We start from the raw sequence: 56,591 nt of genomic DNA on the forward strand, positions 1-56,591 counted from the left end.
AAAGAAATTTTCAGGTTTATCTCGGCAGTTCGCAGATCAGCTTCGGATACTTTCTTTGGCTCTTCATCCTCATAGCTCCACTTCTCGCCAAATTTCAAAAGCTCCATGTTGAATCCATTTCCAAAATAAAATTTGCGTGCTCTAGGGTTTCTAACAGTCTATTGGCCTTCCACAAGCCGAACATCGCTGGACCGGGGGGGTGGTGATCAAACCTCCTTGGACACCACTTTATGGCAGCCAAGCACGTCCTCCCCCTCAAGATAAAACCAAGCCCAGACCTATCGCCAGCCCGTGGGACGGGCCAGCGATGCTCTGCGCCTGCGGCTTGAGTCCGAGCTTTAGGTAGCTCTCCAACAAAAAAAGCCCCGTCCAACCGGACAGGGCTTCTTCAATTCCATGCGTAGGGCGGGGTTCACCCCGCCGAACGCTTACAGACCGGTAGAGACGTCGATCGTGTTACCTTCTTCGAGGGTAACATACGCCTTTTTCACGTCTTTACGGCGACCGGGCTGACCCCGGAAACGCTTGACCTTACCTTTGGTGATGGTGGTGTTAACCGCCTTCACCTTGACGCCGAAGAGTGTTTCCACTGCTTCTTTGATCATCGGCTTGTTGGCCGCGATGTCGACTTCAAACACAACCGCGTTGTTCTCCGAGGCCAGTGTGGCTTTCTCGGTGATCAACGGCTTGCGGATCACGTCATAGTGCTCAGACTTCGTGCTCATGACAGGCGAGCCTCCAGTGCTTCGAGACCGGCTTTGGTGATAACCAAAGTGTCGCGTTTCAGGATGTCGAAAACGTTGGCGCCCATAGTGGGCAGAACGTCCAGACCAGCGATGTTGCGGGCAGCTTGAACGAAGTCAGCGTTCACGTCGGCACCGTCGATGATCAAAGCGCGCTTCCAACCCAGCTCTTTAACCTGTGCGGCCAAGGTCTTGGTTTTCACATCTTTGATGTTGATGCTGTCGATGATGACCAGCTCGCCTGCAACCGCTTTCGCGGACAGAGCGTGCATCAGGCCAAGCTTACGAACCTTCTTAGGAAGCTCGTGGCCGTGGCTGCGAGGTGTTGGGCCTTTGTAGACACCACCACCGCGGAAGATCGGAGCCGAGCGTGCGCCGTGGCGTGCGCCACCGGTGCCTTTTTGGCGGTAGATCTTCTTGGTCGAGTAGTTAACTTCCGAACGGGTCTTCACCTTGTGGGTGCCGGCCTGTGCGTTGTTACGCTGCCAGCGAACCACACGGTGCAGGATGTCCGCACGTGGCTCGAGGCCGAAGATGGCGTCAGACAGCTCTACCGAGCCAGCCTTCTTGCCGTCTAGATTGATGGCATCAGCTTTCATCGGACTTGTCTCCTTCAGGAGCTGCATCTGCGGCAGGTGCCTCAGTTTCAGCAGCTTCGATTGCGGCTTGTTCTACTTCAGCGGCAGCGGCTGCTGCTGCTTCTTCCTCGGCGGCGGCGGCTGCAGCGGCGGCGTCAGCGGCTTTCGCAGCTTCCTTCGCAGCAGATGCCAGAGCGGCAGGGAAGATCACGTTCTCGGACAGCGGTTTCTTCATCGCGTCTTTAACGGTGACCCAGCCACCTTTGGAGCCGGGAACGGCGCCTTTGATCATGATCAGACCACGGTCGATGTCGGTCTTAACCACTTGCAGGTTTTGCGTGGTCACGCGGGCAGCGCCCATGTGGCCGGCCATTTTCTTGCCTTTGAAGACCTTGCCCGGATCCTGACACTGACCCGTCGAGCCGTGCGAGCGGTGGGAAATCGACACACCGTGAGTAGCCCGCAGACCCCCAAAGTTGTGACGCTTCATCGCACCTTGGAAACCTTTACCGATAGAGGTACCGGCAACATCCACGAATTGACCCTCAAAGTAGTGGGCCGCGATGATTTCTTCACCAACGGGGATCAGGTTTTCCTCGGCAACGCGGAACTCAGCGACCTTGCGCTTGGGCTCCACCTTTGCAGCGGCGAAGTGGCCGCGCATGGCTTTAGAAGTCCGTTTGGCTTTGGCAGTGCCAGCACCGAGCTGAACTGCTGTGTAGCCGTCCTTCTCCATGGTGCGGTTGGCAACCACTTCCAGCTTGTCGAGTTGAAGAACGGTCACAGGAATCTGCTTGCCGTCTTCCATGAAGAGGCGGGTCATGCCGACCTTCTTCGCAATTACACCAGAGCGCAACATCAGTAGCCCTCCTTAAACCGAGATCTGGACGTCAACGCCAGCAGCCAGGTCGAGCTTCATCAGCGCGTCCACGGTTTGCGGTGTTGGGTCAACGATGTCGAGCAGACGCTTATGCGTGCGGATCTCGAACTGATCGCGGGATTTTTTGTCCACGTGTGGGCCACGCAGAACGGTGAATTTTTCAATATGTGTGGGCAAAGGGATCGGACCACGAATGTCAGCGCCGGTGCGCTTGGCCGTGTTTACGATCTCTTGGGTGGATGCATCTAGAACCCGGTAGTCAAATGCCTTCAGGCGGATGCGAATGTTTTGGCTTGCAGCCATGACATATATCCCTCGAAATGAGGTCTCAACGGATTGGAGGATGGCGGCTCATCCGGCACCCTCATCGCGTCTATTTTTCCGAAACAAAAGAAGGGCACGCGTGGCGTACCCCTGTTCCGTGTGGGTGCTATAGACAGGGTTGGGGAGAGTCGCAACACCTTTTCTGGCGTGTAGCGGTTAGCAGGGCATCACCAGACCGCGGGGTGGCCTCTCAATATCGCCAGCCCTGTCGGGCGGTCTGGCGATGCCCGACGCCTACGGCTTGATTCCGGGTTGGCAGACTTTTCAGCGATGTCACATCAAGGCCCAAGATGCGCATCGTGTCGATTTTCAATAGCTGTTCTTTGGGGCTAGATCCTGAATACCGTCGGCGATTGGCAAGCCCAGATTTTCGTCTCCAAACCACTCTACCCGTCGTCGCGATCTGTCTCGCAATACTAGCAGATCGACATGTGCATTTTGCATAGCCAGCAAAAGAGCTTGAACTTGATCAACACCATATCCGTGAAATATTCTTGGTTTGCCTTGCAAATCAATCTCGTAACGGCAGAGGTAATCACCTCTGTCCTTCTTGGGCTGAAAGAAGCGACATTCAACGTCCTGCCCGTCAATCTGATAGACCCTCACCACAAATGGTTCGCCCATTCTATTTTCCCCTGTTCAGATTCTCATTATCGCCAAGTTTTTTAGGCAAGGGTCGAAAGACACTCAATGAGTATAGTGGAAACTGTAATGGACGCTGACAAGAAAAAGGCCGCCTCCATTTGGAAGCGGCCTTCTATTATTCAGTAGCAACCGAGTGGGTTCTCATTGCTCTTGCGAGCAACTGCCACCCACGTGGTGCGCGGGCCTAGGCCCGCACCCCATTACTCAGTGATTTTGGATACCACGCCAGCACCAACAGTACGGCCACCCTCACGGATAGCAAAACGCAGGCCTTGCTCCATGGCGATCGGCGCGATCAGCTCGACGTCGAACTTCAGGTTGTCGCCCGGCATAACCATTTCCGTGCCTGCTGGCAGGTTCACGGTGCCGGTGACGTCGGTTGTCCGGAAGTAGAACTGTGGACGGTAGTTCGCGAAGAACGGCGTGTGACGGCCACCCTCTTCTTTGGTGAGGATATAGGCCTCGGCTTCGAACTTGGTGTGTGGGTTAACCGAACCTGGCTTACACAGAACCTGACCACGCTCAACGCCGTCACGGTCGATGCCGCGCAGAAGGACGCCCACGTTGTCGCCAGCTTCACCGCGATCCAGCAGTTTGCGGAACATCTCAACGCCGGTACAAGTTGTTTTGCCGGTGTCACGGATGCCCACGATGGACAGCTCGTCGCCTACGTTAACCACACCGCGCTCGATACGGCCGGTCACAACCGTGCCGCGACCAGAGATCGAGAACACGTCCTCGATTGGCAGCAAGAACGGCTGGTCAACAGCACGTGCAGGGGTCGGGATGTACTCGTCGACAGCGGCCATCAGCTTGCGGATCGACTCTTCACCAATCTCTGGTGTTTTGCCTTCCATAGCGGCCAGAGCCGAGCCAGGGATCACAGGAATGTCGTCGCCAGGGTACTCGTAGGAGGACAGCAGCTCACGGATTTCCATTTCAACCAGCTCAAGCAGCTCGTCATCGTCAACCTGGTCAACTTTGTTCATGTAGACGACCATGTACGGGATGCCAACTTGGCGGCCCAGCAGGATGTGCTCGCGGGTTTGTGGCATTGGGCCGTCAGCCGCGTTCACAACCAGGATCGCGCCGTCCATTTGGGCAGCACCGGTGATCATGTTTTTGACGTAGTCGGCGTGGCCGGGGCAGTCAACGTGGGCGTAGTGGCGGGATTCGGTCTCATACTCGACGTGAGCCGTGGAGATCGTGATGCCGCGTGCTTTTTCTTCGGGCGCACCGTCGATTTGGTCATACGCCTGAAAGTCGCCAAAATACTTCGTGATGGCTGCTGTCAGCGTGGTTTTGCCGTGGTCAACGTGGCCGATTGTGCCGATGTTGACGTGTGGTTTAGAGCGTTCAAACTTTTCCTTAGCCATGATGGCCTCCTGTTTTTGTCTGGTACTGGCGGCGGGTCAAACCCGATGCCTTAGATGTGAGACGATGCGCGCCCGAGGCGCGCATCGGGATTATGCAAATTTGGCCTGAATTTCTTCAGAGATCGCGTTTGGCACCGGTTCGTAGTGATCGAACTGCATGGTGAAGTTCGCACGACCAGAAGACATCGACCGCAGAGTGTTGATGTAGCCGAACATGTTGGCCAGTGGCACGTAGCACTCGATCGCAATCGCGTTGCCGCGGCTGTCTTGCCCCTGCACCTGACCACGACGGGACGTCAGATCGCCGATGATGCCGCCGGTATACTCGTCCGGGGTCACAACTTCGACTTTCATGATCGGCTCCAGCAGTTTGGCGCCAGCTTTACGCATGCCCTCACGCATACACATACGTGCTGCGATCTCGAATGCGAGGATGCTGGAGTCGACATCGTGGAACTTGCCGTCGATCAAAGCCACCTTGAAGTCGATCACGGGGAAGCCGGCCAGAGGGCCGCTATCCATAACCGAGTTGATGCCTTTTTCAACGCCGGGGATGTATTCCTTGGGAACAGCACCACCAACGATGCGGCTCTCGAAGGAGAACCCTTCGCCGGGCTCTGTCGGGGAAATGATCATTTTCACTTCGCCGAACTGGCCAGAACCACCAGACTGCTTCTTGTGGGTGTAGGTGTGCTCTACCTCGTGACCAATGGTCTCGCGGTAAGCAACCTGAGGCGCACCGATGTTGGCTTCGACTTTGAATTCACGCTTGAGGCGATCAATCAGGATGTCGAGGTGAAGTTCGCCCATGCCTTTCATGATGGTTTGACCGGACTCGATATCGGTCTCCACGCGGAAGGATGGATCTTCAGCCGCCAAACGTTGCAGACCCAGAGACATTTTCTCTTGGTCGGCTTTGGTCTTTGGCTCAACAGCAATCTCGATAACCGGATCGGGGAAGGTCATCGTTTCCAGAACCACCTGTTCTTTGTCATCAGACAAAGTGTCACCGGTAGTCGTGTTTTTCAGACCCGCAAGCGCAATGATGTCACCAGCAAATGCTTCGGTTATTTCATCCTGCTTGTTGGAGTGCATCATAACCATACGGCCGATACGCTCCTTGTTGCCCTTTGTTGTGTTCATCAACGTGTCACCTTTGGCAAGCTTACCAGAGTAGATACGCGTGAACGTCAATGTGCCCATGTACGGGTCGTTCATGATCTTGAACGCGAGGCCGGAGAACGGCATGTCGTCATCCGCACGACGCGGAATGTTACGTGTCTCAGTCTCGTCGCCCGGCGCAAAACCCATGTAATCGACAACGTCCATCGGCGATGGAAGATAGTCGATCACAGCGTTCAATAGTGGCTGAACGCCTTTGTTCTTGAACGCAGAACCACCCAGAACCGGAACGAATTTCAACGCCAGGCAGCCCTTGCGCAGCAATGCGCGAAGTGTTTTCACGTCTGGCTCCGCGCCGTCCATGAGGTAGTTTTCCATAGCGTCGTCGTCCATCTCGACGGCAGCTTCGATCATCTTGGCACGCCATTCGTTGGCCATGTCCTGAAGCTCGGCGCGAACAGGCGCTTTGATCCAAGATGCACCAAGGTCTTCGCCCTGCCACAACCATTCTTCCATAGTCACGAGATCGATCAGACCTTCCAGCTCGGTTTCTGCACCAATTGGGATACCAACCGGGATTGCAGTCGCGCCGGTACGGTCTTCGATCATGTGAACGCAGTTGAAGAAGTCTGCGCCAATCTTGTCCATTTTGTTAACGAACACGATCCGCGGAACCTTATAGCGGTCAGCCTGACGCCAAACGGTTTCGGTTTGCGGCTCAACACCGGCGTTACCGTCAAGAACGGTAACCGCACCATCGAGAACAGCCAACGAGCGCTCGACTTCAATCGTGAAGTCAACGTGGCCCGGAGTGTCGATGATGTTCATGCGGTGCTTGAGTGAATCAGGCTCTACGCCGTTTTCAGTGCGTTCCCAGAATGTCGTCGTCGCAGCGGAAGTAATTGTAATACCCCGTTCCTGCTCTTGCTCCATCCAGTCCATCGTTGCGGCGCCGTCGTGGACTTCGCCGATGTTGTGGGATTTGCCTGTATAAAACAGGATACGCTCGGAACACGTGGTCTTACCGGCATCAATGTGCGCAATAATACCGAAGTTCCGGTAGCGTTCGAGGGGATAGTCGCGTGCCATATCAGATGCGCTCCCTTACCAGCGGTAGTGGCTGAACGCTTTGTTAGCGTCGGCCATCTTGTGTGTGTCTTCACGCTTTTTGACGGCGGAACCACGAGAGTTCACAGCATCCATCAGCTCGCCTGCAAGACGCTCTTCCATTGTGTGCTCGTTGCGCGAACGCGCAGCTTTGATCAACCAACGGATTGCCAGGGCCTCGCGGCGCTCTGGGCGCACTTCGACAGGAACCTGGTAGGTGGCACCACCGACACGGCGCGAACGCACTTCGACGGAAGGCTTGATGAGCTCGAGAGCTTCGTGGAACACTTCCACAGGAGCTTTCTTCAGCTTTTCTTCAACGCGGTCGAATGCGTTGTATACGATGCGTTCGGCGGCAGACTTCTTGCCGTCGATCATCAGGTTGTTCATAAATTTGCTCAGAACGCGGTCGCCAAATTTGGCGTCCGGCAGAATCTCGCGTTTTTCAGCGGCGTGACGACGTGACATGTAATCTCTTCCTTACTTCGGACGCTTCGCGCCGTATTTCGAACGACGTTGCTTACGATCTTTAACGCCTTGGGTATCCAACACACCGCGCAGGATGTGGTAACGGACACCCGGAAGGTCTTTTACGCGACCGCCGCGGATCAGAACCACAGAGTGCTCCTGAAGGTTGTGGCTTTCACCACCGATGTACGAGATGACCTCGAAACCGTTTGTCAGACGCACTTTGGCGACCTTCCGCATAGCGGAGTTCGGTTTCTTTGGTGTCGTGGTATAAACACGAGTACAAACACCACGCTTTTGCGGGCATTGCTCGAGGTGCTGAGACTTGGAAGTCTTGCGTTTTGGCTGGCGCGGTTTGCGGATCAGCTGTTGAATCGTTGGCATTGAGGATCGTCCCCTTGGTTTCAAACTCGTTTGGGACACACGCGCGTGCCCCGCTTAATTCTTGGTTGTATTTACGCGTCCGCAAACACAAAGACCCGCAGCGGGTTACCCTACCTGGGATCCGCGCGGTGGGATTACAGAGGATCGAGACGTCTTAAAGTGTCCGGATCGTGACCACTAAATTTTGATTGCAGGCCGAGCGATCCCCGACCTGATTGCGCGCGTAATATGCGGAGTCGGGTGGGGTGTCAACAGCCGGAGGCAGGATCGCACGCCATATTGCCGTCTCGTTTCATCTTAGCCTTAGGCCAGGACGCTGCCGTTTGGTGGTTTGGCGCTCACGATAGAGCGTGAACAACCCCGTCGCGACAACAATCGCAGATCCCAATAACGTCAGTTGATCAGGCCAGTCGTCAAATACGATCAACCCCAAAAGCAGTGCCGCGACCAGACTGGTATACCGGAACGGCGCAACAAAGCCGATCTCTCCGGAGCGCATTGCAGAGACTGAGAATATATACCCACCGATGACAAAGAAACTGGCACCGCCCAGCCATAATACAGATGCCGTACTAACCGGTTGCCACGGCTGCGTCAGGCTACCTACCACACCAAATGCCATCACCCCCACAGCCGCTGCCAGAGCTATTGTCATCGACGGCACTGCTACTGAAATACGCCGCGCGCACAAATCTCGTACGGTTACACAGGCCACCGCCAGTAGCACGTAGATCGAGTAGATTGAAAACCCGCTATCCTCGCCGAAAAGCAAAGGAGGACGCAGGATCAATATCACACCAGAAAAGCCGACCAGAATGGCCAACAGGCGCTTCCATCCAACCGCTTCACCCAGAAAAACTGCGCCGGCAAGCGTCACGGTTAGCGGCAAAGCCTGAAGAATGGCAGTCACATCTGCAATCGGAAGGTGAAACAAGGCGGAAAGAAAGAAAAAGGCCGCCGCAATTTCAACAGCAGTGCGTAGTGCGATTAACATCTGGTCTTTACGCTCGATGCGGGTTCGAAACGTCCCTGAGCGCCACGCCATATAGCCCAAAAACATGATCACCGCAAAAGATCGAAGCACCAGCGCCTGAAATAGCGGGATCTCCCCGGACAGCGATTTCATACAGGCGTCGTTCAATGTGAAGGCCGTCATAGAGCCCATCATGAAAAGCGCGCCGCGAGTATTGTCAGATAGTGCCATGGAATCGCAGCTATCACCAACCTGCCCCCCTGAACAGGGTCAGTTTTCGGGGAAAGGTCACGTTCAGGACGCGATCGACAACACGATCAAAAATGGAACCACACGGACGCAGAAGCGTTGTCCTCCCATCACAGGCGCCAACTTGCGTCGTAGAAAATGAATGGAGACAACAATGTTTAAGTCACTCGTGACACCTGCTGCTGCAGCTCTAATGATGAGCTCTTCTGCCTTCGCCGAGACGATGGTCAGCAAAGTGGAGGTTGGCGTTGACCTGACTGCGGTTAAAAATGAAACTGCTGCAGCTTACTACACCAGTATCGAGAACGATCTTGAAACCGCGATTATCGCCAAGTTGACTCAACAACTTTCAACCAGCGGAGCAAGCGTACTGGTCGATGTCGACGAATTGTCGCTGGCGAACAGCTTTCAATCCATTTTGGGCATCGCCGAATCTGAACTGGCCGGATCGATCATAGTGAGCAATCTGGAAGACAATTCTCAGCATCAATCCTATGATCTGAAAGTTTCCTTTGAACCCGCGCCCGTCGTTCTTTCGGCCGACGAAGATGTGGTCATCCTGCGCAGCAACACCGCAGACTACTACGCACAAATGGTAGATGCGTTTGCAGAGAACGTCGCAGATAAACTGAAATAAACGAGTTCTCATCTTAGAAAACGAGAAGGCCCCCGCCAATTTCTTGGCGGGGGCCTTTTTGTTTCAGTAGAAGTGAGCTTCGCTACTCGTCGCGGCTCTCTGGCGTGTCCACCATGATCGTTTCCATCGGATCTTCCATTGCGGATTCCTCTGGAGCGGCCAGTGCAAGTGCTGCTTCCGCCTCGGCCTTACGAGCTTCGATAACCACGTTGTCCCTGTCAGCAGCAATGCGACGCATTTTCTGCGTTGCACCACCGGTACCGGCTGGGATCAGACGGCCCACGATGACGTTCTCCTTGAGACCGATCAGCTTGTCACGTTTGCCCATAGTAGAGGCTTCGGTGAGCACGCGGGTCGTTTCCTGGAAGGACGCGGCAGAGATGAACGAACGCGTTTGCAGCGACGCTTTGGTGATCCCGAGCAGGATTGGCTCGCCAGTTGCAGGCTCGCCACCTTTCGCAATCGCCTTCTCGTTGGCGGCATCAAACTCGGCCTTGTCGACATGCTCGCCTTTCAGCAGCGTGGTCATACCAGAGCTCTGGACTTCCCACTTCTGCAGCATCTGACGAACGATAACCTCGATGTGCTTATCGTTAATCTTCACGCCTTGCAGACGATACACGTCTTGGACTTCGTCGATCATGTAGTCGGCCAGAGCCTCCACACCCATAATGGCGAGAATGTCATGCGGCGCAGGGTTGCCATCCATGATGTAATCGCCCTTTTGGACGAAGTCGCCTTCGGCCACAGGGATGTGTTTGCCCTTCGGCACCATGTATTCGACTTTGACATCCGCATCATCCGAGGACTCAATCGCAATGCGACGCTTGTTCTTGTAGTCCTTGCCGAAGCGAACATAGCCGTCGATTTCCGCGATGATGGCGTGATCTTTGGGGCGACGTGCCTCAAAGAGTTCGGCCACACGTGGCAGACCACCGGTAATGTCCTTGGTTTTGGCACCTTCGCGCGGAATACGTGCAACCACGTCACCGGCTTTGATGTCTTGACCGTCTTCAATGGACAGAATGGCGTCCACGGACATTGGGTAGGTGGCTGGGTTGCCATTCTCGAGGCGCACGGGCTCGCCGTCCGCACCTTCGATGATCACCTCGGGCTTAAGCTCGTTGCCTTTTGGCGCTGCGCGCCAATCGACCACGATCTTCTGCGTCATGCCGGTCGCGTCATCGGTCTCGTCTTTGACGGCAATACCGCTGACAAGGTCGACAAAACGGGCCTTACCGTCTTTTTCAGCGATGATCGGCAGGGTGTACGGATCCCATTCAAACAGTTTGTCGCCACGCGCAACTTTAGCGCCATCTTTGACGTGCAGCTTCGAGCCGTAGGTGATTTTGTGCTTGGCACGCTCCACCCCGTTGGCGTCGATGATCTGCAACGACATGTTCCGACCCATAACAACCAGATCGCCAGACTCGTTGCCCAGCAAGGAAGAGTTCGTGAACTCCACGGTGCCTTCTTGGCTGGCTTCGAGGAACGATTGCTGGCCACCTTGAGCAACACCACCAATGTGGAACGTCCGCATTGTCAGCTGTGTACCTGGCTCACCGATCGACTGTGCGGCGATGATGCCGACAGCTTCACCGGTGTTCACCAGTGTACCACGCGCCAAGTCGCGACCGTAGCACATGGCGCAGACACCTTCTTCAGCTTCACATGTCAGCGGCGAACGCATCTTGGCTGTCGGAATATCCGCAGCGTCGATTGCATCCGCTTTGCGCTCGTCAATCAGCTCGTCACGGGCGACGATGATTTCGTCTGTACCGGGCATCAAGATGTCTTCCGCGGCCGTACGACCCAAAAGACGCTCGCCAATGGAGGCTACAACTTCACCGTCATTCACAGCCGAAGACGCGTTGATGAAGTTCTCGGTACCACAATCATGCATACGCACGATGCAGTCCTGAGCAACATCCACAAGACGACGTGTCAGGTAACCGGAGTTAGCCGTTTTCAAAGCCGTATCCGACAGACCCTTACGGGCACCGTGGGTGGAGTTGAAGTACTCCAGCACCGACAAGCCTTCTTTAAAGTTCGAGATGATCGGCGTCTCGATGATCTCGCCGTTCGGCTTGGCCATAAGACCACGCATACCGCCCAGCTGTTTCATCTGAGTAACCGAGCCACGCGCGCCGGAGTGAGCCATCATGTAAACCGAATTCGGTTCATTTTCAGCACCAGCCTCGTTCCGACCGGAGTCGGAGATGTTGGCCATCATGGCATCGGTGACTTGGTCGTTACATTTCGACCAGGCATCGATCACTTTGTTGTACTTCTCGCCCTGAGTAATCAGGCCGTCCATGTACTGCTGCTCGAACTCTTTGACCTGACCGCGTGTGCCGTCAACGATTGGCCATTTGCTATCAGGGATGATCATGTCGTCCTTACCGAACGAGATGCCAGCCTTGAACGCTTCGCGGAAACCCATCGTCATGATCTGATCACAGAAAATCACAGACTCTTTCTGACCACAGTAGCGGTAGACGGTGTCGATGACCTGCTGAACTTCCTTCTTACGCAGAAGACGGTTCACGAGCGAGAAAGGTGCTTTGGCGTTAACCGGCAGCAAGGCGCCCAAACGGATACGACCAGGAGTAGTCTCGAAGCGCGTTAGCACTTCGTTACCTTCGGCATCAATCTGTGGCAGGCGGGCTTGGATTTTGGCGTGCAAGTGCACCTCGCCGGAATCCAACGCATGCTGCACCTCGTCCACGTTCGAGAAGATCTTGCCTTCGCCGTGCATGCCTTCGCGTTCCATGGTGATGTAGTAGAGACCAAGGATCATATCCTGCGATGGCACGATGATTGGTGCACCGTTCGCAGGGGACAGGACGTTGTTCGTCGACATCATCAGAACACGTGCTTCCAACTGGGCCTCAAGGCTCAGTGGAACGTGAACAGCCATTTGGTCGCCGTCGAAGTCAGCGTTAAAGGCCGAACAGACCAGCGGGTGCAGCTGGATGGCTTTGCCCTCGATCAAAACCGGCTCAAACGCTTGGATGCCAAGACGGTGCAAGGTCGGCGCACGGTTAAGCATCACTGGGTGTTCGCGAATAACCTCGTCGAGGATATCCCACACTTCGGGACGCTCTTTTTCGACCAGCTTTTTCGCCTGCTTCACGGTGCTGGACAGACCTTTGGCCTCCAGACGCGAATAGATGAACGGCTTGAACAGCTCCAACGCCATCTTCTTGGGAAGACCACATTGATGCAGTTTCAGTTCCGGACCGGTCACAATCACTGAGCGGCCAGAAAAGTCGACGCGCTTACCCAAAAGGTTCTGACGGAAGCGACCTTGCTTGCCTTTCAGCATGTCGGACAGGGACTTCAGCGGGCGCTTGTTGGCGCCAGTGATAGTCCGGCCACGACGGCCGTTGTCGAACAATGCGTCCACAGATTCTTGAAGCATACGCTTCTCGTTGCGTACGATGATGTCCGGCGCGCGAAGCTCGATCAGGCGCTTCAGGCGGTTGTTCCGGTTAATCACGCGGCGGTACAGGTCGTTCAGGTCGGAGGTCGCAAAGCGGCCACCGTCCAGCGGCACCAGCGGGCGCAGCTCTGGCGGGATCACAGGAACCACGGTCAGAACCATCCATTCAGGACGGTTGCCGGACTCGAGGAAGTTCTCGACCAGTTTCAGACGCTTGATGATCTTCTTCGGCTTCAGCTCGCCAGTTGCGACGGCCAATTCCTCGCGAAGCGTGTCAGCTTCGGCTTCCAGATCAATCGCGGCCAGCATTTCGCGGATAGCTTCAGCACCGATGTTGGCGGTGAAGGCGTCCATGCCATAGGCGTCTTGCGCGTCGAGGAATTCTTCCTCGTTCATCAATTGGCCGTAAGTCAGGTCGGTCAGACCGGGCTCGATCACAACGTAGTTCTCGAAGTAGAGAATGCGTTCCAGATCGCGCAGAGTCATATCCAGCATCAGGCCGATCCGGGATGGAAGCGACTTGAGGAACCAGATGTGAGCGACCGGAGCTGCCAGCTCGATGTGGCCCATACGCTCGCGGCGTACTTTTTGAAGCGTAACTTCAACACCACATTTCTCGCAGACAACGCCGCGATACTTCATGCGTTTATATTTACCGCACAGGCATTCGTAGTCTTTGACCGGGCCAAAGATGCGTGCACAGAACAAGCCGTCGCGCTCTGGTTTGAACGTACGGTAGTTGATGGTTTCCGGCTTTTTGATCTCGCCGTAAGACCAGCTCAAGATCCGCTCGGGCGACGCCAAGGAGACTTTGATTTCGTCAAAGCTTTTCGGCGGCGCGATCGGGTTGAACGGGTTGGTTGTCAGTTCCTGGTTCATTTTGCGTCCTTACAAATTAGGGGATGGGTTGAGTGGGGCGCGAGCGCCCTACTCCTCCTCCGCATCCAGGAGTTCCATGTTGAGGCCGAGGCCCCGCACTTCTTTCACGAGCACGTTGAACGATTCCGGAATACCGGCCTCGAAGTTGTCCTCGCCCTTGACGATCGACTCGTAGACTTTCGTCCGGCCTGCCACGTCGTCCGATTTCACCGTCAGCATTTCCTGCAAGGTGTAAGCGGCGCCGTAGGCTTCCAGAGCCCAGACTTCCATCTCCCCGAAACGCTGACCACCGAACTGGGCTTTACCACCCAGCGGCTGTTGCGTGACGAGCGAGTATGGCCCGGTAGAACGTGCGTGGATTTTATCGTCCACAAGGTGGTGCAGTTTCAGCAGGTATTTCACACCCACGGTCACTTTGCGCGAGAATTGCTCGCCCGTGCGACCGTCAAACAGGACCGATTGGCCTGAAGTGTCAAAGCCCGCTTTGGTCAGCGCCTCGTTGATGTCCGCTTCCTTGGCACCATCGAAAACCGGCGTTGCGATCGGAACACCGCGGCGCACGGCCTCGGCGGATTCGATCATGTCGGTTTCGATCATGTTGCCGAACGCGTCATTGTAGGTCTCGGAACCATACGCATGCTCCAGAGCTTCGCGCACCGGCTGGCTATCGCCAGAGCGTTTGAACTCGTCCAGAGCATCGTCAATTTTCAGACCCAAGCCACGCGCGGCCCAACCCATGTGAGTTTCCAATATCTGACCGACGTTCATACGCGAAGGCACACCCAGCGGGTTCAGACAGAAATCAACCGGGGTACCGTCAGCGAGGAACGGCATGTCCTCCATTGGTACAACCTTGGAGATAACACCTTTGTTGCCGTGACGACCGGCCATCTTGTCACCCGGTTGCAGCTTACGCTTCACCGCCACGAACACTTTGACCATCTTCATCACGCCTGGTGGCAAGTCATCACCACGGCGAACCTTCTCGACCTTGTCTTCAAAACGAGCCTGAAGTGCATCTTTTTGCAGTTCATACTGGCCGTTCAGAGCCTCAACGGCTGCGGCTTCGGTCTCTTCAGCCAAAGCCAGCTGCCACCATTGGCCACGCGACAGGGTTTCCAGCAACTCTGGGGTGATTTCCGAATTTGGCTTAACGCCCTTCGGACCCTTCACGGCTTTCTTACCAAGGATCATACCTTGCAAACGCGAGTAGATGTTGCGGTCAAGGATGCCCATTTCGTCGTCGCGGTCACGGGCAAGACGCTCGATTTCCTCACGCTCGATTTGCAACGAGCGCTCGTCTTTCTCAACGCCGTGACGGTTAAAGAGGCGAACCTCGACAACAGTCCCGAAGTCACCCGGCTTCACACGCAGCGAGGTGTCGCGCACGTCGGACGCCTTCTCACCAAAGATGGCGCGCAGAAGCTTTTCTTCCGGCGTCATCGGGCTTTCGCCCTTCGGTGTGATCTTACCAACCAGAATGTCGCCCGGCTCCACGTCGGCGCCGATATACACGATGCCGGCCTCGTCGAGGTTACGCAGAGCTTCTTCACCCACGTTTGGAATATCACGCGTGATTTCTTCTGGGCCAAGCTTCGTGTCACGGGCGGCAACTTCGAATTCCTCGATATGGATCGAGGTGAAGACGTCGTCACGTGCAATACGCTCGGAGATCAGGATGGAGTCCTCATAGTTGTAGCCGTTCCAAGGCATAAACGCGACGAGCACGTTTTTACCAAGGGCCAGCTCCCCCATGTCGGTGGACGGACCATCAGCGATGACCTCGCCTTTGGACACCACACCACCCACTTTCACCAGCGGACGCTGGTTGATGCAGGTGTTTTGGTTGGAGCGTTGGAACTTACGAAGGCTGTAGATGTCTACGCCCGGATCGCCGGGTTCCAGATCATCGGTGACCCGCACCACAATACGCTGCGCATCGACTTGGTCGATGATGCCGCCACGTTTGGCTTGGATTGCCGCTCCAGAGTCAGTGGCGACAACGCCCTCGATCCCCGTGCCAACAAACGGAGCATCCGCTTGCAGCAGTGGAACAGCCTGACGTTGCATGTTCGAGCCCATCAGCGCCCGGTTAGCATCGTCGTTTTCCAGGAACGGGATCAGCGAGGCCGCAACCGAGACCAACTGCTTTGGCGACACGTCAATCAGATCGACGTTATCGCGCGATTGCAGCATGTAGTCGCCGGATTGGCGGGTCGACACCAGATCGTTGGAGAAGCTGCCCTCGTCGGTCAATTGCGCGTTGGCCTGCGCAACGGTGTGACGCATCTCTTCAGTGGCGGACATGTATTGCACGTCATCCGTCACCTTGCCGTCCACGACCTTGCGGTATGGTGTTTCGATGAAGCCATATTTGTTCACGCGGGCAAAAGTAGCCAGCGAGTTGATAAGACCAATGTTCGGCCCTTCCGGTGTCTCAATCGGACACATACGACCGTAGTGGGTCGGGTGAACGTCCCGAACCTCAAAGCCTGCGCGTTCACGCGTTAGACCACCTGGCCCAAGCGCGGACAAGCGACGCTTGTGCGTCACTTCCGACAGTGGGTTGGTTTGGTCCATGAATTGCGACAGCTGCGAAGAGCCGAAGAATTCACGTACAGCAGCAGCGGCTGGCTTGGCGTTGATCAGATCCTGAGGCATGACCGTGTCGATCTCGACAGAGGACATACGCTCTTTGATCGCGCGCTCCATGCGGAGCAGGCCAACGCGGTATTGGTTTTCCATCAACTCGCCAACAGAACGCACACGACGGTTGCCCAAGTGGTCGATGTCATCGATGTCACCACGGCCATCACGCAAATCAACCAGAGCCTTGATGCAAGATACGATGTCTTCCTTGCGCAGGGTGCGCACGGTGTCTTCTGCATCCAGATCAAGACGCATGTTCATCTTCACCCGGCCAACAGCAGAAAGGTCATAGCGTTCGCTATCGAAGAACAGTGTTTCGAACAGTGCGGATGCGGATTCAACGGTGGGTGGCTCACCCGGACGCATAACGCGGTAGATGTCCATCAGCGCAGTTTCACGGCTGAAGTTTTTGTCCACAGCCACGGTGTTGCGGATGTATGGACCCACATTGATGTTGTCGATATCCAGCGTTGGGATAGTGGTCACGCCGTTATCAACTAGGGTCTTCAGCGTGCCGCCGATGACCTCTTCACCTTTTTTGTCGAATTCCCAAGTCAGCTCGTCGCCGGCTTCGATCCAAATCTCGCCAGTTTCTTCGTTGATAATGTCACGTGCAACGAAACGGCCAATGATGCCCTCAAACGGCAGCAGGATGTTTTCGACGTCGCCGTCTTCGATCAATTTCTTAACCGCGCGTGGCGTGACTTTCTTGCCCGCTTCGGCAATAACTTCACCTGTCTTGGCGTTGATGATATCGGATGTCGGCTTGGTGCCTTTGATCCGTTCCGGGAAGAACTTGGTGGACCAGCCACCTTTCTTCACTGCTTTGAAATCAACGGTGTCGTAATAGGCATCCATGATGCCTTCCTGATCCAGCCCCAATGCGTAGAGCAGGGTCGTCACCGGCAGCTTGCGGCGACGGTCGATGCGCGCAAAGACAACGTCTTTGGCATCGAATTCGAAGTCGAGCCACGAGCCGCGATATGGGATGATACGGCAAGCGAACAGCAGTTTACCCGAAGAATGGGTTTTACCTTTGTCGTGGTCAAAGAACACGCCCGGGGAGCGGTGCATCTGGGAAACGATAACACGCTCGGTACCGTTCACAACGAACGTCCCGTTCGGGGTCATCAGGGGCATGTCACCCATGAAGACGTCTTGTTCTTTGATGTCTTTAACCGATTTCGCGCCGGTATCCTCGTCGATATCGAACACGATCAGACGCAAGGTCACCTTCAGCGGGGCGCTGTAGGTCATGTCGCGTTGCTGACATTCCTCGACGTCGTATTTCGGTTTTTCCAATTCGTACTTCACGAATTCCAGAATGGCAGTCTCGTTGAAGTCCTTAATCGGGAAGACCGACTGGAAGACGCCTTTGATACCTTCACCATCCATCGGAGCCAGCTGGTCGCCGGACTTCAGGAACAGATCATAGGAGGATTTCTGCACTTCAATGAGGTTCGGCATCGCCAGAACTTCATTAATTTTGCCGAAATATTTGCGGATGCGTTTTTGACCAACGTATGTTTGAGCCATGCTCGTCAAAGCCTTTCAATTTCCTCGGATATGTCACCCCGGGGCCGGGTGGCATGCCACTTGGATCAAGGGAGGTGAGGTTCAATACTTGCGCGCCGTCCCAAGGGCGTGCTCCCGAACCTTTACCGCTCCTTAGAAAACGCTTTGAATCAAAGCCCTGTCTGAGACGCGGAAAGCTGGACCCGGAATTGACCCGGATCCAGCTATTTTTGTGCGTACGCAGCTAAGCTGCGCTGCAATTACTTGAGTTCGACTTCGGCGCCAGCTGCTTCCAGCTTGCCCTTGATCTCGTCTGCTTCGGCTTTGTCGACGCCTTCTTTGACAGCTTTGCCGCCAGCTTCGACCAAGTCTTTTGCTTCTTTGAGGCCCAAACCTGTGATGGCGCGGACTTCTTTGATGACGTTGATTTTTGCTGCACCAGCAGAAACCAGAATCACGTTGAATTCGGTCTGCTCTTCAGCAGCCGCACCGCCAGCGTCGCCGCCAGCAGCCATCATCACTGCGCCACCGGCTGCAGGTTCGATGCCATACTCGTCTTTGAGGATGGTTTTCAGTTCTTGTGCTTCGAGAAGGGTCAGACCAACAATCTCTTCAGCAAGTTTTTTCAGATCAGCCATTATACTGTTTCCGTTCTATTAAGTTGTGTTCCAACGTGCAGGTTTCAACCCCACGAAGGTATCTGTCGAAGATCAAGCGGCTGCTTTTTCCTCGATGGTGCTGAGAATGCTTGCCACGTTCGAAGCAGGTGCGCCAATCGCGCCGGCGATGTTCGAAGCAGGGGCAGCGATGCAACCCACGATGGAAGCAATAAGCTCCTCGCGGCTTGGCATGGCGGCCACGGCTTTAACACCAGCGACATCCAACGCGTTATCGCCCATAGCACCCCCAAGAATAACGAGCTTGTCGTTGTCCTTGGAATAGTCGTTCACCACTTTCGCGGCGGCAACTGGGTCCTCTGAGTAGGCGAGAACGGTCATCCCTTCGAGGAATTCAGCAATGCTTGCGCATGGCTGACCTTCGAGGGCGATTTTGGCGAGCCTGTTCTTGGCGACGCGCACAGACCCACCGGCTTCGCGCATACGCGCCCGCAGGTCTTGCATCTCAGCAACCGTGATACCCTCGTAGTGGCTAACCACTACGACGCCAGAGCTTTCAAAGATCTGACCGAGTTCTTCGACCAGTTTTTCTTTTTGTGCTCTATCCACAGTTTCACTCCAATTGTGGGGATTGCTCCCCGGCTCAGTCTACCGGATTACTCCGGCGGTTGGGTCCATCGTGCACGGGACGCCCGAACCGCCTGGAGTTTGCACCCACAGTCAATCTGGTCTGATCCCGTCTCAGGCAGGAATTAAAGGGGTTTGAGGCCCCAACCCGCCATCTCGGACGAAACGCAAAAGAGCGCGTGACGAATCGCGCGCTCTAAAGCATGTGGTCAAGTAGTCCCCTGAGGCCCAAAAGCCAAGGCCGATCTTGCCATTTATTTCAATTTTTTAAAAGTTTTTGGACAGATCAGGCTTGCAGCAATGGCTGTGCATTTTTCCGATGCCGTGAGACCAACTCTCGCATCTGCTTTCCTCTCGGAATAACCCGCGCGGGGTCGCCCGCCGAATACAGCAGCTCAGGAAACAGGGACTGGATCTCCGCCAGTGCGTTTGCGCCCATAGCCTGCCGTGCCATAGGGCCAGTTAACAGTGACTCCGTAGGCGCACCCTCGGCAAAGATAATTTCATGATGATCCAACAATAGATGATAATAAGTGACTGTGATCATATCATCAGCGTGGTCGATACCCGGCAACCCCAGAAGCTTCTTAGCGGGGATCAACACTTCCTGAGCACCTGCAACCCGCCGTGCGATAGCTGAACTGACAAGCATCCGGTGTTGCTGCGAAACGATAAGGTCGCGTGTCGGCAACCCCATACCCAACGCCCCCAAACAAATGCGGATTGGAGTGTTTTCCCCAAGAGCAGCTCGTTTAGCCTTACCTATCCAGCGAATCCGTTGAGGTCCGTGGTCGCGAGTTAGCAGTAGATCATTCGGTTTGAGGTCTTCGACTGCCGTGCTACCCGCCGGCGTTGAAAGTTGAGCACCCGTGGTGAAGCAGGGAACCAAACTGGAATACGGGGCCGCGCCGTCCGTATTGAACGTGCCGAACGTATAGGTGACTCCCGGATCAAGCTGGAAATCCGATACGAACAACGGCCCGTAATTCGCCGCGCCGTTGGTCGCAATGAAGTAAATCGTACCACTGGACCCATCAGAGCCGGTGATCGTGTATTTGTAACGAAGATCGACCGTATCCCCGAGGTTGATCCCCGCCACCGTCGACGATGTGACATCTTGATCGGGCGTGTCCGCACCACCGGTGTGGGTGACGTCACCAAAGATTGCATCGTCGGTTCCATTAGAATCGTCGATCGTTATTTTTCCGGCGACGCCAACGGTAAAATTTCCCGAATGCGGATATGTATTGTCACCAGAGGTAAAGTTGTAGACGAGCGCATTCTCTAGAGCCATGACTGGCGTCCTTCCGCATTTGAGGTTCGCGAACGTACAGCCTCATGGATTAGCGTATTTCGACCCTTGTAGCTTTCGGCAAGGAAGTCCTTGCAGAGTTCAGCAGGATTACGAAGTGATGTTACATCAAATGTCGTTGCCATAGCTACTTTTTGCGCATCCGCCTATTCACGGCAGAGCTACTATCCTTACTGCGTGCGTGCACGAATTTTATGCACCTCAATCAAGTTCTGGGCGCTTAGAGATAAAAATGGCAGGGGAAAAAGGCGCACGTTCGCCTCAGATTAGGAGATTTCGAGGCGTTACACAGTTCATCTGTCTCAAAATTGAAAAAGGGCGGGCCATTCAGGTCCGCCCTTTTCTTAATCATACCAGGTGCTTATCGCACTGACTGGTCAATTTCCGGTCGCATTATCGACAGAGATCGTAACGCTTGGGCCCATAGTGGAAGACACAACGATCTTCTGCATGTAGCTACCTTTGGCACCGGATGGGCGCGCCTTGGCTACCGCATCGATAAAGGCGCGAACGTTCTCAGCCAGCTTGGCTTCGCTGAACGAAGCTTTGCCGATGCCTGCGTGAACCACGCCAGCTTTTTCAACTTTGAACTGCACTTCGCCGCCTTTGGCAGCTTCAACAGCCGCTTTGACGTCCATGGTCACCGTGCCAACTTTAGGGTTTGGCATCAGGTTACGTGGGCCAAGCACCTTACCCAGACGGCCAACGATTGGCATCATGTCAGGGGTTGCAATGCAGCGATCAAACTCGATCTTGCCGGATTGCACGACTTCCATCAGGTCCTCGGCACCCACGATATCTGCGCCAGCCGCTTTGGCTTCTTCAGCTTTCGCGTCGCGTGCGAACACAGCAACACGCATGGTTTTGCCGGTGCCGTTTGGCAGGGCCACAACACCACGAACCATTTGGTCCGCGTGACGCGGGTCAACCCCGAGGTTCATTGCGATTTCGACAGTTTCATCGAACTTGGCTTTAGCGTTGTTCTTTACCAGAGCAACAGCCTCATCGACAGTGACGTTGCGCTTGCCAGCGAATTGCTCACGAGCAGCAGTAGTGCGTTTTCCGTACTTAGCCATTACTTCACCTCGATGCCCATAGAACGGGCAGAACCCAGGATGATCAGCATCGCGGACTCGATGTCGTTCGCGTTCAGATCTTTCATTTTCGCTTCGGCAATCTCGCGCACTTGCTTCGTGGTCACGTGACCAACAACTTCACGCGAAGGTGTTTTGGCGCCAGACTTCAGCTTGGCCGCTTTCTTCAGGAAGTAGGACGCTGGTGGCGTCTTGATGTCCATCGAGAACGACTTGTCCTGATAGTAGGTGATCACGGTCGGGCAAGGCGCACCTGGCTCCAGATCCTGTGTCTTGGCGTTGAACGCCTTACAGAATTCCATGATGTTAATCCCGCGCTGACCCAATGCTGGGCCTACGGGTGGGGATGGGTTGGCTTGACCTGCAGGAACCTGCAGCTTCATCGTGCCAGCGATCTTCTTGGCCATTGGCCTTCTCCTTTATCAACACCCTCGGGTCGCGACCGTCGGGCTGGTGGTTGCCGTGGTCCGGGTCGCAGCACGCGTGCCGCTCGCCTCCCACGTGATGCACATCAGGACGTCTTGGTGACCTGTGTGAATTCCAATTCGACCGGCGTCGCGCGGCCAAAGATCGAGACCGTCACCTTCAGGCGCTGGTTCTCGTCGTCTACTTCTTCAACCATACCCGAGAAGCCCTCGAACGGGCCGTCGGTCACGCTCACGTTCTCGCCAATGTCGAACACGATGGTCGAGCGTGGTGCTTCTGCACCCTCTTCAACGCGGCCCAGGATGGCCTGAACTTCAGCGTCGCGCATCGGCATCGGTTTGCCTTGCGGACCCAGAAAGCCCGTGACGCGGTTGATCGAGTTAATCAGGTGATAGCCGCGATCCGACATCTCCATGCGCACCAGCACATAGCCAGGCATGAAGCGGCGCTCTGCGGTCACTTTCTTGTTGCGGCGAATCTCGATCACTTCTTCGGTCGGAACCAGGACTTCGTCGATTTCGTCCTGCAGGCCATTTTCTTCAACAGCCGCGCGAATTTGCTCCGCGATCCGCTTCTCGAAGTTGGACAGCACTGATACCGAATACCATCGTTTTGCCATCTTGCCTGCGCCTCTATCTGTTCCGGCATCGCCGGTAATTTCCAATACTTTCAGCTAGTTACACCTAAACTATCGGTGAGGTTTGCCGAAACGAAAACAGCGCGCATCTCGAATCGATACGCGCCAAGTGTTCGTGTTGAGCGCTGAACTACGCCGCAAGCGCCCAAGATTCAAGGGGTTGTGCAGCGATTTAACCGCCCCGAACCATTCGCGCACGTCTTAGCTATTGGCCCGCGTCAGGGCCTGCTCAAGGTCATAAATCAGATCATCCGCATCTTCGATACCGATCGACAGGCGCAACAGACGCGGGTGCACCGGGAAGCCATCCCCGGAGACCGTTTTCCTGTGCTCGATCAAACTCTCGACTCCACCTAGCGACGTCGCGGGATAAAACACCTCGCAAAAGCGAGTGACATCAATCGCCGTCTGCTCTGAACCCTTGATGATAAACGACATCATACCGCCGAACTGGCCGTTGGTCTGCCGCTTAGCAACTTCATGGCCCGGATCGGATGGCAGGCCGGGATACAATACTTTCTCGATATGTGGATGGCTTTCGAAATGCTTGGCCACTGCCATGGCATTTTTACAAGACCGCTCCACCCGCAAAAACAGCGTGCGCATGCCGCGGATCAATAGCCACGCATCAAAGGAATGCAGCACCGTGCCTTGCAGTTTGCGCACCATGCAGATGTCTTCCCAATACTGCGTCGTCTCGCGCACCGACAACACTCCGGCGGTCACATCGGAATGGCCATTTAAATACTTGGTGGCCGAGTGGAACGATATATCGGCCCCCAGGTCCAACGCCCGTGTCAGGTTTGGTGGCGTGCCAGTACAATCTGTCAGCAGCTTGGCCCCTGCCCCATGCGCAATCTCGGCGGCAGCGGCAATATCTGTGACCTCCCAATCCGGATTGTTGGGCGTTTCCACCCAAACCAAATGGGTTTTTCCCGGGCGCACGGCGGCGGCCAGCTCTCCTAGATTGCCAGCAGAGTACGAAGACAGCTCAATACGCCCATTAGCCTCGTAGGTCTGAAGCTGTGCCAGAACACCGTGATACATCACCTTCGGTGCAACCACATGTGCGCCTGTTGGAAGGTGTTCGATCACAGCCGTGCAAGCCGACATGCCCGACGCAAACAGTAATGAGTCCGTGGCGCCTTCCAGTTCTGCAATCACCGCCTCTGCCTGTGCGGTGGTTTGACTGCCATCACGGCGGTACCAATATGGTTTACGGACTTCGTAGTTTTCATCCCGCGCATAGGTCGCGGCGGGCTGAATCGAAGGGATAACAGCACCAGTCTCGGACTCGACGAAATGCAGGGCCTGCGTCACGCGGGTCACAAGAGAGGGCGTGCGGTTGCTTTTGTTGGTCATGACATTGTCGCCTCTGGTAAAAACGTTGGGGCGATCTGACGCGAAAAAGCAAAGCGCTGCCAGCGCTTTTTCACAAATGGCTTAGGGGCAGTGAGGCTGGTTTAGAACAATCCGAAGATGCTGTTCAGACCAGTGCGGATACCGATATCAACAAACGAAAAGAAGATCGCAGTGATTGTGGCCATAATAAACACCATGACAGTAGTCAGCATGACTTCGCGTCGGGTCGGCCAAACAATCTTCGAGACCTCGCCGCGGACCTGCTGGATAAACTGTGCTGGATTCGTGCGTGCCATAGTCAGACCCTTGGTTGTGTTCAGTGGGTCAGTTACGTCCCCTTGGCCTACTTTGCAAGAGGCAGTGGTTAGGAAACCTGCTTTCACAAAAGGGTGCATTGGCGAAAGGCAAGGCCCTGCCCTAACATGAGATGACGTCTAGGAAGGCCGCAACCCATGAAAACACTCGCCCGCGTGATCCCACTGATAATAGCACTCTGTGCGCCTTTGGCCGCCCAAGAGGTGCCCGTAGCGGAGCCGCCTATGACGCTACCACGTCTCGCCCAGATCATCACGGCGCTAGACTCGGAGGTCGAAAGAGCCGGCACCGCATTCCGTCTCAGCATCTCGGACATACCGGTGGTGATCATCACTGATCCGCGCGCCGACCGGATGCGCGCTATGATCCCGATCCGCAGCACCGAAGGGATGGAGCCCGAAGAAGTTCTACGTGTGATGCAAGCCAACTTCGACACTGCGCTGGACGCGCGTTATGCCATCGCCCAAGGCCAGCTTTGGGCCGTTTTCATTCACCCGCTGTCGCCACTTGAGAAGGATCAACTCATCTCCGGGTTGGGGCAGGCAGTAAATCTAGCGCTGACATATGGAACGTTATTTACTGGCGGGGCAATGCAGTTCGGGGGTGGCGACAGCACTCGATTGCACCGCGATTTAATCGACAAGCTTCTGAAGAAAGGCGAGGAAATCTAAGCGTCTTCGCGAAGCCTTGCAAAATGGTCGACTATCATCTGCATGTAAGTAGTTCCATCGGGGTGCGTGCCGTCCAACACTTCGTCGATCTGCGACTCGTGCCCCTCAATTTTGGTGTCAATCAGAGTCACAGGCGCCCCTACCTGTTGCGCCCGCGCGGCACCCAACTGGGCGTTACCAATATCTATAGACCGGTCATTCGGGGCATTGAGCATCAAACAGGGCGGTCCATCCGTTTCCAATCGCCACGGATGCACCAACGCAGAACTGATTGCCACCACCGCATCAGGGCTGGACACCCGCTGCATCCAGGGCATCGGTGGGTAGGCCAAAGCCAAGCCCGCTATTCCACCAGCGGAAAGGCCCAATATCCCTAGCTTGCGGGACGTGATCCCGAGACGATCACCCTCGACCCAGAGGTAGTCAATTGCGTTGGACATATCCTCCATCGCAGCGATGAAGGATGCTCCGTAGAGATCGGAGGGCAGGTTCAAACCTACCTTTTCTGATCTTGCCATGTGGGTTCGAATTTGCTCGGCGTCCTCATCCGAAAACGCATCTAGTGTGGCGCCAAGTCGATAGCTGATAGACGCCATGGCAAAGCCTGCATCCGTCAGGTTTTGCGCGAAGTGCCCCGTTTCGACATCGGCGCGAGTCCCACGACGAAATTCGCCACCATGTGCATAGATTATACAGGCCCCGGCGGTCAGGTTGTCTGGAAGGTAGAGGTCAAGCTCAAGCCCGTGGCGCGGATCGTACTCTATGTCGGATACACATTTCATGGTGGCCGACGTGACCCTATGCTTCAAAGTTTTAGTGGCAGGGGATGAGAGACTCGAACTCACGACCCTCGGTTTTGGAGACCGATGCTCTACCAACTGAGCTAATCCCCTGCACTTAATGAAGAGGTGTTAATAAAGCGAGGGTGGCTTTGCAAGGGATCATCTGCACCGCAAGGCCAGAATTGCACATCTGCCTGCCTGCGACGGGTGCAGGCAGGCAGAAAAGCCACGGCCTATTGGCGTGGCAAGCCAGACAGGATTGATACAAGAGCATCTAGTTGTGCGTCGGACAGCGTTTCAAGATCAGTCGGATTTGAACCCCCCGAGGAATCAGCAAGAACTGGACCTGCTAGTAAGCCCAACGCCACGCCCAATGTCAGAATAAGATTTTTCATCGTATGTGTTCCTTTCAATGAACACTCGCTAACCTTCGAGTTCAGGACGAACCACGCTGGCTCGGCTTCGCCTTATGTGGCCTTCTGAAACGGCATTAAAAGACGCGAAGCAGGCCACGCGCTGTCACACCGACGTGAGCGACTCAAAAAATACCTTATCGTTCTGTTTTTAAATACTATTATTAGCTTCTCCCGGAGCGCACAGTCTCTGTGCAAAATGGCCCACCCCGTCACGCCGGCATGAGGGCTGTCAGCTTGTCCTTCACACAACCTTGGTTAGGTTGTATGCGGCAATTGTGCGTAAACTTCTTCGGAAAAGAACGCGCCATGCCCGACGCTTCGACAGATAGCGAACTCGTCCTCTCTCGGCGCAGCCTTATGGTCGCCAGTGCGATTTCCGCTCTTGCTGCGACATCTACAGCGGTCAACGCCAGCCCACAGTGTAATGAAACGAGTGACCATTATAAGGGCGGGGGCTGGCACCCTATGATGGACGCTGGAAAGTAGTCCTCAATAGAGGCTGGGCGTTTTTCCAAAGTCAGATACACTGCCGCCGATGAAACAGGTCACAATTTATCGTTTCCGTTGGCATCTGGGTCTCTGGCATTCAACAGCCACGCTGACGCCAAGTAGCACAAATCACAGCTAACTTGATGTCGATATGTCAGACGACAGAAATGGGCCTTGAATCAATGTTATGACTGCGGCGCGGCGCGCTTCATAGCCCTGAGATCCGCGCCACAAATAGCGGCTTCGCTTTGAGCAATCACATCAATAGGCCAGTCCCACCATGCAAGCCCAAGCAAGGCTGCGACCGTCGCCGCGTCAAACCGCATCCGAACTAAACGAGCAGGATTGCCAGCATAGATCGCATATTCTGGAACCTCACCCGCGACGACGCTGCCTGCCCCAATGATCGCACCGGACCCTATTCTAGCCCCAGGCAATATGCGAGCGCCCTGCCCGATCCAAACATCGTGACCTACAATAGTGTCGGGACCGGTTTCGGGCATTGACGGCCTGCCGTCGCGCGCACCTCCGAACACCATAAACGGAAAGCTGGAAAAGCCATCGTAGCGGTGGTTGGCAGATGCGGTGATAAACTGCACTCCATCGGCGAACTGACAGAATTTTCCGATCTCCAGCCGCTCAGGTGAAAAGTCATAAAGATAGGGTGCCAAGCGGGCAGCCCAGTCGTCAGGAGGCTCATGTGCACTTGCGTAACTGTACTCCCCAACACTTATGCGAGGATGATCAAGCATGGGCTTCAAGAACACGGTGCCAGTATGCACAGTGCCATCGGGCAAAGTAATCGGGAAGCGCGTGGACGAAGAGGGGAAGTCGATAAACATGAAAGAAGCCTCTAAGGGATCTGGGAATATGATTTGATCAGATCACAGCTTTGGTCATGTCACCCTCCAGCGGTAGTTGACGCACGCTATCACAAATTTTGGAAACGAAAAAGGCCGCCTCCATTTGGAAGCGGCCTTCTATTATTCAGTAGCAACCGAGTGGGTTCTCATTGCTCTTGCGAGCAACTGCCACCCACGTGGTGCGCGGGCCTAGGCCCGCACCCCATTACTCAGTGATTTTGGATACCACGCCAGCACCAACAGTACGGCCACCCTCACGGATAGCAAAACGCAGGCCTTGCTCCATGGCGATCGGCGCGATCAGCTCGACGTCGAACTTCAGGTTGTCGCCCGGCATAACCATTTCCGTGCCTGCTGGCAGGTTCACGGTGCCGGTGACGTCGGTTGTCCGGAAGTAGAACTGTGGACGGTAGTTCGCGAAGAACGGCGTGTGACGGCCACCCTCTTCTTTGGTGAGGATATAGGCCTCGGCTTCGAACTTGGTGTGTGGGTTAACCGAACCTGGCTTACACAGAACCTGACCACGCTCAACGCCGTCACGGTCGATGCCGCGCAGAAGGACGCCCACGTTGTCGCCAGCTTCACCGCGATCCAGCAGTTTGCGGAACATCTCAACGCCGGTACAAGTTGTTTTGCCGGTGTCACGGATGCCCACGATGGACAGCTCGTCGCCTACGTTAACCACACCGCGCTCGATACGGCCGGTCACAACCGTGCCGCGACCAGAGATCGAGAACACGTCCTCGATTGGCAGCAAGAACGGCTGGTCAACAGCACGTGCAGGGGTCGGGATGTACTCGTCGACAGCGGCCATCAGCTTGCGGATCGACTCTTCACCAATCTCTGGTGTTTTGCCTTCCATAGCGGCCAGAGCCGAGCCAGGGATCACAGGAATGTCGTCGCCAGGGTACTCGTAGGAGGACAGCAGCTCACGGATTTCCATTTCAACCAGCTCAAGCAGCTCGTCATCGTCAACCTGGTCAACTTTGTTCATGTAGACGACCATGTACGGGATGCCAACTTGGCGGCCCAGCAGGATGTGCTCGCGGGTTTGTGGCATTGGGCCGTCAGCCGCGTTCACAACCAGGATCGCGCCGTCCATTTGGGCAGCACCGGTGATCATGTTTTTGACGTAGTCGGCGTGGCCGGGGCAGTCAACGTGGGCGTAGTGGCGGGATTCGGTCTCATACTCGACGTGAGCCGTGGAGATCGTGATGCCGCGTGCTTTTTCTTCGGGCGCACCGTCGATTTGGTCATACGCCTGAAAGTCGCCAAAATACTTCGTGATGGCTGCTGTCAGCGTGGTTTTGCCGTGGTCAACGTGGCCGATTGTGCCGATGTTGACGTGTGGTTTAGAGCGTTCAAACTTTTCCTTAGCCATGACTTTAGGCGCCTCAGAATTAGGGGGTCGCACAAGACCCGTTTCACTTCGCGCGCTACCTATGCAGGATCGGCAGAAAAATCAAGCGTCAGTTGGCAACAGGCGCGACTACCGGTGGAGTTGACGCATCTGCGTCAACAGTTGCCCCCGCCTTCGCTTTCTCGGCGAGTGCTTGTAGGTCATCTTTTGCCGCCGCTTCTTTGGCCTCGGCATCCACATCTTGCCCAAACAGGTCACCATTGGAGACCAACCACCGCTCTACCGCTTTGGCAAACTGAGCAGCAAGGTTTTGCATCTGCTGCTCTTTGGAATTAAAGAAGCCAGACCCGATGAATGTCTCCCCATCCAGTTGCTCCAAAACGAGAATTTGCTTGGAACGCTCCTCCAATCGTGTCTTGGTCTCGCTGTCCCACACATGAACCGTCACACTCATCGCCGAACGGGGTGCGAGCGCCAATCGACCTCCCTTGGTCGCAAGAATATATCCATCAAGGCTGTAGCTGAGGTGGTAAAGCTTTTCGCCCTCGTAGCGGCGGAACCGCTTGTCGATGGCAGCCTCCAAAACCTGTTCCCACTCCTCAGCAGTAGCTGCGCGCGTAACACCCATTTTTCTTGCGTTATCCGTGACCGCAACATTGAGGTCGAGCTTGAAGTCGCCGAGAGGCACCTGCTCCTCGGTATCGGGGTTGGCAACCGCACACGCAGAAAGGACAGTTGCAACGGATAAAGCAGCAAGAATGGCGCGCATAGATCGGATCCCCCCAAGGTTTCGTCTAATCTGGATAACCGAGCGGATCACAGGGTGCAATCATACGCCACGTTGCCGTGGCGCAAAGGCCGCATATATTGAAGGGTATGAAGGACAACGTCACAGAATACCCGCCTCGCGTGAAGCTCGTCACTGAAAAGTGGGGAATCCTACAATCCCTACGCGCAGCGCAACGCAACCTGCTCGAAATCATCCCAGAAATTGCGTTGCACCAGCCAATCGTGACAGGGAAAATGGGGAAGCCATGGCATATGGTGATGGATCCGGACGCCATCCGGCGCATCTTGCGGGATCGGCTCGACGACTACCCCAAATCCGACGTCACCAAAAACATCCTGCGTCCCGCAATTGGCGATAGCCTCTTTGTCGCAGAGGGCGCGCATTGGCGTTGGCAGCGGCGCGCGGCGGCTCCCGTTTTTTCTCACCGTAATGTCGCCAATCTGGCGCCCATCATGAGTGCAGCCGCCGACCGTTCCTGCGCACGCATCGACGCCCATGTAGGCCGGGCCGCAGACATGTATGCGGAAATGGTAACCTCAACATTCGAGGTCATATCCGACGTAACCTTCTCTGGCGACGAGGGCTTTGATCGGGCCGCAATCCATAAAGCCATCGACGGTTATATCGACAGCACCGCGAAGGTTTCACTATTTGACGTGTTGGGCCTGCCCACATGGATTCCCCGCCCCGGTCGCATGATGTCCTCAGGTGGCATGAAAGCGATGAAATCCATGGCAGATGGGGTCATTGGCAACCGCAAGATCAAGGGCGACGATGAAGTGCCAGACCTGCTGGATCTGTTGATGGCGGGCGAAGATCCTGAAACCAAACGGTCAATGAACACCTCAGAATTACGTGACAACTTGCTGACATTCATCGTGGCGGGGCATGAGACAACGGCCCTGACACTGGCTTGGGCCTTGTACTTGTGTGCTTTCGATCAGGACGTCCAAGATAGTGCGCGAGATGAGGCGCAGTCGGTGTTGCAAGGGCGCACGGCGACCGCGATGGACCTCGCGAAATTGCCCTACATACGGAAAATCATTGATGAAACTCTGCGCCTCTACCCGCCGGCAGCGTTCCTGTCGCGCACCGCGCAGGTGCAGGACGAGTTATGCGGTCGACCCATCGCGCCGGGGGATACAGTGATGCTGCCAGTCTACGCGCTGCATCGGTCGCGGTTGCTGTGGGATGATCCCGATAGTTTTGATCCTGACCGCTTTGCAGAGGATAAGAAGGTTGACCGCTTCGCTTATCTACCTTTCGGTGACGGGCCGCGTATCTGTATCGGGATGAGTTTTGCGGTGCAGGAAGCGGTGATCATATTGGCCACGCTCCTGTCGCGGTTCAAATTTACACGGGTAGAGGGCAAAGACCCCTACCCTGTTTTGATCCTGACACTGAGGCCTGAAGGTGGAGTCTGGCTGAACGTCGAACGGGCTGACTAACTGGCCAAAATTTGCACCGAATGTTTGGCAGCGACCACTACTCCGGGAGAGCATACCCAGCATCGTCCCTAACGGCACCCCTCGTTGAATAGGCGGCCACCCATATATCAACGTCTTAGCGATTCCTCGAGAGTCAGTTTGGGCGAAAAGCGTGTGGCAATTGGATCAGTCGAACTTGTAGTTCTTCGGGAATCCATATGGCGGGCGCTTCCCGACACCTGCGCGTTTGCCGAGCCATTCGGTCAGGTCGGGCTCGTGGCGGGTTTTGCCGCCTCCCATGCCCCATGTCAGCCCTTCGTCCCACGCAAAAGTCGTCAGGTCGGACAGGCCGCCGTCAAGTTCCAGCGAACCCTGCTTGCCGCGCGCCATATTGTATTTCTGGAGCCGCACGCCTTTGCCGCGCCCCATTTCGGGAAGCTCCGACGCGGGGAAGACCAGAAACTTGCCGTTCTCGCTAACGATGGCGACGTGGTCGCCGGTCACCGGGCGGCAGACGACGGCGCGGGCGTCTTTGACGTTCAAGACCTGTTTGCCGCTGCGGGTTTGGGCGACAACCTCGTCTTCGGGGACGACGAAGCCGTTGCCCTCTGACGACGCGACCAGAAGTTTGCGGCCGGGCGTGTGGATAAACATGTCGACAATGTCGGCTTCGTTGGGCAGATCGACCATCAAGCGCAACGGCTCTCCCATGCCGCGACCGCCGGGCAGATTGGCGGCAAGCACAGTGTAGAAGCGTCCGTTGGAGCCGAACACCAGCAGCTTGTCGGTGGTCTCGGCGTGGAAGACGAAGCGGCCCTCGTCTCCGTCTTTGAACTTGAGCTCGCGGGCAAGGTCGATATGGCCGGTCATGGCGCGGACCCAGCCCATTTTGGAGCACACGATAGTGACCGGCTCGCGGTCGATCATGGCCTCCATCGGGACTTCAGCAATCTCGGTGGCCTCGGCGAACTGGGTGCGGCGGGCGCCGCCTACGCTGTCCTTGCCGAACTGCTTGCGCACGTCGCGCAGCTGTTCAGTGATCTTCTTCCACTGCAAATCTTCGCTGTCGAGCAGGTCTTCAAGACCGGCGCGCTCTTCCATCAACTCGTCCCGTTCGCGCTTCAACTCCATCTCTTCGAGGCGGCGCAAACTGCGCAGGCGCATGTTGAGGATGGCGTCGGCCTGCACCTCGGTCAGCGACGGCTCGCCCTCGCGCGGTGACGGGCCGACATAATCCTTCTCGTCCATCGCGCGGGGGTGGGTCTTGCCCCAGTCCTCGAACATCAGGCCGGATTTGGGGTCGTCGTCGTAGCGGATGATGTCGATCACACGGTCGAGGTTGAGGAAGGCGAGAATGAAACCTTCCAACACTTCCAAACGGTGGTCGATCTTTTCCAGACGGTGTTGCGAGCGGCGCTGCAACACTTCGCGGCGGTGGTCGATGAAGGCGCGGAGCACCTCCTTGAGCGAGCAGACCTTGGGCGTGCGCCCGTCGATCAACACGTTCATGTTCAGCGAGAACCGTACCTCCAGATCGGAGTTGCGGAACATCATGCCCATCAGCACCTCGGGGTCGACATTTTTCGAGCGCGGCTCCAACACGATGCGGAGGTCTTCGGCACTTTCGTCGCGGATATCGGCGAGGATGGGGACTTTCTTGGTCTGGATCACTTCCGCGATCTTCTCGATCAGCTTGGACTTCTGGACCTGATACGGGATCTCGGTGACGACGACCTGCCAGACGCCACGGCCCAGATCCTCGACCTCCCATTTGGAGCGCAGCCGGAACGAGCCGCGCCCGGTGCGGTAGGCCTCAAGGATGTTTTCGCGCGGCTCGACGATGGTGCCGCCGGTCGGGAAGTCGGGACCGGGGACGTGGTCGAGCAGCGTTTCATCGCGGGCGTTCGGGGCCTTGATCAGGTGGATGCAGGCGTTGATCAGCTCGTCGATATTGTGGGGCGGGATGTTAGTAGCCATCCCCACCGCGATTCCGGTCGAGCCGTTGGCGAGCAGGTTCGGGAAGGTCGCGGGCAGCACGGCGGGCTCTTCGAGCGTGCCGTCATAGTTGGGGCGAAAATCGACCGCGTTTTCGTTCAGACCTTCAAGCAGCGCCTCGGCCGCGGCGGTCATTCGGGCTTCGGTGTAGCGGGCGGCGGCGGGGTTGTCGCCGTCGATATTGCCAAAGTTTCCCTGCCCGTCCACCAGCGGATAGCGGACGTTGAAATCCTGCGCCAGCCGCGCCATCGCATCGTAGATCGCGGCGTCGCCGTGAGGGTGGTAGTTGCCCATCACGTCGCCGGAAATCTTGGCCGACTTACGGAAACCACCGTTGGAGGCCAGCTTGAGTTCGCGCATCGCATAGAGGATTCGGCGGTGGACCGGCTTCAGCCCGTCACGGGCGTCGGGCAGCGCACGGTGCATGATCGTCGACAACGCATAGGTCAGATAGCGCTCGCCGATTGCGCGGCGCAGCGGTTCGAGCAGCTCAGGTGGCTCCATCTGGGGGGTATCGGCATTGTCTGACATAGATGCTGTGTAGCGCCACAGAACGGGAGCGTAAAGCGGCGAGATATAACGTCAGGGGAGTAATTCTGTCGGTTTCCCCGTGGTCGTTCCGTGATAGGATGGCACAAGGGCTATTAAACGCTTCTGGGGATGTAGGATGTTTAAATGGGTCGTCGGTTTGTGCGCCACAATGTACTTGATCTTGATCACCGTAGGGGAACCGACGGGTGAGGAACTTGCGTTACGCAAAATTATTTCAGAGCAAGAGGTTACTCGAGCGACTTCCACCAAGCTGGACACGCCCGTCATACAAGTTTCCGCTGATATCGACCCTCCCGAAATGCCTGTCAGCGCCGCCGTAACGCCTGCAATCATTGAAATCGAATCCGCCGCTTTGGTTTCTACTCCCCCAGATGCGACGGCCCCTGCAGCGGTGGAGCTGGTCACTACCCAAGAAATCACCTCCGTCACGCCAGAGGTCAAAACCGTTATCCGTCGCGTCACCGGAAAAAGGGTGAACCTACGTACCCGCCCGTCAACTACCGCGGAAATCCTTGGCCGTACCGTGCGAGGTGACAGCGCCGAGATCATCGAGATGCTGCCAAGCGGCTGGGCAAAGGTCTATATTCTGGAAGCAGGTATCGAGGCCTACATGTCCGCAAAGTTTCTTTCCGACGCGGGCTAGTGTCCGAACGACGCTTGCGATAGCCATATCCACATGACACGCAAATCCATTCTGATCACCGGCTGTTCCTCAGGCATCGGCTATGACGCGGCCCACACGCTGCACAATCGTGGCTGGAGAGTCTTTGCCACCTGCCGAAAGCAGGAGGACTGCGATCGGCTTTCGCGCGAAGGTCTAGAAAGTTTTGTTCTAGACCAAAGTGATACGGCCTCTATGTCCGCTGCCATCGAGGAAACGCTGACGCGCACTGGCGGCACACTGGACGCACTATTCAACAATGCCGCGTTTGGCTTTCCGGCGGCGGTGGAGGACGTGCCGACGGACGCACTGCGCTCGATCTTCGAAACCAACCTGTTCGGCTACCACGAACTGACGCGGCAGGTGATCCCCGTGATGCGGGCGCAGGGGCACGGGCGAATCCTGAACTGCTCGTCGGTTCTGGGGTTCGTCGCGCTGAAGTTTCGCGGGGCTTATAACAGCACCAAATTCGCCATGGAGGGACTAACCGATACTCTTCGCGTCGAGATGCGCGGCAGCGGTATCAATGTGATCCTGATCCAGCCGGGGCCGATTACGTCCAAGCTGCGCCAGAACTCGATCCCGCATTTCGAGAAATGGATCGACTGGCGTTCCTCTGCCCGCAAGGCCGAGTATGAGGAGAAGGTGCTAACACGACTCTATGAAGATCGCGGCCCAGATACGTTCGAATTGCCTGCCTCCGCGGTGAGTGACAAAGTGTGGCGCGCGCTTACAGATGCCAATCCCAAGGCCCGCTACAAAATTACGACGCCGACATATCTGATGGCCGTGCTCAAACGCATTCTTCCGACCCGTCTGGTCGATTGGCTAATTGACCGCATGTAATTCCGGTTCGCTTTTTGCCTATGCTCCGCTAGATGCAACTTAAACACATGCAACCTACGGGGGCTGACTTATGGCCGACGATCCACTTTTCATTGTAGTCGCAGTCGCGTGTATCGCGGTACTCATCATTCTGCTGATCGGCATTGGCGGCTTTGCCAAGGGCGGCGATTTCAACCGCAAACACGCCAACCGCATCATGCGCTACCGCATCGCGGCGCAGTTTGTCGCGGTGATCCTTATCCTGATCTTTGTCTTTTTCCGGCGCATGGGAGGCGCGTAAATTCATGGTCGTTCTGAATAAAATCTATACCAAAACCGGTGACGCGGGCGAGACAGCTTTGGGCAATGGCACACGGGTGGCGAAGCATTCGTCACGGGTAAATGCCTACGGCACAGTGGATGAAGCAAACGCAACGGTTGGACTCGCCCGCCAGCACGCGGGTAGCGAGATGGACGCGCAATTAGCGATGATCCAGAACGACTTGTTCGACCTTGGTGCGGATCTCTGCCGCCCCGACATGGAAAAAGATGCAGATGCCGAATACCAGCCGTTGCGCATGGCGGCAGCACAGGTTTCGCGGCTGGAATCCGAGATCGACACGATGAATGCGGCGCTGACACCGTTGCGGTCGTTTATCCTGCCCGGCGGCTCGGCACTGGCCGCACAACTGCACCTGTGCCGCACCGTGTCACGCCGCGCGGAGCGATTGACGGTGGAACTGGCCACGATGGAATCAGTCAATCCAGACGCAGTAAAATACCTCAACCGTCTATCGGATTGGTTCTTCGTGGCGTCGCGCATCGCCAATAATGACGGCAAAGACGACGTGCTTTGGGTTCCAGGGGCAAATCGCTAGCGCAAACATCTTGCGTTTGTGAAATTTTTACGCCCTTTTTCACCAACGCGGCGTCACAGATGGCGCTCGTGTCGATTTTAGCCTGTTTTCCGAGGGCTGGCTCCGGTATCTCGGAAAGTGGAATTACAACGTGCCTATGTCGGGCACTGATCTAGGGAGATACCGCTGATGAAGGTCCTCGTACCCGTCAAACGCGTGATCGACTATAACGTGAAAGTTCGTGTGAAAGCGGACGGGAGCGGCGTCGATCTTGCAAACGTCAAAATGTCCATGAACCCGTTCGACGAAATCGCCGTCGAACAGGCGATCCGCCTGAAAGAGGCCGGAAAGGCCGAAGAGGTCGTGGCGGTTTCCATTGGCGTGAAGCAAAGTCAGGAAACGCTGCGCACGGCGCTGGCGATGGGCGCCGACCGCGCGATCCTGATCGTGGCCGCCGATGACGTACACAACGACATAGAGCCGCTGGCAGTTGCCAAACTACTTAAAGCGGTTGTCGACGAAGAGCAGCCCGGCATCGTACTATGCGGCAAACAGGCGATCGACAACGACATGAACGCCACCGGCCAGATGCTGTCGGCGCTTCTGGGCTGGAGCCAGGCGACCTTCGCGTCCGAGTTGGACATTGATGGCGACAAGGCCGTGGTGACCCGCGAGGTCGATGGCGGCTTGCAAACCATCAAGGTGAACATGCCAACGGTCGTCACCGTGGATCTGCGCCTGAATGAGCCGCGTTATGCCTCCCTTCCCAACATCATGAAGGCGAAAAAGAAGCCTTTGGATGAAAAGACACCTGCCGATTACGGCGTGGACGTGGGCAACCGGCTTGAAATCGTCAAGACCGCAGAGCCCGAGACCCGCAAGGCGGGCATCAAGGTCGGATCGGTCGAGGAACTGGTCACGAAACTCAAAGACGAAGCGGGGGTCCTCTGATGGCTGTTCTACTTCTTGCAGAGATCACCGACGGCCAACTGGCCATGGACGCCACTGCGAAAACCGTGACAGCGGCAAAGCCGTTGGGCGACATCACCGTGCTGTGCGTCGGCGCCACCTGCGCCGCCGCTGCCAAAGAAGCGGCGACGATCGAAGGAGTGTCCAAAGTGCTGTGCGCAGAGCATGACCTCTATGGTCACCGCCTTGCAGAGCCTGCCGCCGATCTGGTGGTAAGCCTTGCCGGCGACTATTCGCATATCGTCGCCCCTGCGACGACCGATGCGAAGAACCTGATGCCCCGCATCGCGGCGCTTCTTGACGTGATGGTGATTTCCGACATCACCGCCGTGATCGACGCCGACACGTTCGAGCGCCCGATTTATGCGGGCAACGCGTTGCAGACGGTCAAGTCGGCCGACACGACCAAGGTCATTTCGGTCCGCGGGTCGGTTTTCGACGCAGCGGCCACTGGCGGCTCCGCTTCGGTCGAAAACATCGGCGCGGCCTCTGACCCCGGCCTCTCGTCTTGGGTCGAGGACAAGGTTGCCGAGTCCGACCGTCCGGAACTGACCTCCGCAGGCATCGTCGTGTCCGGTGGACGTGGCGTTGGTTCGGAAGACGACTTCGCAATGATCGAAAAACTGGCCGACAAACTCGGTGCCGCCGTTGGCGCGTCCCGTGCAGCCGTCGACAGTGGCTACGCCCCCAACGACTGGCAGGTAGGCCAGACCGGTAAGGTTGTGGCGCCCGATCTATATATCGCTATCGGTATCTCCGGCGCGATCCAGCATCTGGCAGGTATGAAAGACTCCAAGATCATCGTGGCTATCAACAAAGACGAGGAAGCGCCTATCTTCCAAGTCGCCGATTACGGCTTGGTTGCTGACCTGTTCGACGCCGTGCCGAAACTGATCGACGCGCTTTAAGCCTTCAGTAGAGAATGAAAAGGGCTCGCTACTGGCGGGCCCTTTTTTGTGGCTACAGCACGTTGAGTAGCCGGTCCGCGATCTTGCGATGCGTCGCAGGACCAATCATCTCCCGCGCGACAGGTGCTTCCATCGCGCTGTAGATCATTCCGTCAAGCATGCCCCGCTCATGTGCGATGTCGACCTCTACGATCTCGTCCACCATGCCCACCAAACGGCTAACCAGCGGCGCATCGAGGAATAAGGGCTCCGGCCCCAAATCCGCAGAAGAGAACAGGTCCGACTGTGGTTCGCGAAGCCACAGCAGGACGCAGCGCCCGTTAATTTGACGCAGCATTAGTTCCATTCGTGCAAACCAGGCCGCCCGCAATTCCATCTCGATAGCCGCGAAGCGCTGCGGCGATACCGCCTTGAGCGTTGTGAGCATGTGCCGCGTGAAAGAAAATTCACTAAAATCAACTTCCCGGTAGATCGATTTGAGTATGGTCGACGCCTTCAGAAAGCGGTCATTACGACGTGCGTGAACCGAATAGTACCGGTTTGACATGTTCTGCGCGCCCATTACTTGAATGATGGTAACCTTTGATCTGGTGCAAAGGTTCAACAATGAAGGATCAAGAACAAACGCGTCCACACCTGCGTTCATCGCACTGAAGTTTGCGCAGGGAATGCCTTTTGCATCCTCCACCAAATCAACGAACGGCCTCTCAACAAACTTGCCGTAAGTTTCGCTGCCGCCAATGAACGAGATGTAGTCTTTCTTGAGACTCCGCCTCGGGCCTCGGAACAATAACTTTGACTGACCATACCGGCATTGATTGTAGTTTAAAGGACTCGCGTCCACTCTTTCATAGGCCATTGCCCCACCTCTATCTCGACTCACCCAAGCCCAGTTTTGCAGCAGCAGATTGCCAAAGTGCTAAAGTGTTAATTTTTGGCGAATTTTAGGTTTCTCGGCACTCTTGCACGCCCCCCTCTCAGCAGCCTATCTTGGCGGCGACCCGATGGAGTACGCGGCTATGGAAATCTCGAAAATTGGTGTGGTTGGCGCAGGCCAGATGGGCAATGGTATTGCTCACGTGCTGGCGCTTGCTGGCTACAAAGTGCTGATCAACGACATTGCACAAGAGAGCCTCGACAAGGCGATTGAGATTATCCAAGGCAACCTAGACCGTCAGGTCAGCCGCGAAAAGATCACTGCTGCGGAAAGCAAGGCAGCGATGAACAACATCTCGACCACGTTGAACCTGCCTGATCTTGGCCCATCCGATCTGATAATCGAGGCCGCAACCGAGCGTGAGACTGTCAAAACGGCTATCTTCGAGGACCTTCTTCCGCATCTGTTGCCCCATACGATCCTGACGTCTAACACATCGTCAATTTCCATCACGCGATTGGCGTCACGCACCGACCGGCCCGAGAAATTCATGGGGTTCCACTTCATGAACCCGGTGCCAATCATGCAATTGGTCGAGTTGATCCGCGGCATTGCAACAGACAAGGAAACCTATAACGCCTGCTTGTCCGTCGTTGAGAAGCTTGGCAAAACCGCCGCCAGCGCCGAGGACTTTCCAGCCTTTATCGTCAACCGCATCCTAATGCCGATGATCAACGAGGCCGTGTACACACTGTACGAGGGCGTGGGGTCGGTCAAATCTATCGACGAGTCGTTGAAATTGGGTGCAAACCATCCGATGGGGCCGCTTGAACTAGCAGACTTCATCGGGCTCGACACCTGCCTTGCGATTATGAATGTACTGCATGACGGGTTGGCGGATACCAAATATCGTCCCTGCCCGTTGCTGACCAAATATGTAGAAGCGGGTTGGCTTGGCCGCAAATCGGATCGCGGGTTCTATGACTACCGCCAAGACCCGCCAGTGCCGACCCGCTAGCGCCTATTTCTTAGGCTGAGGCTTTAGCGCCAATGTTTTCTCACGCAACCATGCGACGAAGCCGCGTGGGTTGCTGGCCCATTTCTTGATCTCTTCGGGATCGACAGGTTTTCCAACAACGGGCGCTTGGGGCTTGTACAGCGCGTGGCGAACTTCGTAGATCAGCAGACCTTGACGCAGAGTCGCAGAAAGCCTGTTGGCGATCTGGTAGGCGCGGGAATTCTGGCCTTGGAAATAGATCGGCACCACCTGAGCACCAGAGCGGTGGATCATCTTGGCAGTGAACGGGTTCCACTCGGCTTCAACCGCAGGGCCAAAGGCCGTCTCGGACGTGGCCACAACGCCAGACGGAAACAACACGATTGCCCCGCCATCATTGAGGTGCTCCATCGCCTTACGTCGCATCTCCAGATTTTTCTGGAGGGCGTCTTCTTCATGCGGGAACGGCACTGGGATCATGAACATGTCAATGGCATTTACACCCGTCAGCAAGGAGCGCGTCAGGATCTTGTAGTCCGTGCGCACCCTCCCGATCAACTCGGCCAGTACCATGCCATCCACCAGCCCGTGCGGATGATTTGCCACAAAGATAACGGGGCCGTCTTTGGGGATATTGTTGATCTGCTCTTGCGGGGTCTGAAGCTCTATCCCCATAACATCTAAGGCATCCCGCCAGAAGCCTTGCCCGAACTTCACGCCGCCACGCTCGAATTTGCGGATCAGGAAAAGCAAATGGAGCTTGCCGGTAAACAGCTCCATGATGCGAATAGTCCAAGACTTCCACGGATTGGTAAAGGTATTGGCATAGGACAGGTTGCGTTTGTCGTAGGCCACATATTCAGGATGATCGTAGGGAAGATCCTCGATTGGCGGGGTGTCCGGCGGTGCGTCGTTCATATCTCGCTCCGCGTTCACTTATCTTCGCCGAACTTATCCGCCACTAAAGCAGCCAAAGCGTCCATCGCGGCATCGGCGTCTGCGCCATCTGTCCGCACATTAATTGACGTCCCGTGCGATGCTGCGAGCATAAGCAAGCCCATGATACTATCGCCAGAGGCGTCCATACCATCTTTGCACACGGTAACGCGCGCTACAAACTGCTCGGCCACTTCCACAAATTTAGCGCTGGCCCGGGCATGCAAGCCCTTCTCGTTAATGATACTAAGCGTGCGTTCCGCCATATTATACTGGCCCATCAAAACTGTTAATGTACTTGCGTCCTGCTTCCTTCGCGATCTCCACTGCGTCACTGACGCTTTGACCGCGTGACTTGGCCAACTTGACGAGCATGGGCAAGTTGGCTCCATACAGGATACGTCTATTGTCAGGGCTACACGCCAACAGCGAAAGATTGGAGGGCGATCCGCCGAACATATCGGTGACGACCACGACACCGTCACCAGTGTCCACGCTGTCCGCTGCCGCGCAAATTTCGGTTTGCTTATCGTTCCGGTCGTGGTTTTCTTCGATAGTGATCGCGCGGATTCCGGTTTGCTTGCCCACCACATGCTCAACCGCTGACAGGTACTCCCTTGCCAGTCCGCCATGTGCGACGATGACTATTCCGATCACCCGACAAACATCCCGTTTACGTATCCCTAGCACCAGGTTTAGCCCGACGCTCCAATTCCCGATGCCTTATAGACACCTGCCACCCCTTGTTTGCAAGGGCCTTGCCCATCATTTCCGCAACGGCAACTGACCGATGCTTCCCACCTGTACAGCCCAGCCCGATAGTAAGGTAGGATTTCCCCTCATCGTGGAAAGCCGGAAGTAGCAGGTCGGTCAAATCATTGATCTTCTCAAAGAACGCCGAAAATCGGTCGTCGGCCATCACATAGCTCACCACACGAGGGTCTTGACCGGTCAGATCTCGAAGAGCCGGGTCCCAATGGGGATTGCGCAAGAAACGACAGTCAAACGCCATATCGACGCCATGCGGAACACCGCGTTTGTACGAAAACGAATTGAGTAAAACCGACAGTCCGGCCTCGCCTTGCGCCGCAAACAACGTCGTTAGTTCATCGCGCAAATCATGCGGAGACATATCCGAGGTCTCGATGACAATATCGCTGCGTGACTGAATGGCGCCAAGCAGTTCTCGTTCCCGACGAATGCCTTCTTGCAGACTCTCGTTCGGCGCCATCGGGTGCGGCCGTCGCGTCTCGGAATATCTGCGGATCAGCACATCTTCGCGCGCATTCAGATAGAGCAGGCTGACATCCGCGTTGGTCTGCGCGGGAAGTGCATCCACAAGCTGCATCAACGCCTTAGTGGTGAAATCACGATTGCGCACATCGACCCCCAAAGCAACGGACCGAGACAAGGGCCGGCCGTCCAATAACCTTGGGATTAGCGAGAGTGGCAGGTTGTCGATGGCCTCGAAGCCCAAGTCCTCTAACGCGTTGATGGCTGTGCTGCGTCCTGCACCAGACGGGCCGGTGACGATAACGATCCGATGCGGGTTGGATTGCGCGCTGTCTATACTCATACGTCCATAGAACCGTGAAACCCGTACTTTAGAAAGTGGAAAAGGGCCGCCGGCAGGTGCGGCGCATCAAAGTTATCAAACAGAGGCACCTGATGAGCGCCGAAGTTAGCGTGGCGCTGATCTGGCATACGGTCTTGCGTCATGGTTTCAAGATCAACCACTGCTGCAAGTATAGTCGGCCCCACGCAGGGAGAGGTCAGCACTCCGACACCTCGGGCCTCAATGGCTTCGGGCAGGCCGTCCGGTTTACTTGCAAGTACGCCCTGCAAGCTTTCCGAGAGGTCACACCTATCATCGGCGACCAACTGCGCCCCGAACGCCATTAGTTGAAGGGCCAATGACGATTTACCTGCGCCGGAGCGCCCAACAATTAGCAGTCCCCGCGCATCAACGACTACACAAGTTGCGTGAATCTGGCAGGGTATGGAAGGGCATTCAAAAGGCATAGAGGAAGACATAGGGCGGAAGAGCTGCGTCGCCCAGTCAAATCACACAAAACGATCAGGTAGGAAGGCCAACAACAAAGCGAGCACCCAAAGGTTCGGAAGTGATATCAGCGTCGGTAGGGCGGATATTCTCGGCCCAGATAACGCCACCGTGGGCCTCGATAATCTGTTTGGATATCGCCAGACCAAGGCCCGAATGGTTGCCAAACTGGCGCTCGGGACGCTCGGAATAGAACCGGTTGAACACTTTGTTTAGCGCTTGTTCGGGTATGCCGGGGCCTGTGTCTTCAACCACCACCAGAACGCGATTATCCCGTCGGCGGGCCCAAATCCGCACTGCATCGCCCTCTTCACAGAACGACGTCGCATTGGTGATCAGGTTCACAAAAACCTGAGCCAAGCGTGCTTCCAAGCCGTGAATGACGATCGGCTCGTTGGGGACGTCTTTGATGAACTCCACACCGTTTTCTGCGGCTTGTTGGCCCAGATATTCGGTCAGATTGTTCAGCATCCGCATCAAATCGAACGGCTCTTCGTCTTCTTTCACCAGTTCACTGTCAAGGCGCGAGGCGTTGGATATATCGCTGACGAGTCGGTCCAATCGGCGCACATCATGTTCAATCACATCCAAAAGGCGGGTACGCTGATCGTCCGTTTTGGCGACATGGAGCGTGCCGACAGCTGATCGCAGAGATGCAAGAGGGTTCTTAATTTCGTGGGCCACGTCAGCTGCGAATTGTTCGTTCGCGTCGATACGCTCATACAGCGCTGACACCATGCCACGCATCGCGCCAGACAGGCGTCCGATTTCATCGGGGCGGGCTGTAAGATCGGGAATACGGACACGGCTTGGACTGACTTTGCGTGCGTTTTTATCCTGCCCCAGCTCGGCTGCCGCCGCGAGGTCCGATAACGGGTTCGCAATGGTCGAGGCTAGTACAAGGCTAAGGCCAATCGAGACAAGAATTGCGATTACAAACATCTGCAACACCTGCTCGCGCTCGCTCCGAACCAACTGATCGATTTGTCCTGCAACCGTAGATAGGCCAACAACACCAATAACTTGACCGTTGCGTTCGATCGGAGTTGCGACGGAAAAGATGCTGCCGCCGGCGCCGTCTTGGCCGGTGCGGCTTTGCGTTTCGCCAATAGACGCCTGTGCAAGCAGCGCGCGCGCTTTGTCTTCGCCTGTCACATTCGGTATTGGCTTTCGGTTGGATCCAAAGGCCCCCGAAATAGTCTCCCAAACGCTGTTGAGAAAGCCCGTGATGATTGTCCCGTTTCGGTCGTTCTGCAAATCTTCAGTTCCGGCAAGCTCGGGGCGTTCCGCCCCCACAGTGCTGGCCAACAAGACCTCACTGGGAGCGAACACGAACACCTCCACACCCGGCGCAATATCCAACGCACTGAGCGTCGCTGACGGGTTTGTCAGAACAGCATCTTCACCCGAAACGGCAAGTTGTGCCTCAAAGACATCCGCAATCAACTGAGCCTCAGATACCAGCGCGACTTCACGTTGGGCAACCAGGCTGTCACGGAAAGGATTGAGGAACAAAACACCCGCAACCAGAAGGACCAATGCCAACAGGTTGAAGGTAATAATCTTGCGCGCCAAAGGTGAGCGGTTAAGCGAAATCAGGTTTCGCTTTTCACGTTTGGTTCGAAGCTCTTGCTCGACGCCGTCTCCCGACTGCGTCCAATCCTCGCCCATGACCAATTCTGCATTTTTAGCTGGCTTGGAGTCCGCCACAGAAAACCTCGACACTAAAGACATCGTTACTCTTCGTTATATCTGTACCCGATCCCGTAGAGCGTCTCAATCGCGGAAAATTCGTCGTCTGCAGTGCGCATTTTTTTGCGCAGGCGTTTGATGTGGCTGTCGATCGTCCGGTCATCTACATAGACCTGATCGTCATAGGCCACGTCCATCAATTGATCGCGGGACTTCACGAAGCCCGGACGTTGCGCCAGAGCTTGCAAAAGCAAGAACTCGGTCACAGTCAGGGACACATCGTTGCCTTTCCAAATCACGGTGTGGCGCAGCGGATCCATCGTCAGATCACCGCGCACCATGGATTGGGCAACTTCACCCTCGCCAGCATCATCCTTAGCGATCGCTTCATTGCGCCGCAGAATGGCGCGGATGCGTTCCACAAGAAGGCGTTGCGAAAAAGGCTTACGCACATAATCATCAGCCCCCATACGCAGGCCAAGAACTTCATCAATCTCATCATCTTTGGACGTCAGAAAAATCACTGGAATTTCTGACTTCTGACGCAAACGCTGCAACAAATCCATGCCATCCATTCGCGGCATCTTGATGTCAAGAACTGCCATGTCAGGCATTTTGCGGGTAAACGCTTCTAGTGCGCTTTGACCATCATTGTAGGTTTCGACCTCAAAGCCTTCTGCCTCAAGTGTCATTTGAACGGACGTCAGAATGTTCCTGTCGTCGTCCACCAACGCGATTTTAGACATTAGGTGGCCCCTTATTTTTTACTGCTTGTTGCTCTTATTTTTTTCTTATCATCGGCCCTTGATCGCGTAGAATCAATTGAATTGTGGCGAATCAAGCCTGTTCAAGCCTCATTGGGACATTTCCGCCCTAATGTTTGACTAATATGCCGCACCTGACTGCAATGATAACGCTATCACGCCGTCCCCGACCGGTTTCCTCCCAAAATCGACGTGGTATATGAGGACTAGTCGCCTCGTCGGGGCGAAACTGGCGGATATCAGGACTCGCTGGAACAAAATGCACGCGGGACAACTCTCGCAACAGGAGCAAGCTCATGAACACAGGACGCGTTAATCCAGCTCATATGTTGGACGAACAGGGTATTTCCGGCCTTGGGGGCGTCTACTATAACTATCTGGAGCCTGCCCTGATCGAAGAAGCGTTGAAGCGCGGCGAAGGTAACCTAGGCAAAGGTGGCTCCTTTTTGGTGACCACTGGCAAGCATACAGGCCGGTCCCCGAAAGATAAGTTTGTCGTTCGCACTCCATCCGTCGAAGACAGCATCTGGTGGGAAAACAACGCCCCGATGGAGCCAGACGCCTTCGATGTACTGTACGCCGACATGCTGGAGCACATGAAGGGCCGCGACTATTTCGTTCAGGACCTGTTCGGCGGCGCCGACCCGGAGCACCGCCTCGACGTGCGCGTGGTGACCGAGCTTGCGTGGCACGGTCTATTCATCCGCCACCTACTACGCCGTCCAGAGGCCGACGAACTGGCGGGCTTCGTGCCAGAGTTCACGGTTATCAACTGCCCCAGCTTCCACGCGGATCCGGCCAAACACGGCTGCCGCTCGGAAACCGTCATTGCGATGAACTTCGACAAGAAGCTGATCCTGATCGGCGGCACCGCTTATGCGGGTGAGAACAAGAAATCGGTCTTCTCGCTGCTGAACTACCTGCTGCCTGAGAAAAACATCATGCCGATGCACTGCTCGGCCAACCACGCCCATGACAACCCTGCCGACGCGGCAGTGTTCTTCGGCCTGTCGGGCACCGGCAAAACCACGCTATCGGCTGATCCATCCCGCACGCTGATAGGCGATGACGAGCATGGATGGTCCGACCGTGGCATCTTCAACTTCGAGGGTGGCTGCTACGCCAAGACCATTTCCCTGTCTGCCGAGGCCGAGCCGGAAATCTTCGCCACCACCGAGAAATTCGGCACGGTGATCGAGAACATGGTCTACGACGGAGATACCAAAGATCTGGACTTCGAGGATGACAGCCTGACCGCCAACATGCGCTGCGCCTATCCGCTGCACTATATTTCTAACGCCTCCGATACGGCGCTTGGCGGCAATCCCAAGAACATCATCATGCTGACCTGCGATGCATTCGGCGTGCTGCCCCCCATCGCCCGCCTGACCCCTGCCCAAGCCATGTACCACTTCCTGTCGGGCTTCACCTCTAAGGTGGCCGGCACCGAGCGCGGCGTGACCGAGCCGGAGCCTACATTCTCCACCTGCTTCGGTGCGCCCTTTATGCCCCGCCGCCCCGAAGTCTACGGCAACCTACTGCGCGAAAAGATCGCCACCCACGGCGCGTCCTGCTGGCTGGTCAACACCGGCTGGACCGGTGGCGCATATGGCACCGGCTCGCGCATGCCAATCCGCGCAACGCGGGCACTGCTGACGGCGGCCCTGAACGGCTCCCTGAACGAGGGGGAGTTCCGCAAGGACCCGAACTTCGGCTTCGAGGTTCCGGTCACCTGCGATGGCGTGGACAACCGCTTGCTCGACCCGCGCAGCACATGGGGCAAGGAAGCCGATTATGACGCGCAGGCCGCCAAGTTGGTGGAAATGTTCGCGGAGAACTTCGGCCAATACGTTCCGTTCATCGACGACGACGTGAAAAGCGCCGCCATCGGATGATCCGTACAACGCTCAAAGCCATCATCACGATTGGCCTTCTGAGCCTGACGACACCAACGCAGGCGCAGTTCTTGAAAGATGCTGCGCCTGATCTGGTTTTCGACGAACGCATTCTGTCCAAGATCAACTACGGGCTGGTCTGCCCGTCTGGCACAGCCAAAAAGCTGCCCGCGCCTGACACGCATCTGGGCTTCATCACCCAACGCGACCAAAGCCAGCGCATCGAGCACACCACCCAAGTCGTCCCGCTGTCCAAGGGCATCGGCTTTGGCGTGGACGTGCAACTGCCGGACGGCGTGGAATTGCGGGATGTGGAGATTTCGGTCTTTCATCCGCCCTATACCGGAACAAACGTCACAGAAGAAAGCTGGCGCAGCGATCTGGTGTCCCGCGCCTCCAACCTAAACTTTTTCCTGTTCGAATTTCCGTTCGAAATGGTCGCAGGCGACTGGGCGCTACAGGCCAGCCATAATGGCACCCTGCTCTATGCGGTCAATTTCAAAGTCGTCGACCCGTCACGCATCCCGAACCTGTCCAGCTATTGCTCGGGCGCGCTGCTTTCCTAACCCATCAGCCCGCGCCGGATCAGGTTGAGCCCTGCCAGCAGCAGCACCCAGGACGTCACCTTGCGAAAGGTCGCTTGGTCGATCCGGTCCTGCACCTTGAACCCCAGCCAAATGCCAAAAATGGCGGGAATAATGAGAATGGCCGAGAATGGCAGCGTTTCCATCCGCAAGACGCCCGATTGCAAATGTGCCGCTAGAAGCATCAGCGCACCAAGTCCGAACACCACGCCTTGAACGCGCATCTGCTCCTTCTTGGGTGTGTTCACCGCCGTGAGATACAAAACCGTCGGCGGCCCCCAGATCCCCGACAACCCGGCCACGAAACCGGCGAAGGCGCCAACCGCGGCCTCGATCCTGCTATCCCGGCGCGCCAATGTCGGGTTCCAGCCCAAAAGCTGCACGGCGGTAAACACCGCCACTGGCAGGCCGATTGCCAGATAAAGGATGTTCGACGGGATCACCGTCACCAACTGGGCGCTGAGCACCAGCACGACCGCGCCAACACTCAAAAACAGTTTGTAGTGGGTAAGCGAGGTCCATGCCGCGCGCGCACCTTGGCGTAGCGCTTGGATGCCATTGGTCACCACGGTCGGCAGGATCAACCCCGCCAAAGCAAGCTCCGGTGACAGGAAACTGCTTAAACCCGATATGAAAATCGTCGGCATGGCAAATCCCACCACGCCCTTCACAAAACCGGAAACAACACCGACCACCATTGCCAGCAGCAAAAATTCAGGCGAGATGATCGAGGAGAATAAATCCATGCGCCTTTGGTAGCCCACCCGATTTCTGGGCGCATCAACTAAAACTTCGCGACATTTTCGTTCACAACCCTACATTTTCACGCATCAAAGTTGCGCTGCACCTGCAAAAGGATTATTTCGGTGCAAAGCTGTATAAAGGATTCGAGCCATGGCCCATGACGGACAAGATATGACCCTTTCCACACCAACCCCAATTGTCCTGCCGGACCTGCTGACCCTTACCGCCGCCACCATTGCTCCGCTTGGTGATCTGCTGGCAAAGGCGAAAGACGCTGTTCGCGCTCAAGTTACTGAAAACGGTCGTATTTCCGCAAGCCTAATCGAGCAAAACCAGACCGCCGCCCACGGGCTGGCATGGGTGGCGACCTATATTCAGTCCCTCACGCAGATGCAGCACTGGGCCGAAAAATTGACCGAGGCGGGCAAGTTTTCCGAGGTGGAACAGCTCATTCACCAGATCGCATTTGGCGAATATCTCTGGCAAATCTACGGCGGCATTCCGATGTCACAGGGCGAAATTCTGCGCCTGCAAGATATCGGCCTGACGCAAGACGACCAGCGCGGCCTGATGATGCCTGAAATCATGACGCTTTCGCAAAACGGCAACACCCAAGCCGCTCGCACGCGGCTGGTGGAGCTGATGCAGGAACGCTCCGCCGAGATCATCACCGGCGCGTCCGGTCTCGATGAAGAGCTGGAAATGATCCGCGAGCAATTCCGCCGCTTCTCCATCGAAAAGGTGGAGCCGCACGCTCATGACTGGCACCTCAAGGACGAGTTGATCCCGATGGAGATCATCGAAGAGCTTGCCGAAATGGGCGTCTTCGGCCTGACCATCCCCGAGGAGTTCGGCGGCTTCGGCCTGTCCAAAGCCTCCATGGTCGTCGTCTCGGAAGAGCTGTCGCGCGGCTATATCGGCGTGGGTTCCCTTGGCACCCGCTCCGAAATCGCGGCGGAGCTGATCCTATGCGGCGGCACCGACGCGCAGAAGGAAAAGTGGCTGCCCAAACTGGCCTCCGGCGAGACCCTGCCAACGGCGGTGTTCACCGAGCCGAACACCGGCTCCGACCTTGGCGCGTTGCGCACACGGGCCGTGAAGGACGGGGACGACTACAAGGTCACGGGCAACAAGACGTGGATCACCCACGCCGCCCGCACTCATTTCATGACGCTGATGGCGCGGACCGATCCGAACACGACCGACTACAAAGGCCTGTCCATGTTCATCGCCGAAAAGACTCCCGGCACCGACGAGGACCCGTTCCCGACCGACGGCATGACCGGCGGCGAGATCGAGGTGCTGGGCTATCGCGGCATGAAAGAATACGAGCTGGCCTTCGACAATTTTCACGTGAAAGGCGAGAACCTGTTGGGCGGCGCGGAAGGCCAAGGCTTCAAGCAATTGATGCAGACGTTTGAATCCGCCCGCATCCAGACCGCCGCCCGCGCCATTGGCGTGGCACAGGCAGCGCTCGATGTGGCGATGCAATACGCCGAGGACCGCAAGCAGTTCGGCAAGTCGCTGATCGACTTCCCCCGCGTCTCCGGCAAGATCGCCATGATGGCGGTCGAAACCATGGTCGCGCGGCAGTTGACCTACTTCTCGGCAGACGAAAAAGACCACGACCGCCGTTGTGATCTGGAGGCCGGTATGGCCAAGCTGCTGGGTGCCCGCGTCGCTTGGGCGTCCGCCGACAACGCGCTGCAAATCCACGGTGGCAACGGCTTCGCGCTGGAATACAAGATCAGCCGCATCCTGTGCGACGCCCGTATCCTCAACATCTTCGAGGGTGCCGCTGAAATTCAGGCGCAGGTTATCGCGCGCCGTCTGCTCGATTGATCCGGGCAACGGTCATAGCGTTGGCGTTGCTGGCCTCTTGCACCGATGAAACCATCTCGGGTTACGCCGCCGACGGGGCCGTTTGGCAGTTGGAAACGCTGAACGGCAAGCCTTTCAATACCAGCGCGACGCTCACCTTTCCGGAAGCGGGCAAGATCGCGGGCCAAGCCCCGTGCAACAGCTATTTCGGCCAGCAGACCGCGCCTTACCCGTGGTTCTCAGCAGAGGCCATCGGCAGCACCAAACGCGCTTGCCCCGACCTGAAAGCCGAAAACACCTTTTTCGCAGCGCTTGGGAAAATGACCCTGTCAGAGGCGGCGGGAAACACCCTGATCCTCAGCAATGATGCGGGCGACGAGATGGTGTTCAGGGTTTCGGAATAGTCGAGAGAGTTTCGACCAAACGATCCCTTGAGGCTGGCAACGGTTTGTTGCCCAGTTGCGGGGCCATCCATGAGGTCAGGAAATGCCCCGTCGTCGCCAGCGCCGCCGGCACGTCGTCCAGTCTGCCATCACCGACCCCGCGCAGGCAATCCGGCAAAGCCAACATACGCGACGCCCACTCCCCTGCGCCCTGCCGCGACACCGCCCGACCCGTGCGGGGCGAGACGTAGATCAGTTCCTGCATCGAGCCGGTAACGGCACAGGACGAGAGATCCAACCCGAAGCCCAACTCTTCCAGCAACGCCAATTCCCACTGCACATAAGCCAAGGGCCACGCGTCGCTTTCGCCCAAGAGGTCGAACACCAACAAAGTGCGGTCGTAGAGCTCGGGATGCGGGTCACGCTCGGCCAGCGCAAATTGCAACAAGCCACACAAAGCGTTCAGCCCTGCCAGCGCTTTGCGATCGCCCATAACGGCCGCCGCGCGGGATTTGACCGGCTCCACGGTGAACGCGCCCAGATGCCCTTCCAGCCGCGCCCGCCATGAGACATCCAACTGCGCACCGGGTTGCAGGATCGGGGCCATCTTGCGGCCAGCTCCGCCGCGCACGACGCCTGCATGGCGGCCATAGTCGGGAGTGAACACGTCGATGATGGCCGCGTTCTCGCCGTGGCGGCGCGCGGATAACAGAACCCCTTGGCTGCGCCAGTCCATCATTCACTCTCCGTCAGGTCAGGCCCTCTTGGTCCAAAAGGTGCCGCCCTGCTTTGTCCTCGACCTCGATCACCCACAGGTCGGGGTCGAAACCGCGTTGCTTGGCAATTGCGGCGTCCACGTCCCGCTCCGGTCCTTCGCTCAGGACAACCCAAGCCCGCTCGCCGCTCATCAAATCGTAGGAGCGCTGATAGGCCGCGGCCTGCCCGTCCAGCGTGTTCATCTTGACCATGACCACGCCCGCAGTCGGGTCGCCCTTGCAGGTCACGAAGACCGGAATATTCGCCAACCGCAAGCGGTTCAAATAGGCCGAGACCCAGAAATCTGTCGTCAGGCGATCACTCATTACCGTCTTTGAAATCGAGACCCATCTCTGAGTAGCGCTCGCTGTCCTCCAGCCAGCCGGGTCGCACCTTCACCTGCAAAAACAGGTGAACCTTGCGGCCTAGAAACTCAACCAATTCCTCGCGAGCGGCTTTGCCCACTGCTTTGATTGTCTCGCCCTTGGCTCCCAAAACGATGCCCTTGTGACCGTCGCGGATCACGTAGATCAGCTGTTCAATACGGGCAGAGCCGTCCTTCTGCTCCTCCCAGTTCTCGGTCTCGACAGTCATCTGATAGGGCAATTCCTGATGCAGACGCAGGGTCAGTTTCTCGCGGGTAATCTCGGCGGCAATCTGGCGCATCGGCGCGTCCGCCAACTGGTCTTCGGGGTACAGCCACGGACCTTCCGGCACTTTCCCCGCAAGCCACTGCCGCAACGCATCGACCCCATGGCCCTTCTCGGCGGAAATCATAAACGTCTCTTCAAACGCGAAACGGTCATTCAATTCCTTGGTCAACCCAAGCAGCACATCTGACTTCACACGGTCAATCTTGTTAATCGCCAGCACAACCGGCGCGCCGCCGGTGCGCTCAGCCAACCCGTCCAGAATGGCACCCACGCCCTCGGTAATCCCGCGATGTGCTTCGACCAGCAGCACCACAATATCCGCGTCCGACGCACCGGACCATGCGGCAGCAACCATCGCGCGATCCAAGCGGCGACGCGGGCGAAACAGGCCGGGCGTGTCCACGAACACCAATTGCGCCTGACCTTCCATCGCCACGCCGCGAATACGCGCCCGCGTCGTTTGCACCTTATGCGTCACGATGGACACCTTGGCCCCGACCATACGATTCAGTAGAGTGGATTTGCCTGCATTCGGCTCTCCGATCAGCGCGATGAACCCCGCGCGGGTTGCCTCAGTCATGTTTCCAGCCTTTCCAAAAGCGCCTTGGCCGCAGCCTGTTCCGCTTGCCTCTTGGCCCCTGCTTTCGCTTCCGCTCGTTCGCCCGAGGCGAGTGTCACCGCGATGGTAAATTTCGGCGCGTGGTCGGGGCCTTCGCGCTTGATAATCTCATATATTGGCGTGGACTCGCCCCGCGCTTGCACTAGTTCCTGCAGGGCTGTTTTCGGGTCGCGGGCATCTTCTTCGACTTCGTGAACCCGTTGACCCCAAAGGCTAAGTATCAGGTCGCGGGCCGCGGCAAACCCACCATCACGGTATACCGCGGCGATCAGCGCCTCCATCCCGTCGCCCAGCAACGCCTCTTTGCGGCGACCGCCCGATACCATTTCCGACTTGCCCAATTTCAAAACCGCGCCAAGCTCAATGTCCCGCGCAACGGCGGCACAGGTCTCTTTGCGCACTAACGCATTGTAGCGCGGGGCTAAAACGCCTTCAGTTGCTTCAACATCTGCATCTAGAAGTGCCTCAGCCATCACAAGGCCAAGCACACGGTCGCCCAAGAATTCCAAACGTTGATTGTCGGGGCGCGTGGACGACGAAATCGAGCCATGGGTCAGCGCGCGCACCAGAAGCTCGGGCTGCTGAAACCGGTATCCGATCCGGTCACAAAAAGCCGAAAGCTCTGCCGACAGTTTCATCACGGGCCTACTCAATCGCTTTGAAGAACCGGTCGCCGCGCCAGGTCCAGAAATATAGCATGCGGGAGCCCGCAGACGAGAAGATTACGCGATCTGCACGGCCCAGAAGATTGGCAAACGGCACCATGCCGACACCACCGCCAGCTTGTGCAAAACGGCTGTCGATGGAGTTGTCGCGGTTGTCCCCCATGAAGAAGAAATGCCCTTCCGGCACATCGAACACAGGTGTGTTATCCGCGCCCAACCCGTCACGAATGTTCAGGATGGCATGCGTCACACCGCCCTCCAGCGTCTCCATCGCGCGCTCTTTCTCGCATTCGCCACCGATACCTACTGCACCATTGCTGCACGCAGGGAAGCCCCCAACCGAGCCCTGAGCGTCATAGGTCTCGACAAACGGATCAGTCGGCACTTGCTCCTGCGCTTGGCCGTTCAAGAACAGAACCCCGTTCTTTACCTGCACCTTGTCACCCGGCAGGCCGATCAGACGCTTGATGTAATCCTGCCCGCTGACGGGGTGACGGAAAACCACCACGTCGCCACGCTCAGGCTTAGGATCATCGGAGTGTGGTTGTCTCCAACAGGCTCCTCGAAAGCATCTTAATCCATAAGCCGTCTGGTTAATCACAACGTAGTCGCCAACCAACAATGATGGCTTCATGCTTCCGGCTGGTATCCAAACGGCGCGAAATAGAATTAACCCGACTATTGCCGTTCCGGCGGCTACCAGAACAAGAGTCGTTGCTAGAAAAATCAGCGTATTTGACTGCACTTCCGCCACTTACTCTACTCAATCGCCTTGAAGAATCGGTCGCCGCGCCAGGTCCAGAAATACAGCATACGAGAGCCGGCGGACGAGAAGATCACACGGTCCGCGCGGCCCAGAAGATTGGCAAACGGAACCATACCGACGCCGCCGCCTGTCTGCGCAAACCGCGAGTCGATGGAGTTGTCGCGGTTGTCCCCCATGAAGAAGAAGTGCCCCTCGGGGACGTTAAATGCCGCGGTGTTATCCGCACCCATGCCGTCACGGATGTTCAGAATGGCGTGGCTCACCCCGCCGTCCAGCGTCTCGATTGCTCTTTCTTTTTCACATTTACTGCCAAGACCTACAGCGCCGTTACTACAATTCGGAACGCCCCCGACAGAGCCTTGCGCCTCATAAGTCTCGACAAACGGATCAGTCGGCACTTGCTTCTGCGCTTGGCCGTTCAAGAACAGAACCCCGTTCTTTACCTGCACCTTGTCACCCGGCAGGCCGATCAGACGCTTGATGTAATCCTGCCCGCTGACGGGGTGACGGAAAACCACCACGTCGCCGCGCTCCGGTTCGTCGCCGAACAGGCGGTCAGGGATCGGGCAAACGCCGAACGGGCAGCTATAGCGCGAATAGCCGTAGGCCATCTTGTTGACGAACAGGAAGTCACCCACCAGCAGCGTGTCCTTCATCGAGCCTGACGGGATCCAGAATGGTTGGAAAAACAACGTGCGGAACACGGCGGCAATTGCCAACGCGTAAACCACCGTTTTGACGGTTTCCATGATGCCTTCCGGCTCTTTGTCACTGCTGCGTGCCATCAATATTCTCTTATTTTATAGGTTGGGTGCTACATGCGACCAGAGGGGATCGGAGTCAAGTCGCTGCCGCTGCGATGGGCCGCGCCTCGATCACCACAAACGCCTGCGCCCAAGGGTGATCGTCGGTCAAGGTGACGTGGATCACAGCCTCGTGTCCCTCAGGGGTCATCTCGCGCAGACGCTCCGCTGCCCAGCCGGTGACTTCCATGACAGGCTGGCCAGTGCGAAGATTGCTCACCGCCATGTCCTTCCACGAAATCCCCATACGCAGGCCAGTGCCAAGCGCCTTGGAGCACGCCTCTTTCGCCGCCCATCGCTTGGCATAGGTTCCCGCCACGTCGCGTCGCCGCTCGGCCTTTTGCTGCTCGACGTCGGTGAACACGCGATTGCGGAACCGGTCACCGAACCGCGCCAATGTGCCGTCGATCCGCTCGATATTGGCCAGATCGGTTCCGATCCCGAGGATCATCAAAAACCCGCCGTGACCGCGCCCGAGGACTGGTTAAGGGTCACGTTCAATACGCGATCATCGAACCCGCCCGTGACCGCGTTGTAGCTTTTGACCAGAACGCCCCATGTCAGCCCCGTCGCAGGGTCGTAGCTGCTGGTCATCCCCGCAAGCGTCATGCCGCCGAATCCCAAGCCTTCACCGCTGCCCACCATCATACATTGGCGGGCCCCGATCTCGTCAAAGGGGGGCGACAGGATCACCAGCTGAAACGCCGCCGCCGCAGGCTCCAGCGTGTCAATGACCACTAGCCGCACGCGGTTGCCCGCAAAGGTCTGCGTATTGTCTGCCCATGGCTCCGCCACGGCATCCACGCGGGCCATCTCGTCGCAGGGCCGCACCTGCTGGGCAGCGGCGGGAAGGGCAAGCAGCCCGAAGAATAATGCAGTGAGTAGTCGTTTCATGTCAGCCTCGCCGTTAGAATTTTTAGCCCCGCAAACCCGAACATAAGCCCAAAGCTGATCTCGAACCACCGCCGCATCCTTTGATAGCCACGGATGAAGGCCGCGGTCGAGAACAGCAGCGCGTAGCCGAAAAACACCAGATTGGACACGACGAACAGCGCCGCGAAGGTCTCCCAAACCACCCACATGTCAGAGCCGGGCGGCACCGCAATCGCAAAAATCGCCCCCCAGCTAAATATGGCCTTCGGGTTGGTTAGATGCAGCAGCAACCCCTTGAGGTAAATCGACCGCAACCCGCCGCGCTTGGCCTGCACGCTCGCCAGCGGTTTGTTCGACAGGCCCGACCGCAACGCCTTGATCCCCAGATACATCAGATAGGCCGCGCCCGCATAGCGCAGGATTTCCACCAGCCACGCATTCGCCAACATCAACGCGCTCATGCCCAGCGCTGCGGCCACGCCCCAAGACGCCGACCCGCACACGATCCCCGCTGCGACCGCCAGCCCCGCCGCGCGCCCCCGTTCCATAGAGGTTCCGGCAATCGCCAAGGTCGCAGGTCCGGGCGAGGCCCCCGCAACCGCCCAGGCTACAAGCAGCAGCCCAAGCTCGACGCCGGTCACGCGCGCGCCTCGTCCATCAAGCGGCGCATTTCTTTGATCGCTGGGTCCAGCCCCGTGAAGATCGCCTCGCCAATCAGGAAATGTCCGATATTCAGCTCGACGATTTCCGGCAGGGCGGCGACCGGCGTCAC

Annotated in this window: 60 protein-coding genes and 1 tRNA gene (2 of these 61 only partly in view); 14 read left to right on the forward strand and 47 right to left on the reverse strand. The window is 56.7% G+C overall.

The features are described 5' to 3' along the window. From BCF46_RS16350 to BCF46_RS16400, 11 genes are all read right to left on the reverse strand, one after another. On the reverse strand, positions 1–107 hold the 5' end (the start) of the coding sequence (locus BCF46_RS16350) for an SMI1/KNR4 family protein (RefSeq protein WP_121026829.1). The gene continues 355 nt to the left of window position 1, outside the view; 107 of the gene's 462 nt are visible here — the first part of the coding sequence; it begins with the start codon at positions 105–107; its stop codon lies off the left edge, out of view. A gap of 321 nt (positions 108–428) precedes the next feature. Further along, a complete protein-coding gene (locus tag BCF46_RS16355; RefSeq protein WP_073142208.1) occupies positions 429–725 on the reverse strand; it encodes a 50S ribosomal protein L23 in 297 nt (98 codons plus the stop codon). Beyond that, positions 722–1,342, reverse strand: a complete 621-nt coding sequence (rplD, locus tag BCF46_RS16360) for a 50S ribosomal protein L4 (RefSeq protein ID WP_121026832.1) — start codon at positions 1,340–1,342, stop codon at positions 722–724. The genes BCF46_RS16355 and rplD overlap by 4 nt, the downstream gene beginning before the upstream one ends. Next, on the reverse strand, positions 1,332–2,180 hold the full coding sequence (rplC, locus tag BCF46_RS16365; protein WP_121026835.1) for a 50S ribosomal protein L3: 849 nt from the start codon (positions 2,178–2,180) through the stop codon (positions 1,332–1,334). The genes rplD and rplC overlap by 11 nt, the downstream gene beginning before the upstream one ends. Positions 2,181–2,192: 12 nt before the next feature. Then, entirely contained in the window at positions 2,193–2,504 is a 312-nt protein-coding gene (gene rpsJ, locus BCF46_RS16370; protein ID WP_089947421.1) for a 30S ribosomal protein S10, read from the reverse strand. A gap of 330 nt (positions 2,505–2,834) precedes the next feature. Next, complete coding sequence (locus BCF46_RS16375) at positions 2,835–3,149, reverse strand: DUF6968 family protein (protein WP_121026838.1); 315 nt, start codon at positions 3,147–3,149, stop codon at positions 2,835–2,837. A 221-nt stretch (positions 3,150–3,370) separates the two neighbouring features. Beyond that, positions 3,371–4,546, reverse strand: a complete 1,176-nt coding sequence (gene tuf / locus BCF46_RS16380) for an elongation factor Tu (RefSeq protein WP_121026841.1) — start codon at positions 4,544–4,546, stop codon at positions 3,371–3,373. Between the two features lie 90 nt (positions 4,547–4,636). Further along, a complete protein-coding gene (fusA, locus tag BCF46_RS16385; RefSeq protein ID WP_121026844.1) occupies positions 4,637–6,757 on the reverse strand; it encodes an elongation factor G in 2,121 nt (706 codons plus the stop codon). Between the two features lie 15 nt (positions 6,758–6,772). Continuing rightward, complete coding sequence (rpsG, locus tag BCF46_RS16390; RefSeq protein ID WP_121026847.1) at positions 6,773–7,243, reverse strand: 30S ribosomal protein S7; 471 nt, start codon at positions 7,241–7,243, stop codon at positions 6,773–6,775. Positions 7,244–7,255: 12 nt separating this feature from the next. Continuing rightward, entirely contained in the window at positions 7,256–7,627 is a 372-nt protein-coding gene (gene rpsL, locus BCF46_RS16395; protein ID WP_073142194.1) for a 30S ribosomal protein S12, read from the reverse strand. A gap of 292 nt (positions 7,628–7,919) precedes the next feature. Further along, a complete protein-coding gene (locus BCF46_RS16400; protein ID WP_121026850.1) occupies positions 7,920–8,831 on the reverse strand; it encodes a DMT family transporter in 912 nt (303 codons plus the stop codon). A 172-nt stretch (positions 8,832–9,003) separates the two neighbouring features. Between BCF46_RS16400 and BCF46_RS16405 the strand changes: the two genes are divergently transcribed. After that, on the forward strand, positions 9,004–9,486 hold the full coding sequence (locus tag BCF46_RS16405) for a hypothetical protein (protein WP_121026853.1): 483 nt from the start codon (positions 9,004–9,006) through the stop codon (positions 9,484–9,486). 82 nt (positions 9,487–9,568) lie between these two features. Here BCF46_RS16405 and rpoC read toward each other — a convergent pair whose 3' ends face one another. From rpoC to secE, 10 genes are all read right to left on the reverse strand, one after another. Beyond that, positions 9,569–13,810 carry a DNA-directed RNA polymerase subunit beta' gene (gene rpoC / locus BCF46_RS16410; RefSeq protein ID WP_121026856.1) on the reverse strand — a complete coding sequence of 1,414 codons (4,242 nt, stop codon included), beginning with the start codon at positions 13,808–13,810 and terminating at the stop codon, positions 9,569–9,571. A gap of 48 nt (positions 13,811–13,858) precedes the next feature. Then, positions 13,859–17,995, reverse strand: a complete 4,137-nt coding sequence (gene rpoB / locus BCF46_RS16415) for a DNA-directed RNA polymerase subunit beta (protein WP_121026859.1) — start codon at positions 17,993–17,995, stop codon at positions 13,859–13,861. 239 nt (positions 17,996–18,234) lie between these two features. Then, on the reverse strand, positions 18,235–18,612 hold the full coding sequence (gene rplL / locus BCF46_RS16420; protein WP_121026862.1) for a 50S ribosomal protein L7/L12: 378 nt from the start codon (positions 18,610–18,612) through the stop codon (positions 18,235–18,237). Positions 18,613–18,684: 72 nt separating this feature from the next. Then, complete coding sequence (gene rplJ / locus BCF46_RS16425; protein WP_121026865.1) at positions 18,685–19,200, reverse strand: 50S ribosomal protein L10; 516 nt, start codon at positions 19,198–19,200, stop codon at positions 18,685–18,687. 304 nt (positions 19,201–19,504) lie between these two features. Next, a complete protein-coding gene (locus tag BCF46_RS16430) occupies positions 19,505–20,512 on the reverse strand; it encodes a Hint domain-containing protein (RefSeq protein WP_121026868.1) in 1,008 nt (335 codons plus the stop codon). 395 nt (positions 20,513–20,907) lie between these two features. Beyond that, complete coding sequence (gene rplA, locus BCF46_RS16435) at positions 20,908–21,606, reverse strand: 50S ribosomal protein L1 (protein WP_121026871.1); 699 nt, start codon at positions 21,604–21,606, stop codon at positions 20,908–20,910. Next, on the reverse strand, positions 21,606–22,031 hold the full coding sequence (rplK, locus tag BCF46_RS16440) for a 50S ribosomal protein L11 (RefSeq protein WP_073142172.1): 426 nt from the start codon (positions 22,029–22,031) through the stop codon (positions 21,606–21,608). Before rplK ends, rplA begins: the two co-directional genes overlap by 1 nt. Before the next feature lie 104 nt (positions 22,032–22,135). Continuing rightward, entirely contained in the window at positions 22,136–22,669 is a 534-nt protein-coding gene (nusG, locus tag BCF46_RS16445; protein WP_121026874.1) for a transcription termination/antitermination protein NusG, read from the reverse strand. 219 nt (positions 22,670–22,888) lie between these two features. After that, positions 22,889–24,049: a trans-sulfuration enzyme family protein gene (locus BCF46_RS16450; protein WP_121026877.1), complete on the reverse strand. Its 1,161-nt coding sequence runs from the start codon at positions 24,047–24,049 to the stop codon at positions 22,889–22,891. 101 nt (positions 24,050–24,150) lie between these two features. Continuing rightward, positions 24,151–24,345: a preprotein translocase subunit SecE gene (gene secE / locus BCF46_RS16455; protein WP_121027631.1), complete on the reverse strand. Its 195-nt coding sequence runs from the start codon at positions 24,343–24,345 to the stop codon at positions 24,151–24,153. A 156-nt stretch (positions 24,346–24,501) separates the two neighbouring features. Here secE and BCF46_RS16460 point away from each other — a divergent pair, with 156 nt between their 5' ends. Further along, on the forward strand, positions 24,502–25,035 hold the full coding sequence (locus BCF46_RS16460) for a hypothetical protein (protein WP_121026880.1): 534 nt from the start codon (positions 24,502–24,504) through the stop codon (positions 25,033–25,035). Here the strand turns inward: BCF46_RS16460 and BCF46_RS16465 are convergent. The 6 genes from BCF46_RS16465 to BCF46_RS16485 all read right to left on the reverse strand — a co-directional run bounded on the left by BCF46_RS16465 (position 25,032) and on the right by BCF46_RS16485 (position 29,714). Next, positions 25,032–25,817, reverse strand: a complete 786-nt coding sequence (locus tag BCF46_RS16465; protein ID WP_121026883.1) for an alpha/beta hydrolase — start codon at positions 25,815–25,817, stop codon at positions 25,032–25,034. The two genes, BCF46_RS16460 and BCF46_RS16465, sit on opposite strands and share 4 nt — an antisense overlap. Positions 25,818–25,852: 35 nt before the next feature. After that, positions 25,853–25,928, reverse strand: a tRNA-Trp gene (locus BCF46_RS16470). A gap of 122 nt (positions 25,929–26,050) precedes the next feature. After that, positions 26,051–26,212, reverse strand: a complete 162-nt coding sequence (locus BCF46_RS19815; protein ID WP_170157964.1) for a hypothetical protein — start codon at positions 26,210–26,212, stop codon at positions 26,051–26,053. A 695-nt stretch (positions 26,213–26,907) separates the two neighbouring features. Continuing rightward, complete coding sequence (locus tag BCF46_RS16475; protein ID WP_121026886.1) at positions 26,908–27,564, reverse strand: CatB-related O-acetyltransferase; 657 nt, start codon at positions 27,562–27,564, stop codon at positions 26,908–26,910. A 226-nt stretch (positions 27,565–27,790) separates the two neighbouring features. Then, positions 27,791–28,966 (reverse strand): elongation factor Tu, encoded by a 1,176-nt coding sequence (gene tuf / locus BCF46_RS16480; protein ID WP_121026841.1) that lies wholly within the window; start codon positions 28,964–28,966, stop codon positions 27,791–27,793. Between the two features lie 88 nt (positions 28,967–29,054). Further along, positions 29,055–29,714, reverse strand: coding sequence for a hypothetical protein (locus BCF46_RS16485; RefSeq protein WP_121026888.1), 660 nt, complete (start codon positions 29,712–29,714; stop codon positions 29,055–29,057). A gap of 107 nt (positions 29,715–29,821) precedes the next feature. Between BCF46_RS16485 and BCF46_RS16490 the strand changes: the two genes are divergently transcribed. Then, positions 29,822–31,183 (forward strand): cytochrome P450, encoded by a 1,362-nt coding sequence (locus BCF46_RS16490; RefSeq protein WP_121026891.1) that lies wholly within the window; start codon positions 29,822–29,824, stop codon positions 31,181–31,183. A 165-nt stretch (positions 31,184–31,348) separates the two neighbouring features. Here the strand turns inward: BCF46_RS16490 and BCF46_RS16495 are convergent, their stop codons facing one another. After that, the gene (locus BCF46_RS16495; RefSeq protein WP_121026894.1) at positions 31,349–33,688 is read right to left on the reverse strand and encodes a DNA topoisomerase IV subunit A; all 2,340 of its coding nucleotides are present in this window, start codon (positions 33,686–33,688) and stop codon (positions 31,349–31,351) included. Positions 33,689–33,824: 136 nt separating this feature from the next. On the opposite strand from BCF46_RS16495, the gene BCF46_RS16500 reads away from it, so the two are divergent. The 6 genes from BCF46_RS16500 to BCF46_RS16525 all read left to right on the forward strand — a co-directional run bounded on the left by BCF46_RS16500 (position 33,825) and on the right by BCF46_RS16525 (position 37,929). Next, positions 33,825–34,352 carry an SH3 domain-containing protein gene (locus BCF46_RS16500; protein WP_121026897.1) on the forward strand — a complete coding sequence of 176 codons (528 nt, stop codon included), beginning with the start codon at positions 33,825–33,827 and terminating at the stop codon, positions 34,350–34,352. 33 nt (positions 34,353–34,385) lie between these two features. Then, positions 34,386–35,216: an SDR family NAD(P)-dependent oxidoreductase gene (locus BCF46_RS16505; protein WP_121026900.1), complete on the forward strand. Its 831-nt coding sequence runs from the start codon at positions 34,386–34,388 to the stop codon at positions 35,214–35,216. 70 nt (positions 35,217–35,286) lie between these two features. Further along, on the forward strand, positions 35,287–35,496 hold the full coding sequence (locus tag BCF46_RS16510) for a twin transmembrane helix small protein (protein WP_121026903.1): 210 nt from the start codon (positions 35,287–35,289) through the stop codon (positions 35,494–35,496). Between the two features lie 4 nt (positions 35,497–35,500). After that, a complete protein-coding gene (locus tag BCF46_RS16515; RefSeq protein ID WP_121026906.1) occupies positions 35,501–36,073 on the forward strand; it encodes a cob(I)yrinic acid a,c-diamide adenosyltransferase in 573 nt (190 codons plus the stop codon). 168 nt (positions 36,074–36,241) lie between these two features. Continuing rightward, on the forward strand, positions 36,242–37,003 hold the full coding sequence (locus BCF46_RS16520) for an electron transfer flavoprotein subunit beta/FixA family protein (protein WP_121026909.1): 762 nt from the start codon (positions 36,242–36,244) through the stop codon (positions 37,001–37,003). Next, positions 37,003–37,929 (forward strand): electron transfer flavoprotein subunit alpha/FixB family protein, encoded by a 927-nt coding sequence (locus BCF46_RS16525; RefSeq protein WP_121026912.1) that lies wholly within the window; start codon positions 37,003–37,005, stop codon positions 37,927–37,929. The genes BCF46_RS16520 and BCF46_RS16525 overlap by 1 nt, the downstream gene beginning before the upstream one ends. A gap of 52 nt (positions 37,930–37,981) precedes the next feature. Here the strand turns inward: BCF46_RS16525 and BCF46_RS16530 are convergent, their stop codons facing one another. Continuing rightward, on the reverse strand, positions 37,982–38,788 hold the full coding sequence (locus tag BCF46_RS16530) for a DUF6473 family protein (protein ID WP_121026915.1): 807 nt from the start codon (positions 38,786–38,788) through the stop codon (positions 37,982–37,984). Positions 38,789–38,948: 160 nt separating this feature from the next. Between BCF46_RS16530 and BCF46_RS16535 the strand changes: the two genes are divergently transcribed. Beyond that, positions 38,949–39,824, forward strand: coding sequence for a 3-hydroxybutyryl-CoA dehydrogenase (locus tag BCF46_RS16535; RefSeq protein WP_121027634.1), 876 nt, complete (start codon positions 38,949–38,951; stop codon positions 39,822–39,824). Positions 39,825–39,827: 3 nt separating this feature from the next. Here BCF46_RS16535 and BCF46_RS16540 read toward each other — a convergent pair whose 3' ends face one another. Genes BCF46_RS16540 through BCF46_RS16570 form a run of 7 tightly spaced genes read right to left on the reverse strand, consistent with a single transcriptional unit; the run spans position 39,828 to position 45,239 of the window. After that, positions 39,828–40,721 carry a lysophospholipid acyltransferase family protein gene (locus tag BCF46_RS16540; protein WP_121026918.1) on the reverse strand — a complete coding sequence of 298 codons (894 nt, stop codon included), beginning with the start codon at positions 40,719–40,721 and terminating at the stop codon, positions 39,828–39,830. 14 nt (positions 40,722–40,735) lie between these two features. Further along, positions 40,736–41,005 carry an HPr family phosphocarrier protein gene (locus BCF46_RS16545; RefSeq protein WP_121027637.1) on the reverse strand — a complete coding sequence of 90 codons (270 nt, stop codon included), beginning with the start codon at positions 41,003–41,005 and terminating at the stop codon, positions 40,736–40,738. Between the two features lies 1 nt (position 41,006). Continuing rightward, on the reverse strand, positions 41,007–41,396 hold the full coding sequence (locus tag BCF46_RS16550) for a PTS sugar transporter subunit IIA (RefSeq protein ID WP_121026921.1): 390 nt from the start codon (positions 41,394–41,396) through the stop codon (positions 41,007–41,009). A 16-nt stretch (positions 41,397–41,412) separates the two neighbouring features. Further along, the gene (gene rapZ / locus BCF46_RS16555; RefSeq protein WP_121026924.1) at positions 41,413–42,315 is read right to left on the reverse strand and encodes an RNase adapter RapZ; all 903 of its coding nucleotides are present in this window, start codon (positions 42,313–42,315) and stop codon (positions 41,413–41,415) included. Further along, a complete protein-coding gene (locus BCF46_RS16560; RefSeq protein WP_342768441.1) occupies positions 42,312–42,773 on the reverse strand; it encodes an HPr kinase/phosphorylase in 462 nt (153 codons plus the stop codon). The genes rapZ and BCF46_RS16560 overlap by 4 nt, the downstream gene beginning before the upstream one ends. 43 nt (positions 42,774–42,816) lie before the next feature. Further along, on the reverse strand, positions 42,817–44,535 hold the full coding sequence (locus BCF46_RS16565; protein WP_121026930.1) for a sensor histidine kinase: 1,719 nt from the start codon (positions 44,533–44,535) through the stop codon (positions 42,817–42,819). A 2-nt stretch (positions 44,536–44,537) separates the two neighbouring features. After that, entirely contained in the window at positions 44,538–45,239 is a 702-nt protein-coding gene (locus tag BCF46_RS16570; protein ID WP_121026933.1) for a response regulator transcription factor, read from the reverse strand. A 314-nt stretch (positions 45,240–45,553) separates the two neighbouring features. Here BCF46_RS16570 and BCF46_RS16575 point away from each other — a divergent pair, with 314 nt between their 5' ends. Then, a complete protein-coding gene (locus BCF46_RS16575) occupies positions 45,554–47,152 on the forward strand; it encodes a phosphoenolpyruvate carboxykinase (protein WP_121026936.1) in 1,599 nt (532 codons plus the stop codon). Then, positions 47,149–47,718: a DUF3859 domain-containing protein gene (locus BCF46_RS16580; RefSeq protein WP_121026939.1), complete on the forward strand. Its 570-nt coding sequence runs from the start codon at positions 47,149–47,151 to the stop codon at positions 47,716–47,718. The genes BCF46_RS16575 and BCF46_RS16580 overlap by 4 nt, the downstream gene beginning before the upstream one ends. Here the strand turns inward: BCF46_RS16580 and BCF46_RS16585 are convergent. Further along, positions 47,715–48,482, reverse strand: a complete 768-nt coding sequence (locus BCF46_RS16585; protein WP_121026941.1) for a sulfite exporter TauE/SafE family protein — start codon at positions 48,480–48,482, stop codon at positions 47,715–47,717. The two genes, BCF46_RS16580 and BCF46_RS16585, sit on opposite strands and share 4 nt — an antisense overlap. A gap of 148 nt (positions 48,483–48,630) precedes the next feature. Between BCF46_RS16585 and BCF46_RS16590 the strand changes: the two genes are divergently transcribed. Further along, positions 48,631–50,322 carry an acyl-CoA dehydrogenase family protein gene (locus BCF46_RS16590; RefSeq protein WP_121026944.1) on the forward strand — a complete coding sequence of 564 codons (1,692 nt, stop codon included), beginning with the start codon at positions 48,631–48,633 and terminating at the stop codon, positions 50,320–50,322. Continuing rightward, positions 50,319–50,705: an META domain-containing protein gene (locus BCF46_RS16595; RefSeq protein WP_121026947.1), complete on the forward strand. Its 387-nt coding sequence runs from the start codon at positions 50,319–50,321 to the stop codon at positions 50,703–50,705. The genes BCF46_RS16590 and BCF46_RS16595 overlap by 4 nt, the downstream gene beginning before the upstream one ends. Here the strand turns inward: BCF46_RS16595 and recO are convergent. From recO to BCF46_RS16645, 10 genes are all read right to left on the reverse strand, one after another. Then, entirely contained in the window at positions 50,689–51,420 is a 732-nt protein-coding gene (gene recO, locus BCF46_RS16600; protein ID WP_121026950.1) for a DNA repair protein RecO, read from the reverse strand. The two genes, BCF46_RS16595 and recO, sit on opposite strands and share 17 nt — an antisense overlap. Before the next feature lie 13 nt (positions 51,421–51,433). Continuing rightward, on the reverse strand, positions 51,434–51,766 hold the full coding sequence (locus BCF46_RS16605) for a DUF1491 family protein (protein WP_121026953.1): 333 nt from the start codon (positions 51,764–51,766) through the stop codon (positions 51,434–51,436). After that, on the reverse strand, positions 51,759–52,673 hold the full coding sequence (gene era / locus BCF46_RS16610; RefSeq protein WP_121026956.1) for a GTPase Era: 915 nt from the start codon (positions 52,671–52,673) through the stop codon (positions 51,759–51,761). The genes BCF46_RS16605 and era overlap by 8 nt, the downstream gene beginning before the upstream one ends. Then, on the reverse strand, positions 52,670–53,350 hold the full coding sequence (gene rnc / locus BCF46_RS16615) for a ribonuclease III (RefSeq protein WP_121026959.1): 681 nt from the start codon (positions 53,348–53,350) through the stop codon (positions 52,670–52,672). Before rnc ends, era begins: the two co-directional genes overlap by 4 nt. Positions 53,351–53,357: 7 nt before the next feature. Next, the gene (lepB, locus tag BCF46_RS16620) at positions 53,358–53,885 is read right to left on the reverse strand and encodes a signal peptidase I (protein ID WP_425454431.1); all 528 of its coding nucleotides are present in this window, start codon (positions 53,883–53,885) and stop codon (positions 53,358–53,360) included. Positions 53,886–54,136: 251 nt separating this feature from the next. After that, the gene (gene lepB, locus BCF46_RS16625) at positions 54,137–54,928 is read right to left on the reverse strand and encodes a signal peptidase I (RefSeq protein ID WP_121026965.1); all 792 of its coding nucleotides are present in this window, start codon (positions 54,926–54,928) and stop codon (positions 54,137–54,139) included. 55 nt (positions 54,929–54,983) lie between these two features. Continuing rightward, a complete protein-coding gene (gene acpS / locus BCF46_RS16630; protein WP_121026968.1) occupies positions 54,984–55,397 on the reverse strand; it encodes a holo-ACP synthase in 414 nt (137 codons plus the stop codon). Beyond that, positions 55,397–55,840, reverse strand: coding sequence for a hypothetical protein (locus BCF46_RS16635; protein ID WP_121026971.1), 444 nt, complete (start codon positions 55,838–55,840; stop codon positions 55,397–55,399). The genes acpS and BCF46_RS16635 overlap by 1 nt, the downstream gene beginning before the upstream one ends. Then, a complete protein-coding gene (locus BCF46_RS16640; RefSeq protein WP_121026974.1) occupies positions 55,837–56,460 on the reverse strand; it encodes a LysE family translocator in 624 nt (207 codons plus the stop codon). The genes BCF46_RS16635 and BCF46_RS16640 overlap by 4 nt, the downstream gene beginning before the upstream one ends. Next, positions 56,457–56,591, reverse strand: the end of a protein-coding gene (locus BCF46_RS16645; RefSeq protein ID WP_211332833.1) for a pyridoxine 5'-phosphate synthase. It continues 609 nt past the right edge of the window; the window shows 135 of its 744 coding nt (coding positions 610–744); the start codon falls outside the window, past its right edge; the stop codon is at positions 56,457–56,459. Before BCF46_RS16645 ends, BCF46_RS16640 begins: the two co-directional genes overlap by 4 nt.

The organism is Litoreibacter meonggei, assembly GCF_003663885.1.
Taxonomy (GTDB): domain Bacteria; phylum Pseudomonadota; class Alphaproteobacteria; order Rhodobacterales; family Rhodobacteraceae; genus Litoreibacter; species Litoreibacter meonggei.

Coding starts and splice junctions, on each gene's coding strand:
- BCF46_RS16375 (WP_121026838.1), bottom strand. CDS start 3,149: ATGGGCGAACCATTTGTGGTGAGGGTCTATCAGATTGACGGGCAGGAC.
- BCF46_RS16460 (WP_121026880.1), top strand. CDS start 24,502: ATGAAAACACTCGCCCGCGTGATCCCACTGATAATAGCACTCTGTGCG.
- rnc (WP_121026959.1), bottom strand. CDS start 53,350: ATGAAACTGTCGGCAGAGCTTTCGGCTTTTTGTGACCGGATCGGATAC.
- BCF46_RS16490 (WP_121026891.1), top strand. CDS start 29,822: ATGAAGGACAACGTCACAGAATACCCGCCTCGCGTGAAGCTCGTCACT.
- BCF46_RS16465 (WP_121026883.1), bottom strand. CDS start 25,817: ATGAAATGTGTATCCGACATAGAGTACGATCCGCGCCACGGGCTTGAG.
- BCF46_RS16495 (WP_121026894.1), bottom strand. CDS start 33,688: ATGTCAGACAATGCCGATACCCCCCAGATGGAGCCACCTGAGCTGCTC.
- BCF46_RS16575 (WP_121026936.1), top strand. CDS start 45,554: ATGAACACAGGACGCGTTAATCCAGCTCATATGTTGGACGAACAGGGT.
- rpsL (WP_073142194.1), bottom strand. CDS start 7,627: ATGCCAACGATTCAACAGCTGATCCGCAAACCGCGCCAGCCAAAACGC.
- lepB (WP_121026965.1), bottom strand. CDS start 54,928: ATGGCACGCAGCAGTGACAAAGAGCCGGAAGGCATCATGGAAACCGTC.
- rplC (WP_121026835.1), bottom strand. CDS start 2,180: ATGTTGCGCTCTGGTGTAATTGCGAAGAAGGTCGGCATGACCCGCCTC.
- BCF46_RS16525 (WP_121026912.1), top strand. CDS start 37,003: ATGGCTGTTCTACTTCTTGCAGAGATCACCGACGGCCAACTGGCCATG.
- BCF46_RS16540 (WP_121026918.1), bottom strand. CDS start 40,721: ATGAACGACGCACCGCCGGACACCCCGCCAATCGAGGATCTTCCCTAC.
- BCF46_RS16605 (WP_121026953.1), bottom strand. CDS start 51,766: ATGAGTGATCGCCTGACGACAGATTTCTGGGTCTCGGCCTATTTGAAC.
- BCF46_RS16560 (WP_342768441.1), bottom strand. CDS start 42,773: ATGTCTTCCTCTATGCCTTTTGAATGCCCTTCCATACCCTGCCAGATT.
- BCF46_RS16570 (WP_121026933.1), bottom strand. CDS start 45,239: ATGTCTAAAATCGCGTTGGTGGACGACGACAGGAACATTCTGACGTCC.
- BCF46_RS16635 (WP_121026971.1), bottom strand. CDS start 55,840: ATGAAACGACTACTCACTGCATTATTCTTCGGGCTGCTTGCCCTTCCC.
- acpS (WP_121026968.1), bottom strand. CDS start 55,397: ATGATCCTCGGGATCGGAACCGATCTGGCCAATATCGAGCGGATCGAC.
- BCF46_RS16585 (WP_121026941.1), bottom strand. CDS start 48,482: ATGGATTTATTCTCCTCGATCATCTCGCCTGAATTTTTGCTGCTGGCA.
- BCF46_RS16530 (WP_121026915.1), bottom strand. CDS start 38,788: ATGGCCTATGAAAGAGTGGACGCGAGTCCTTTAAACTACAATCAATGC.
- rpsJ (WP_089947421.1), bottom strand. CDS start 2,504: ATGGCTGCAAGCCAAAACATTCGCATCCGCCTGAAGGCATTTGACTAC.
- BCF46_RS16475 (WP_121026886.1), bottom strand. CDS start 27,564: ATGTTTATCGACTTCCCCTCTTCGTCCACGCGCTTCCCGATTACTTTG.
- BCF46_RS16590 (WP_121026944.1), top strand. CDS start 48,631: ATGGCCCATGACGGACAAGATATGACCCTTTCCACACCAACCCCAATT.
- fusA (WP_121026844.1), bottom strand. CDS start 6,757: ATGGCACGCGACTATCCCCTCGAACGCTACCGGAACTTCGGTATTATT.
- BCF46_RS19815 (WP_170157964.1), bottom strand. CDS start 26,212: ATGAAAAATCTTATTCTGACATTGGGCGTGGCGTTGGGCTTACTAGCA.
- era (WP_121026956.1), bottom strand. CDS start 52,673: ATGACTGAGGCAACCCGCGCGGGGTTCATCGCGCTGATCGGAGAGCCG.
- BCF46_RS16510 (WP_121026903.1), top strand. CDS start 35,287: ATGGCCGACGATCCACTTTTCATTGTAGTCGCAGTCGCGTGTATCGCG.
- rpoB (WP_121026859.1), bottom strand. CDS start 17,995: ATGGCTCAAACATACGTTGGTCAAAAACGCATCCGCAAATATTTCGGC.
- tuf (WP_121026841.1), bottom strand. CDS start 4,546: ATGGCTAAGGAAAAGTTTGAACGCTCTAAACCACACGTCAACATCGGC.
- BCF46_RS16515 (WP_121026906.1), top strand. CDS start 35,501: ATGGTCGTTCTGAATAAAATCTATACCAAAACCGGTGACGCGGGCGAG.
- BCF46_RS16355 (WP_073142208.1), bottom strand. CDS start 725: ATGAGCACGAAGTCTGAGCACTATGACGTGATCCGCAAGCCGTTGATC.
- BCF46_RS16565 (WP_121026930.1), bottom strand. CDS start 44,535: ATGTCTTTAGTGTCGAGGTTTTCTGTGGCGGACTCCAAGCCAGCTAAA.
- BCF46_RS16450 (WP_121026877.1), bottom strand. CDS start 24,049: ATGACCAACAAAAGCAACCGCACGCCCTCTCTTGTGACCCGCGTGACG.
- rplA (WP_121026871.1), bottom strand. CDS start 21,606: ATGGCTAAGTACGGAAAACGCACTACTGCTGCTCGTGAGCAATTCGCT.
- BCF46_RS16485 (WP_121026888.1), bottom strand. CDS start 29,714: ATGCGCGCCATTCTTGCTGCTTTATCCGTTGCAACTGTCCTTTCTGCG.
- secE (WP_121027631.1), bottom strand. CDS start 24,345: ATGGCACGCACGAATCCAGCACAGTTTATCCAGCAGGTCCGCGGCGAG.
- rplK (WP_073142172.1), bottom strand. CDS start 22,031: ATGGCCAAGAAGATCGCTGGCACGATGAAGCTGCAGGTTCCTGCAGGT.
- rapZ (WP_121026924.1), bottom strand. CDS start 42,315: ATGAGTATAGACAGCGCGCAATCCAACCCGCATCGGATCGTTATCGTC.
- BCF46_RS16505 (WP_121026900.1), top strand. CDS start 34,386: ATGACACGCAAATCCATTCTGATCACCGGCTGTTCCTCAGGCATCGGC.
- BCF46_RS16500 (WP_121026897.1), top strand. CDS start 33,825: ATGTTTAAATGGGTCGTCGGTTTGTGCGCCACAATGTACTTGATCTTG.
- BCF46_RS16405 (WP_121026853.1), top strand. CDS start 9,004: ATGTTTAAGTCACTCGTGACACCTGCTGCTGCAGCTCTAATGATGAGC.
- BCF46_RS16545 (WP_121027637.1), bottom strand. CDS start 41,005: ATGGCGGAACGCACGCTTAGTATCATTAACGAGAAGGGCTTGCATGCC.
- recO (WP_121026950.1), bottom strand. CDS start 51,420: ATGGACTGGCGCAGCCAAGGGGTTCTGTTATCCGCGCGCCGCCACGGC.
- BCF46_RS16400 (WP_121026850.1), bottom strand. CDS start 8,831: ATGGCACTATCTGACAATACTCGCGGCGCGCTTTTCATGATGGGCTCT.
- rplD (WP_121026832.1), bottom strand. CDS start 1,342: ATGAAAGCTGATGCCATCAATCTAGACGGCAAGAAGGCTGGCTCGGTA.
- nusG (WP_121026874.1), bottom strand. CDS start 22,669: ATGGCAAAACGATGGTATTCGGTATCAGTGCTGTCCAACTTCGAGAAG.
- BCF46_RS16580 (WP_121026939.1), top strand. CDS start 47,149: ATGATCCGTACAACGCTCAAAGCCATCATCACGATTGGCCTTCTGAGC.
- BCF46_RS16535 (WP_121027634.1), top strand. CDS start 38,949: ATGGAAATCTCGAAAATTGGTGTGGTTGGCGCAGGCCAGATGGGCAAT.
- tuf (WP_121026841.1), bottom strand. CDS start 28,966: ATGGCTAAGGAAAAGTTTGAACGCTCTAAACCACACGTCAACATCGGC.
- BCF46_RS16430 (WP_121026868.1), bottom strand. CDS start 20,512: ATGGCTCTAGAGAATGCGCTCGTCTACAACTTTACCTCTGGTGACAAT.
- rpoC (WP_121026856.1), bottom strand. CDS start 13,810: ATGAACCAGGAACTGACAACCAACCCGTTCAACCCGATCGCGCCGCCG.
- rplL (WP_121026862.1), bottom strand. CDS start 18,612: ATGGCTGATCTGAAAAAACTTGCTGAAGAGATTGTTGGTCTGACCCTT.
- BCF46_RS16520 (WP_121026909.1), top strand. CDS start 36,242: ATGAAGGTCCTCGTACCCGTCAAACGCGTGATCGACTATAACGTGAAA.
- rpsG (WP_121026847.1), bottom strand. CDS start 7,243: ATGTCACGTCGTCACGCCGCTGAAAAACGCGAGATTCTGCCGGACGCC.